This is a genomic window from Mycobacterium sp. IS-2888, from assembly GCF_001954215.1.
Taxonomy (GTDB): Bacteria; Actinomycetota; Actinomycetes; order Mycobacteriales; family Mycobacteriaceae; genus Mycobacterium.
Genome location: NZ_MBET01000066.1, coordinates 1 through 54964, shown reverse-complemented (window position 1 = coordinate 54964; position 54964 = coordinate 1). Strand labels below are relative to the sequence as shown.

Genomic DNA, 54964 nt, shown 5'->3' with positions numbered 1-54964 from the left:
GATGAGTTGTGCACGATCGCGGTGACGTCGCGATCCTGCCGATTCCACGTGTCGGCGAGATGCGTCAGCCAGGGCCGGTCGGAAGCGGGGAAGAAGCATGCGGGAGCAACCCGGATGAGCAACACGTCGTGATGCCCGGGCGCGATCTCGAGGTGTACATGCAGGCGGCGCGGACGGGTGTTGGCGACGTAGAAGTATTCGCCATCGTGCGCGCCTCGGAAGTAGCGGCTGCCGCGCGTGCGCAGATAGCGTTCGATCAGGTCTGCGCAGAGCGGCTCACTCGTCATGCCGTCAATGCTGAGGACGGTGGCTATGCGGATCCTTGAGCCGAGCGAGGCGGGACCGAAGAATCAGTTGAGAATTCGCTGAGCACGCCGGCCTCGGTCAGGGCAGCACTCGCACCGGAACGTTGGACCAGCCTGCCACGTTGGTCATGCTCACTCGTTTGCAGCCCTCCCAGATCACCTCGTAGCGGGGCATCAGGTCCAACAGTTTCTCCAGCGCAACAGCGCTCTCCAGACGGGCCAGCGCTGCACCCAGACAACTGTGCACGCCATAGCCGAAACCGAGATTCTGCGCCTCACCGCGGTCACGCTCGATGTCGAATTTGTCGGCGTCGCTGAAGGCCTCTGGATCGCGATTGGCTGAGCCGCCCAGCAGGAATACGGGCTTGCCCGCCGGAATCGTCACCCCGTGCAGGTGAACGTCTTTGAGCGAACAGCGGACGTTGTACTGTGCCGGCGCCTCGAATCGCAACACCTCCTCGACCGCGGCCGGAACCTTCGAGCGATCGTCGAGCAGTTTCTGCCACTGGTCGGGGTTGCGAGCGAACTGCACGATCGCGTTCCCGACCAGCTTGGTGACGGTCTCGGCACCCGCGGCACCCAAAAGGGTTGCGAATCCCGTGATTTCGATATCATCCAGCTTCGTGGTGCCGCCGTCGTCACGTTCCACCTCAGCGGCGATCAGGCCGCTGATCATGTCGTTCTGCGGTTGCTTGCGTCGTTCCTGAATCAGGTTGTAGTAGAACGCCCCGACCGAAGTGACCGCCTCCCAATTGCTTTCGTTCATTTCGATCTGGCCGGGCTCGCGGTGCAACGACGCGTCGACCCAATGCCGGATCTGTTGGCGGTGTTCGGCGGGCACCCCAAGAACCGTGCTGATCACTTCGACGGGAAAAAGCGCTGAGAAGTCGGCGACCACATCGAATTGCCTGCCGTCGACCCGCCCGAGGTGGTACTCGATCAGCTCGGTGACCGTGTCTTTCAGCGCGGTGATCGCGCGTGGCGTAAATACCTTGTTGACCAGGCTGCGCATCCGCCGATGTTCCGGCGGATCCATGAAGATCATCGACTTGTTCTCCGCCGGGACCCCGCCTTTCTTGATCATGGACAGCTCGATCCCGCGCGCCGACGAATACGTTTCGTAGTCCTTGAACGCGGCGGCGACATCCTTGTGGCGGGTCAGCGCGTAGAAGTCGTGCTCCTCGCTGTAGTAGACGGGCGCCTCCTCGCGCATCCGCCGGTAGGTGGGGTACGGGTCGGTGAAGAATTCCTCCGAGAACGGGTCGAAGACCAGCTGCGCAGTCGCCATCGTCTCCTCCTCCACCGCGGCTACCTGGGTTGCTGAGCACTTGCTTAGCATCAAGCGTACCCAGCGGTCAAGGCCGAGGCAGGCCGCGCGCTAGCGTCGAATTCGACGCGGCTTTACCGATCAGGAGGGTTGACCGTGGGACTAGCGGTGCAACGGTTCGACCACATCGTGTTGAATTGCCGCGACATCGAGGCCACCGCATCGTGGTACGAGCGGGTGCTCGGCATGCGGCGAGAGACGGTCGGGCCGTCCAACAGAACGGCCCTGTGTTTCGGAGAGCAGAAGATCAACTTGCGACCGGTCGGCGCGCTGGCCGACGACCCCGACTGGATGACCGGATCCGTCGAAGCGGCCGGTTCCGCGGACTTGTGCTTCGTCACCCGCTCCGCGCCCGACGAGATACCGGCCCACCTCGCGAACTGCCGAGTCGAAGTGATCGCCGGACCGGTGACCAAGGTCGGCGCATTGGGTCCGATGACATCGCACTACTGCCGTGACGTCGACGGGAACCTGATCGAAATCGCCGTCTACTGAGCACCTTCGAGCGGATAGAGCGCGGGCAGGTTGATGACGATGGCCTCCTGGGTGCTGCGCGCAATCACGACTTCCGCCGTTGTGTTCGGATCGGGGTTCTCTTCCCGGTGCGGCAGGTAGGGCGGAATGAAGACGTAGTCGCCGGGCGAGGCGGAGATGCGCACTTCCTGGACACCGTCGTGAAACACGAACTCCGGGTAGCCGCTTCTCACATAGATCGCGGTCTCCGATTCGCCGTGATGGTGGTTGGACGAGACGGCTTCGGGCAAGGCGTGCGTCTCACCCATCCACAGCTTTTCGGCACCGACCGACTTGCCGGATAGCGCCGCGAAGCGCCTGAGTCCTTCCGACTGCGCGGTGTCCGAGCTGATGTCCGAGGCCCTGATGTGGTGCACCCGGTTGCGTGCGGCCGACGTCGTCGTCTCGTCGAAGTCGGGGTGAAATCCGTCCGATGTCGCCATCTCGCTCCATTCTGCCTCTCGAGCATGCCGCGGCAGCCGGGCTTAGCGCGGCCTCGTGGTGAGTCGCTCCGCGAGCTCGCACAGGTCGCGTACCACCAGGTCTGGCTGCGGGAGGCCGTCAACCGGCAGCGGTGGGTTGCCCGGGCGCGCAATGAGGGCGCCGCTGAACCCGACGTTTTGGGCGCCGAGGGTATCCCACACGTGGGCGGCCACCATCATGCAATCCGCGGGCGCCACCCCGAGCGTTTCGCACACGTACCGATACACCGCCGGCGACGGCTTGAAGGCGCGGCGGGCGTCCACACTCAGCTGTCGTTCGAAGAATCCCGCCAGCCCCGAATGCTGCAGCGCCGTCGGTCCGTCCGGGTTGGGTGGTGAATTGGTCAGGGTTACCAGTCGAAAACCATTGTCGCGCAACCTGACAAGGCCCTCGGCCGCATCTGGGTGTGGCGGCATCGACAGCAGACCCGACTTCAGGCGGAGCAGATCGTCGTCGGTGACTCCCACCTCGTAGATGTCACCCAGCATGCGCAGCACGCCCTGGGCCAGGGTGGAGAAGTTCACGTAGTTCTCCGCCAACGTCGTGGCCATCGAGTACATGACGAGCTGTCCAAACCATTCACGCAGCACCCGCTCGTCGCCGAACAAGTCCGTGAAAAGCGGTGCGAGGGAATCGATATCGACCAGCGTCTCGTTCACGTCGAATACGAGGACAGAGGGCGGGTGCTCTAGGTTCATGCCGGCTGGTGGTTGCGTTCTTGGAGCACCCACGCATTGCCATCGGGGTCGTGGAAATCGGCAAAGCTGGCGTAATCGGCGCGTTCGGGATCAAGGCCGGGAAGGAATCCCCCTCGCCAGCCGCCGTCGGTGTTCTTGTGGCGGATGCCGCCGACGGTCACCCCGCGCTCCGCCAGTTCCGAGCGGTAGCTCTCGATGTCGGAGACCACCAGATACAGACCTTGCACCGAGCCCGGAGGCGCGTCAGTCAGGCCTGCACCGAACTGGATAGAGGTGTGGGATCCCTGGGGCGTCAACTGGATGACCCGGAAACCGGGGGCGGGTGCGTAGTCGACGTCGAGATCGAAGCCGAGTTGGTCGCGGTAAAAGCGCAGTGAGCGATCGGGATCTGATACCGGCAGGATGACAACCTCGAGCAGCGCTTTCATTGCCTGATCCCGGTGTGTGCCTTCCCGAGCACCTCGTCAGTGTCCAGGCCTCGGTCAACACCATGGGGAATGACAGTTTGGCCCGGCTCGAGCTGCAGCTGTTTTCCGTCGAGATAGACATCGATCTTGTCGGGCTCGAAGGACACCAGATTGGTTACCCGCCCTACTTCGGGCCAGGCGTTGATGTAGGACCACGCGGCGCGCCTGTGGCTGCCGATGTCGTAATAGGAACATATCCCCTTGTAGGGGCAAAACGTCTGTATATCAATGAGTTTGAGGGCGGCTTCGTCGATATCCTCGCGTGGAACATACCACCGGGGTGCAAAGCCCGATTCATACAGCGCCAGTGGGTGGTTGGTGTCGGCGATCACCTGCTCGCCATCCTGGACGACGAGATGCCGTGAAGTAGAGCGGATGTCTATGCGGTGATAGGCATCGGCGGCGTGCCCGACGATGCGGTCGTTCTCTTCATAGAAGGCGTCCATGGCGCGCCAGGCGAACGCCAGTCGCCCATCGAGAATGGCCGCATGTTGTGGCAAGCCGGTGTGCTGCCAGGCAGCGTGGTTGGCCTCTCGCTGCGCAACCTTCACGGTGAACCACTTTGTGGCCCCGAGGTCTTGGTGTTGAGTGACCCGGTCCTCATTGACAAGGATGTCCGGTTCGACATCGATGGACGGGAAATAGGCCACCGGGTAACGGCCCGGCTCGTGGAGCAGGATGACATCCTCGCTGTCGGCGACCCATCTGTCGGCGAAGCACACCCGCATGCGGCGGCGCAACGGCTCCGCATACAGCAGGCGCGGCGGCATGGGCAGCTCGGTGAGAAAGTGTCCGATCGAACTGGTGGCCAGTGGACCTTGTTGCCATGCCAAACCCATCGTCATGTCCTCCCTCTCGCGAAACTTCCCAAAAGCGGTGGTCGGCGTCAGTTCATGACAACGACCATCTTTCCGCCGGCCTCCCCCGCCTCCATGACTCGGTGCGCTTCATGAATTTGATCGAAAGTGAAGACGCGCGCCGGCTTTGCGTCGAGCCTGCCCTCGGCCACCTGCCGTGCGATGTCTTGTAGCGGCACGTCGGAAAGCGGGAAGCCGGGAGTCCCGAAGACAAAGCTTCCGAAGAAGTTCAGGTTCACCCCGCTGGCCATGCGTAGCAGCGGGTTGAAGTCCCCGATGGGATCCAGTCCGCCCAACCATCCCGCCAGGCACGCCGAGCCGCCGCGGCGCAGCATGTCGAGGGAGTCGAGGATGGTGCTGTTGCCCACCAAGTCGAGGACCGCGTCGATCTGCTTTGATTCGGCGATGTGAGCCGCCAGGTCGGGCCGCTCCAATTCCACGCGCGCGGCGCCCAAATTCTCCAGCATGGAAATGCGCTTGGAGCTGCGCGTGGTCGCGATGACGCGCGCCTCGGCGGCGACCGCCATCTTGAGGGCCGCCTGGCCGAACGATGACGTGGCGCCGCGCAATACGAGGGTCTGTCCCGCCGCGAGGTTGAGGTTGCGGAACAGACACGTCCAAGCGGTCGCATAGGTTTCGGGTAGTGCCGCCAAATCGGACCAGGGTAGGTCGGATTCGATGAGGGCGACGTTGGCGGCGCGCACTCGGGTGTATTCGGCATAGCTGCCATTGATGGTTCGCCCCAGGCCGCCCATTAGCGCCGCCACCTTGGCGCCGACCGGAAATTCCCCGCCCGGGCACGAGTCGACGGTGCCGACGCATTCGATGCCGCTGACTTCCGCGGCTTCCGCCCATTCGCCCCGACGCATGTGCATCTCGGCGTGGTTGATGCCGAACCCTTGCACCTTGATCACGACCTCGCCGTTCTTGGGCAACGGCTTGGGGATGTCGGCGTAGACCAGGCTGTCAAGCCCGCCGAACCCTTTCAGGATGATCGCCCGCATGCCTTCCCCGCCGGGCTGTTCGCGCACTACCGCGGGCGCCGTATGCGGTGTGGCCATCACCCTGTCTCATTTCCAAATCGTTAGTCCGGCTTCGGATATTGGGAAAGCGAGCCGCAGTGCGGCAGTTAATTTAGTATCGTCGGCAAGAACTTAATGGGTCGTCTAACCCAATATTATGGGCGGAATCACCCAGATTTGTCTAGGCCCTTCGTCACCGTTGCCGAAGCGGTACCGCCCTCCCGGGCCGGGCCAACATAATGGATGAGGCAATGGGGCCCGAACGAGGCGGGAGGAAACGGTGGCCGTGCGACAAACCACCCCGGAACGGGTGAGGCAGTTTTCCGACGGCGTATTCGCGGTGCTCATCACCATCCTGGTCCTCGAACTCAAGCCGCCGTCCGCCCACAGCTTCAGTGCCTTGTTGCCGCTGTGGCCCACGGGTCTGAGCTATGTGGTCAGCTATTTGTTCATCGCGATCGTCTGGGTCAATCACCATCACCTCTTCAACTACGCGGAGACCGCGACCCCACGACTGGTGTGGTCGAACTTCGCGCATCTTTTCTCGGTGTCGCTGATCCCGTTTACCACCGAGTGGATCGCCGATAGCAGGCTGGCGGCGGCCCCCGTGGCGCTGTATGCGGGCGTCTTCGTCCTCGTGAATGTCACCTACGTCGCACTCTGTTGGGAGGCCGTCGATCGGCCCGCCCATGAGGACGTTTCGGAGCTCATGCGGCGGATGCTGCGAATGAGATCGGTCATTACGATCGGTGTCTTCACCGCGGCGGCGGTGATCGCGCTGAGATGGCCGGTGGCGGGTATGGCCCTGATTTCCCTATGTCTCGTTGGCTACCTACGACCGGACATTCCCACACCGAAAAGGGCTGCGGGCGAAGGGCGTTGATATCGCACGGCGAGCGTGGCGTGGTCGCTCACGATTTGCGTGCGCGCCGCGCCAAGGTCGATCGCCCGTGACGAGGCGCGGGAGTAGCCGCGAAGGAGCGCACGTAGTCGACGGCCGCGTTGACGGCGACCCGCAGCGGTTCCGCGTCACCGGTGGCATGCGTGAGCATGGCGCCACCCTGGTGCGCGACGACCAGCGACGCAGCCAGGTGTCGCGGGTCTGCGTCGGAGTGCAGATCGCCACGGCGCCGCATCGCCGTCAGGCCCGTCTGGAATAGCTCAAGCCACGCGTCGTACCCGTCGGCGAGATCGTCGCGAATTTCGTCGTCGGCGTCGATCAGTTCGCCGGCTAGCGAGCCGTAGACGCACCCGCCCCGCCGGTAGACGGTGTCGATGTCGCCCACACATGCATCGGCCCACGCTTGCAGCGCCTCGAAAGTGTCGAGCGCGCCGAGCTGAGGTCGGGTGTGAAACGCCATCACATCGTCTCGTCGCGCGGCGATGACCTGGCGGGTCAGATCGCGTTTGTCACGAAAATAGTGCGAGATCTGCGACCCGCCGACCCCGGCCGCGTTGCGCACCTCGTCGATGGTGGTATTGGCAACGCCCCGCTCGAACATGAGCCGGGCGGCGACGCCGACGATACGTGACCGGGTCGCCAGTCCTTTGCGGGTGAATCGCGGTGTGCTGTCTTGGTTCACGGCGCGCCTTGGCATCGGTCGCATGCGCCTAGGTCGCGCGGCGCCGACGACGGGGACGTCGTGCCGGACGCGGCACTCGTTGAGCCGGATCGGTGGCGAACATCCGAAGATAGTTGACGGCGAACCGCGTGGCATCGGCGTGTGGCCACTCCGCCCGATAGGTAAACGCCAACGTGCCGCCACCCTGATGAGCGCTGACGATGACCAACGCCAACTGCCGCGGATCGGCGTTCGCGTCGACAACGCCATGATCTTTCATCCGCTGAATGGCTGCTTCGAGCTGTTCGACCCACTGCCAGTAGCCTGCCGCCAATGTGGCTCGAATAGTGTCGTCGGACTTCACCAGCTGCGCGGCCAGGGCATGGTATGTCGGTGTGCCACCGGAGGTTCCGATGCGGCGTAGGTAACGCATGTTGAGATCGATCCACCGTTCGAAGTCGTCGAACGAGTCCAGGTCCCCGAGCTTGTGCTGCCGATGAAAGGCGAGCACCACGCCGATCTGCCGCCTGACGACCGCGCGAATCAGCGCGCTCTTGTCGGCGAAGTAGTGCGCGAGCTGAGAACCACTGACCGACGCCGCCCTGCGCACGTTCTCCATGTTCGAGGCCGACAGCCCCTGGGTGACGATCAGCTCGGCGGCGGCCTGCACGATCCTGTCGCGGGTGGCACGCCCCTTGGCGGTCAACCGTTGTTCGTCTTGAACATCGGGATGGACCATCGCGTCAGGCTAACTTGCGAGCGCCTCAAATTATGGGATATCCAGCCCATTGCTGGAATGCGCCGTCAGCGCGCCTCGTCAGGTGGACAGGTGCTTGGCGAGGAAGTTGCGGATCAGCTCGGCGACGTCGTCCAGCGCGGACTCCAGCAGGAAATGGCCGCCGTCGAGCAGATGAATTTCGGCGTCGGGGAGGTCATCGGCGAACGCCTCGGCGCCGGCCGGGCCGAAGATTTCGTCACCGCGACCCCACACGGCCAGCAGCGGCACGCGGCTGTCCCGGAAGTATTCGTGCACGCGAGGGTATAGCGCCGCGTTGGTCGCGTAGTCCCGCAGCAGTTTTAGCTGCACCAGGTCGTTGCCGGGCCGGGATATCAGCGCGTAGTCGTGATACCACGACTCCGGGTCGACCAGCGTCTCGTCGGGTACGCCGGTGACGTACTGCCATCGGGTGGCTTCCAAGGTGAGGAATTGCCGTACCGGGGCCTCGGTCTCGGCCGTCGGTTCATGTTGGTAGGCCTGCACGACCTTCCAGAAGCTCTCGACGAACCCGGCGTCGTACGCGTTGCCATTCTGGCTGATGATCGCGGTGATGGCAGACGGCTCACGAAGCGCCAGTCGCCAGCCGATGGGGGCGCCATAGTCCTGCACGTACATTGCGTACCGATCGATGCCCAAGCTCTGCAGCAGGCCCGCGGTCAGGTCGGTGAGCGCATCGAAGGTGTAATCGAACTCCTCGACACTGGGCGCGTCCGAGAGCCCGAAGCCCAGGTGGTCCGGGGCGATCACGCGATAGCGGTCGGCGAGCGCCGGAATCAGGTGCCGATACATGTAGGAACTGGTCGGAAATCCGTGCAACAGGACCAACACAGCCGCGCCCGCCTCGCCAGCTTCACGGAAGAACAGCCGACGGCCTTCCACGGTGGTGAACCGATGATGAACGCCCGGCATGGGTGCCTCCTGCGGCGCAGTTTCTGGGATGTGCATCCCAGTATGCATCAAAATCAGCGGCTCGCAATAGTCCCCGCAGACGTTGACCGCTCGGCGGGCGGGGAATACTGTGGGTCAGCTATCCCAATAGCTTCGCCGCGTGAGCAAGAGGAGACACGGTGGGCAAGCTTGTTTCGGTCAACGTGGGCATGCCCAAAAACGTGCAATGGCGGGATAAGACCGTGTACACCGGGATATGGAAAACCCCGGTCGAAGGACCCGTCATGGTGCGTCGCCTCAACATCGACGGCGACGGCCAGGGTGACTTGGCCGGCCACGGCGGCGAGCAACGCGCCGTCATGGTGTACCAGACGGAGTCCTACGACTTCTGGAAGACCTACCTGAATCGCGAAGACCTGGCGCCCGGTCACTTCGGAGAGAATTTCACCATTGCTGGGCTATCCGACCACGAAGTCTGCATCGGTGACCGCTACCGAATAGGTGAGGGGGAGTTCGAGGTCACCCAGCCGCGCGTCACATGCTTCCGGGTCGGACTGCGCCTCGACGAACCGGAAATGCCCAATCTGCTTGTGTCCCAGCACCGCCCGGGATTCTACTTCCGGGTCATCACCGAGGGCCATGTCCGTGCCGGTGACGACATCGTGCGGGTCCGGCGTGGCCGCCACGAACTCAGCGTTGCCGACGTCGACGCGCTGTTGTATCTGCCGAACCGCAATATCGGACAGCTGCGCAAGGTGGTTGACGTTCCGGCGCTCAGCCCCGGCTGGCAGCAGTCATTCCGGGACATGCTTCGTGACGGCTCAGCGAGCGAGACCGCACCGCCGGTCGGAATCGAGCCGGGATGGAATGGTTTTCGCCCGCTGCGAGTCAGCGCGATAACCCGGGAAAGCCCGCAGGTGATGTCGATCCGCCTGCAAGCCGACGATGGCAGTTCGCTGCCCCGACCGCTTCCCGGCCAGTACCTGACCGTGCGAATCCCCGGCGCCGCCAAGCCGACGCCAACGCGTAGCTACTCCCTGTCGGGTGACCCCAGCGCGGGGGACTACCGCATCAGCGTCAAGCGCGAAGATCACGGCCTGGTGAGCCGCTGGCTGCACGCCCATGCTGAACCCGGATCCATCGTCGAGGCCGCCGCCCCGCGCGGCGACTTCTATCTGACCGAGGAACGCACTCCGGTGGTCCTGGTCTCGGCGGGAATCGGCATTACACCGGTATTGGCGATGTTGCATACGCTGTCGGCTGCCCACAGTAACCGCGACATCTGGTGGCTGCACACCACCCGCAGCCACGAAACCCAGGCCTTTGCAACGGAAGTCACGACCCTCGTCAAGTCGTTGCCGCACGCCCGCCAGCTGGTGTTCTACACGCAGACGCAGGGACGTCCGGATGCGGCGACCATCGCATCGCTAGGGTTGCCGACCGATGCTGCGGTGTATCTCTGCGGCCCAATACAATTCATGTCGGACACGCGCGACGCCCTCACCGCAGCCGGGCTCGACCCTGCGCGCATTCACAGCGAATTGTTCGGTGCGCTACCGCCGATCAACCCCGGCGTCGTCGCGGGGGCTGCACGCACGCCGCCGCACCCGCCCGCGGGACCGCCAGGCACCGGACCGTCGATCACCTTCTCCCGCAGCGGGCTCACCGTCAACTGGTCCGCCGATTACGCCAATATCCTCGACTTGGCCGAGGCCTGCGATGTGCCAAGCCGATTCTCATGCCGAAGCGGCGTCTGTCATGTGTGTGAGACCGGAGTTGTCGCCGGGACAACAACGTACGTCCAGGCGCCGTTGGAGCCGCCGGGGCGGGGAACGGTCCTTATTTGCTCGGCGGCTCCAGAAAGCGACCTCGTCCTCGACCTTTAGCCACGAAAGCCTAAAGTTCGACAGTTAATGGCAAGACTCAAGAACATCGCGGCCGGACTGCTGTGCGCCGCGGGGGTCCCGGCGCTAACCCGGCGGCGACACCGCGACGTGCTTGGCATCGTGATGTTCCACGGCGTGCAAGACGAACCGCTCTCGCCGGCCTGCTGGCATGTGCTCGGTGCGGCGCAGTACCGCCGTCGACTGGAATACCTCCGCGAGCACTTCAACGTCCTCGCGCTCGAGGAGGCCCTCGATCGCCTGTGGGCGGGGACGCTGCCGCCGCGCGCGATGGCGATCACGTTCGACGACGGCACCCGCAACCTTGCCACCCACGCGGTCCCCGTCCTGCGCGAGTTGAAGTTGCCCGCGGCGGTGTTTCTGGCGACCGGCCCGATGGACAGTGACGAAACCCTGTGGCCCGACCGGCTTTGGCTGGCGATCGCCCGCACCACCGCGGGCGAGGTCGATCTGGCCGCGCTGGGTCTGGGCGCTCGTTCGCTCGCCGACACGACCAACCGCGGCAAGGTCTACGCGGCCGCGGTCGAACGGTTGAAAGACCTACCCGACGCGCAGCGGATCGCGCGGTTGGAGGAAATACTCGACGCGCTGGGCTATCGCGACGGCGATGGGGGCCCCTTCCGGATGCTTTCCTGGCACGAAGCGCGGGAGATGGTCGACGACGGCCTGGTGGCGCTGTATCCGCACTCGGTGACCCACCCGATTCTCGCCCGCTGCGGTGATGACAAGCTCGAGCGTGAGATCACGGAGTCCTGCGCGGCGCTGGAGCGTGAGACCGGTTGGGCACCAGCAATTTTCGCTTACCCCAACGGTCGGCCACGGGATTTCGACGACCGCGCCAAAGACGTGCTGCGCCGCCGCGGCGTGCGCTTTGCGTTGTCGACCACACCGGGATTCGCCGATCGTCGCTCCGACCCGCTGGCCTTGCCGCGGTTGGCGGTGGGCAGTGATGCGTCGTTCGACTATTTCCGGCTCTTGGTTTCCGGCGGGCTGCCGCGCCGGCGGGGCGGCAGCCGCGGGATGGCCGCCGCCGGCTGAGCGGCCGGCGTCACCGTGTCGCGGCGTCGAGCCACAAGTCGTGCAGCGCCTCCCGCCAGCGGACGATGTCGAACTCGCCGGCACGCGCGTGGGCGGCCGCGGCGAGGCGGTCGCGCAACGCGGCATCGACGATCAGGGATTGCAGCGCCTCGGCCAACTGGCGCGGATCGCCGGGGCTGACCAGCACACCGTTTTGCCCGTCGACAATCACCTCCGGAATCGCGCCCACCGCCGTGGTCACCGGGACCACGCCGTTGGCCATCGCCTCCAGCACCGCCATCGGAAGGCCCTCGCTGTAGCTGGGCAACACGAAGATCGCCGATTCGGCCAGCAGCCGGTCCCTCTCGACCGAGTCCACCCAGCCGACGACGTCCACGGTGTCGTCGAGTGCGCTGGTGCGGACGAACTCGCGCACCTGGTCTACCTCCCCGTCGCCGGCCAGCGTGACCCGCAAGTTGGCCCGAATATCGTTGGGCAGCATGCCGATCGCACGAACAAGGTCGTAGCTTCCCTTGTTGGGGCCCAACCTACCGAGCGACACCACTCGTACCGGCCCTCGGGGACGCGGCGCCGGTGCGATCGCGGGCATCACCACGGGGTTGTAGAGCACTCGGGTGTTGGACTCGTCGAATCCGAGGCGCACGCACGACTCCCTGAGATGGGATTGACCGAGCACCACCGAATAGTCGGCGTGCAGCGCCGCGCGAACGGCGCGGCGCAGGAGCGGCGGCAGCTCGTCGAGCCAGGTGAAAAAGTGCGAGCTATGGCAGTGGACAATGGTCGGGACGCCGCGGAGCCGAGCGATGAACAACGGCACGGCCTTGCGAACGACGCTGCCGCGCAAGGAAAAATGGGCGTGCAGCACGTCGGCGAAGCCGAACAGTAGCAGCCCGGATGCCTTGAGGATGCCGGTCACTCCCGTCCACAGCCGCGCCCCCAGTGCGGCGTCGATATAGGTGGGCACGAGGGTGATCAGAAACCGTTGGTCCGTGTCTTCGCTCAGCAATCGCATCACCGTCGCCATCCCGCCGCGGCTGTTGGGCCCAGCCGGCGCGTTCCCGATCGTCAGCACCCGGATCGGATAGCGTTGCTGGCGTGCCATTACGCGCCGAGCGCGACCGATGCCTCGGCGGTGTAGCACAGGAACGTCAGGGTCTCCTGCAGGTAGAGCTGCACGGTGTCGGCGTCGTGATTGCTGTAGCCGATGGCGACGTCGGTCCCCAGTTGCAGGTCGAAATCTCCACCGCGAGTGGTCAAGACGAAGGCGCCGTCGATGGCCGGCGCCCAGATGATGTCGCCGTCCACCAACCGGTTCAGGTGTTCGCGGATCGGATATCCGTGTTCGGTGGTCTCGCTGACCTTCGTGTAGACGCCGGCGGATAGCAGCACCGAGTAGGGGCCGTCGACACCGGCAAGCCGCAGCTCGGTCAACGCCTGCGAGATGGCATCCGGCATGTCTCGAGGGTCCTCGGGCAATGTCAGCGGCTTGTTGGAGCTGGCGCTGCGGATGCCCTCGATCGACGCGGCGGCGTAGCCCTCGAAGATGGTGCGGTCCTCGACGAACGCCAGCTTCTTGGCGGCATCCTTGACCGGGTCCCAGTCGGAGTCGTTGGCGCCGCGCTCCACATCGTCGATCTCGGAGCGAGACAATGTGAACGGAACCCGCAGCCGGACAAGGGGTTTGCTGGCCCGAAGGTGGGCGACAACACCGTCGGTGGGTGCCTTGACGTCGATCAGCCGACCGGTGCTGACCGCGGCGGTGACGGGCCCACCGGGCTCGCTGACATCGACCACCCGGCGCCCGGCGATATGCCGTTTGAACGTGCGCGTCGCCTCCAATTCGATTTCGGCCCAAGCGACGTCGGTGACCGGTGCCAGATCGCGGTAGAGGTTGTTGATCATCCGATGGGTCCTTTCATGCTGCCGATCGAAAGTGAGCCATTAGAGGCTGGGTCAGGCAAAGATGCGGCGGGTCGTTCCGTCGCCAGCGGGGCGGGCAGCGGGGGCGGGTCGTCGAGGAAATCCACGGTGGGAGAGAAGAACAGGCCGCCGGTCACCGCGGTTGAGAAATCCAGGATGCGGTCGGTGTTGCCCGGCGGATCCCCGAGGAACATGTTGCGCAGCATCTGTTCGGTGACCTCGGGTGTTCGCGAATAGCCGATGAAGTACGTGCCGTACTCGTCCTTGCCGAGTTCACCGAACGGCATGTTGTGCCGCACGATCTTCAGTTCGGTGCCGTCGTCGGTAATCACGTTCAGCGCGATATGCGAGTTCCGCGGCTTGACGTCATCGTCGAGCTCGATGTCTTCCAGCTTGGTTCGCCCGATCACGTGCTCCTGCTCGGTGACCGACAGCGAGTCCCACGACGCCATGTCGTGCACGTACTTCTGCACGTGGACGTAGCACGAGCCGGCGAAGTCGGGGTCCTCGCCGCCGATCGCGGTGGCGCTGACGGCAATTGGGCCATCCGGATTTTCGGTGCCGTCGACGAAGCCGAGCAGGTCGCGGTTGTCGAAGAACCGGAAGCCGTGCACCTCGTCGACGACGGTGACCGCACCCGCCATCGACTTGAGGATGCGCCCGGCCAGCTCGAAACACACGTCCATCGTCTCGGCCCGAATGTGAAACAGCAGATCGCCGGGCGTGGCCGGGGCGGTGTGCCGCGGGCCGGTCAGCTCGACGAAGGTATGCAGCTCGGCGGGTCGCGGCCCGGAAAACAAGCGGTCCCAGGCGTCGGAGCCGATCGAGGCGATGACCGACAAGCGTTTGGTCGGATCGCGGAAGCCGATGGCGCGCACCAGCCCGGACAGATCCGGCAGCGCGTCGTGCACGGTCGCTTCGCCGCCGTCGTCGATGGTGACCACGAGAAAGATTGCCGCGGGCGTCAACGGCGCGAGGATGGGCTGCGGCTGTACCGGAGGCACATGGGCGACCCTATCGGGAACTGCGCCGTCGCCGACAGCCATGATGTTCAATATGTCGGCAAGCGCCGCAGGCCTCTGCGAATTCATCGACGCCTCTCCGTCGCCGTTTCATGTTTGCGCCACGGTGGCCGGACGGCTGGTCGACGCCGGATACACCGAACTGAGCGAAGCCGACAGCTGGCCCGCGCAGCCCGGTCGCTACTTCATCGTCCGCGCCGGCTCGCTGGCCGCCTGGAACTCGGCCGGCGCCGACGGGCCGTTTCGGATCGTTGGCGCCCACACCGACAGCCCGAACCTACGGGTCAAGCAGCATCCGGATCGCGTGGTCGCCGGCTGGCGGGTGGTGGCGCTGGAGCCGTACGGGGGCGCGTGGCTCAATTCCTGGCTGGACCGAGACCTGGGCATCAGCGGGCGGTTGTCGGTCCGCGACGGCGACCGGGCCGTGCAGCGGCTGGTGCGGATCGACGATCCGATCCTGCGGGTGCCGCAGCTGGCCATCCACCTGGCCGAGGACCGCAAGTCGCTCACGCTGGACCCGCAACGACACGTCAACGCGGTATGGGGAGTCGGCGACGGCGCCGCGTCCTTCGTCGACTACGTCGCCGACCGCTCGGGGGTGGCCGCGGTCGACGTGCTGTCGGCCGACCTGATGACGCACGATCTGACCCCGTCCGCGGTCATCGGCGCCGATGGCGACCTGGTGAGCGCGCCGCGGCTGGACAACCAGGCCAGTTGCTATGCGGGAGTGGAGGCCCTGCTGGCCGCGGAGCCGCGCGGTTTCCTCCCGGTGCTGGTGCTCTTCGACCACGAGGAGGTCGGTTCGTCCTCCGACCGCGGCGCACAATCCAACCTGCTGAGCACCGTCCTGGAACGGATCGTGCTCGCCGCCGGTGGCGGGCGGGAAGATTACTTGCGGCGCCTGCCGGCGTCGCTGCTGGCCTCGGCGGACATGGCACACGCCACCCACCCCAACTACCCGGAGCGGCACGAGCCGGGGCATCCGATCGACGTCAACGGTGGCCCGGTGCTCAAAGTGCATCCCAATCTGCGCTACGCCACCGACGGACGCACGGCCGCGGTGTTCGCACTGGCTTGCCGGCAGGCCGGTGTGGGGCTGCAGCGCTACGAGCACCGCGCCGACCTGCCGTGCGGGTCGACCATCGGGCCGCTGGCGTCGGCGCGGACCGGCATCCCCACCGTCGACGTCGGCGCTGCCCAGCTCGCGATGCACTCGGCGCGCGAGTTGATGGGGGCGCAGGACGTGGCCGCGTATTCGGCCGCACTGCAAGCGTTTTTGTCGCCGCGCTGACCTACGATCCGGGCATGACCTTCAACGTAGAAATGGTCACCTTCGACTGCGGCGACCCCGCGAGCCTGGCCGGCTGGTGGGCCGAGCAGTTCGGTGGCAAGACACACGTCATCCTCGCCGACGAGTTCACCGCCGTGACCTTCCCCGAAGGGCTGCGGCTCGGGTTCCAGAAAGTGCCCGATCCCACCCCGGGAAAGAACCGGGTGCACCTCGATTTGAGTGCGGCCGACATCGACGCCGAAGTGTCGCGGCTGACGGCCGCCGGGGCCAAGGAGGTCGGCCGGCACAACTTCGGCGAGAACTTCCGCTGGGTGGTGCTGGCCGACCCCGAGGGCAACGTGTTCTGCATCGTCGGCAATCCCGCCCTCTAGGCGGGCCGCCGCGCGTCAGCGCTGATCGAGGAAGAGCGGGTCGTAGCGGATGACGTTCTCCACGACCAACCCGTCGCGGCTGCGGACCCGGTCGAGGCCGCGAATCCGGAACGGTCCGGCGGGGCCGGTGCCCTCACCGACGTAGTGCAAGTACACCAGTTCCTCGCCCTCGGCGGGACCGGGAACGGTTGCGCTGTCGACTAATTCGAGGCGCAGATCCGGTGCGGCGTCCAGTATTTCGGCGATCTTCGCCGTGTACGCTTCGACTCCCCGCACCGGCTCCGGGTCACCCGGCCAGTAGCCGACGATGTCGTCGGCCAGAATGTCGAAGCCCCGCGACATGGTGGGCGCGGCCCAGTACGCGGCCCACAGCTCCGCACTGAACTTCGGGGCAGCGGTCTTGACGTCGGTCATGGTTCCTCCCTGTGTCTGGCGCTTCGATCGAGCGCGTTACGGCAAGCGTGTCCGTCGCCGTGCGGCGGCACAATTACCTCGGAGGTCATCGCCGCGGTGCGCGCGACGTGGTTACCGTTGCTTCGTGAGCGATGCCGCGGTGGGTGTCCTGTTGCGCGAATGGCGGGCTCGCCGCCGGGTGAGTCAGCTCGACCTGTCGCTGAGCGTGGGTGTGTCGGCGCGGCATCTGAGCTTCATCGAGACCGGGCGTTCGCGGCCCAGTCCCGAGATGGTGCTCGCGCTCGCCGAGGGCCTCGACGTTCCGTTGCGGGAGCGCAACTCGCTGCTGCTCGCAGCCGGGTTTGCGCCGCGCTACCAGTCGCGCCCGCTCGAGGATGCCGCGCTGTCCCCGGCCCGCGATGCCATCCAGCGCCTGCTCGACGCGCACGACCCCTACCCGGGCATCGTCATCGACCGGTGCTGGAACATCGTCGGGACCAATGCGGCGGCGTCCGCGCTGACCGCCGGTCTGCCCGAGCATCTGCTCGGCCCGCCGGCCAACGTGTACCGGCTGTGCCTGCATCCCGACGGCCTCGCCCCGCGGACCCTGAATTTCGACGAATGGGCGGGCTATCTGCTGAGTCAGCTCCGGCGCACGATCGCGCTCACCGGCGACCCGGTGTTGCTGGCGATCGACGAGGAGGTGCGCGGCTACCCGGGAGTCGCGGCCGCCGCGGCCGCGCGGGGCATGCCGGCCGACAACGCCTCGCTGCTGATTCCTTTGGTGCTCGACGCCGGCGGCGGGAAGCGGCTCTCAATGTTCACGACGCTCACGACGTTCGGAACCCCGCTCGACGTCACCCTCGCCGAGCTCGCCGTCGAACTGTTCTACCCGGCGGACACGGAAAGCGCGCGCATGCTCCGCGGGTAGCACGCACGCGGCTCGCTGGCCTACAAACGCTTGGCGAGCAGGTGCTCGGCCATCTCGGCGCCCTTGCGGCTATCCGATTGCGCCTTGCGGAAAAGGTCGGCGACTTCGTCGTCGCCGTCGCGTTCCGCATCCTGAATGTAGGTTTCCAGCCGCAGTGCGTTGTCGAGGCACTTCTCGGTGTACCAAATGAGGTTGTAGTTCTTGTCTTTGGTGCCGGTGACGTTTCCCGTTTCGGCGGTCATCTCGTTCCTCCCTGTCGTCACTTGCCGGACGACAGTCGGCTACCCGCCGATCCGGGGCACAAACGCACGTCGCGGCGTCGGAGGCGGGGCCACCCTAGACTGTCTGCGTGACCGTCTCCGGAACGGGCGCGCGCGTCCAGGTGATCGATACCGTCGAGCACGCCGCGACCACTCCCGACCAGCCGCAACCCTTTCGCGAGCTCGGCCTCAAAGACGACGAGTACCAGCGGATACGCGAGATCCTGGGCCGCCGGCCCACCGACACCGAGCTGGCGATGTACTCGGTGATGTGGAGCGAGCACTGCTCGTATAAGTCCTCCAAAGTTCACCTGCGCTACTTCGGTGAGACCACGACCGACGAGATGCGCGCCGGCATGCTGGCCGGGATCGGCGAGAACGCCGGGGTCGTCGATATCGGCGACGGCTGGGCGGTGACCTTCAAGGTGGAGTCGCACAACCACCCGTCGTACGTGGAGCCCTACCAGGGCGCCGCCACCGGCGTCGGAGGCATCGTCCGCGACATCATGGCCATGGGCGCGCGGCCCGTTGCGGTGATGGATCAGCTTCGCTTCGGTGCGGCCGACGCGCCCGACACCCGCCGCGTGCTCGACGGCGTGGTTCGCGGCATCGGCGGTTACGGAAACTCGTTGGGACTGCCCAACATCGGCGGCGAGACGGTGTTCGACGCCTCGTATGCGGGCAACCCGCTGGTCAACGCGCTGTGTGTCGGCGCGCTGCGCAAGGAGGATCTCCACCTGGCCTTCGCGTCCGGAACCGGAAACAAGATCATCCTGTTCGGCGCGCGCACCGGCCTCGACGGCATCGGCGGCGTGTCGGTGTTGGCTTCGGAAACCTTCGGCGGCGACGAGGGCGGAGGCCCCGGCCGCAAGAAGCTGCCCTCGGTGCAGGTGGGCGACCCGTTCACCGAGAAGGTGCTCATCGAATGCTGCCTCGAGCTGTACGCGGGCGGGTTGGTGATCGGCATCCAAGACCTCGGCGGGGCCGGATTGTCCTGCGCCACATCGGAACTCGCGTCGGCAGGCGACGGCGGCATGCGGGTCGAGCTGGACAACGTGCCGCTGCGCGCCGCCAACATGACGCCAGCGGAGATCCTGTCCAGCGAATCGCAGGAGCGGATGTGCGCGGTGGTCGCGCCCGAGAATGTCGACGCCTTCCTCGCGGTCTGCCGCAAGTGGGAGGTGCTGGCCACCGTCATCGGCGAGGTCACCGACGGCGACCGGCTGCAGATCACCTGGCGCGGCGAGACGGTCGTCGACGTGCCACCGCGCACCGTCGCCCACGAAGGTCCGGTGTATCAGCGCCCGGTCGCCCGCCCCGAATCGCAGGACGCCTTGAATGCCGACACCTCGAGCGGGCTGCCGCGGCCGGCCACCGGGGACGAGCTGCGCGCGACTTTGCTTGCGCTGCTGGGCAGTCCGCACCTGTGCAGCCGGGCGTTCATCACCGAGCAGTACGACCGCTATGTGCGGGGCAACACCGTGCTGGCCGAGCACGCCGACGGCGGAGTGCTGCGCATCGACGAGACGACCGGCCGCGGCATCGCGGTGTCGACCGACGCGTCGGGGCGCTACACGCTGCTGGATCCTTATGTCGGCGCCCAGCTGGCGCTGGCCGAGGCGTACCGCAACGTCGCGGTCACCGGTGCGACGCCGGTCGCGGTGACCAACTGCCTCAACTTCGGCTCACCCGAGGATCCCGGCGTGATGTGGCAATTCGCCCAGGCGGTGCGGGGTCTGGCGGATGGCTGTGCGGCCCTGGGGATTCCGGTCACCGGCGGCAACGTGAGCTTCTACAACCAGACCGGGACGGCGGCGATCCTGCCCACGCCGGTCGTCGGGGTGCTGGGTGTCTTAGATGACGTGAGCCGACGTCTCCACACGTCTTTCGGCAGCGAACCGGGGGAGACCCTGCTGCTGCTGGGTGACACGCGCGACGAATTCGACGGTTCGATCTGGGCGCAGGTGACGGCCAACCATCTCGGCGGGCGGCCGCCGGCGGTTGACCTGGCGCGCGAGAAGCTACTGGCCGAGGTGCTGAGCTCGGCGTCGCGGGACGGGCTGGTGTCCGCCGCGCACGACCTGTCCGAGGGCGGCCTGGCGCAGGCCATCGTCGAATCGGCCCTGGCCGGTGAAACCGGTTGCCGCATAGTACTTCCCGAGGGCGCCGATCCGTTCGTCGCGTTGTTTTCCGAATCGGCCGGCCGGGCGCTGGTGGCCGTGCCGCGAACCGAGGAGAGCCGATTCCGGTCCATGTGTGAGGTGCGGGGACTACCCGCCGTCCGCATCGGCGTCGTCGATCAGGGCTCGGATTCCGTGGAGGTGCAGGGGCTGTTCACGGTCTCGCTGGCGGAACTGCGCGAGACCTCCGAGTCGGTGTTGCCGCGATTCTTCGGATAGCGCGTCAAACCCACGCTCGGCGGGAAGGATCTGGGGGCGTGATGGCACCCTGAGGTATGGCCGTCCGTCAGAAAGTCGATCCGGCCAAGACCCGGCAGGCCGTCCTAGCCGTCGTCGACTGGCTGCGCGACGAGACCCGTCCGGCGCCCGACCGCGATGCCCTGGCGACCGCGGTGCGCCTCACCGCACGCACCCTGGCCGCTGTGGCGCCCGGCGCCAGCGTCGAGGTCCGGATCCCGCCGTTCGTCGCGGTGCAGTGCGTCGCCGGGCCCAGGCACACCCGCGGCACGCCACCCAATGTGGTGGAGGCCGACCCACGGACATGGCTGCTGCTTGCCACCGGGATGGTGTCGCTGGCGCAGGCGAAGAGCGCCGGCACGCTGACGTTATCGGGCTCCCGGGCGGGTGAAATCGACCACTGGCTGCCCCTGATAGCTGTCGGCTGAACATCACCCTGAACTGCAGGTTTAGACTTAAGACATGCATATTTCGGTGCCCAACACGCGTGCTGAATTCGTCGCTGAGGCCACCGTGCCCGTAGACTCCGTTACGTCACCAACCGTTCCCCAGGGAGCCGCCAACCCGTGACCGTCCAGGAACCCCAGCAGGACCTGAACTCGCCCCGTGAAGAGTGCGGCGTATTCGGGGTCTGGGCCCCCGGTGAAGAAGTCGCCAAGCTCACGTACTACGGCTTGTACGCGCTGCAACATCGCGGCCAGGAGGCCGCGGGCATCGCAGTCGCCGACGGTTCGCAGGTGCTGGTGTTCAAAGACCTCGGCCTGGTCAGTCAGGTGTTCGACGAGCAGACGCTGGGCGCCATGCAAGGCCACGTCGCCATCGGGCACTGCCGCTACTCCACCACGGGCGACACCACGTGGGAAAACGCTCAGCCCGTGTTCCGCAACACCGCGGCGGGCACCGGAGTTGCGTTGGGGCACAACGGAAATCTGGTGAACACCGCTGAGCTTGCGGCCCGCGCCCGCGATGCCGGGCTGATCGCGAAGCGCTGCCCCGCGCCGGCGACCACCGACTCGGACATCCTGGGCGCGCTGCTGGCCCACGGTGCGGCCGATTCCACGCTGGAACAGGCGGCGCTGGAACTGCTGCCGACCGTGCGCGGCGCTTTCTGTCTGACGTTCATGGACGAGAACACGCTGTACGCGTGCCGCGACCCCTACGGGGTGCGCCCGCTGTCGCTCGGACGGCTGGATCGCGGCTGGGTGGTGGCCTCCGAAACCGCCGCGCTCGACATCGTCGGTGCCTCGTTCGTGCGCGACATCGAACCGGGTGAACTGCTGGCCATCGACGCCGACGGGGTGCGCTCCACGCGTTTCGCCAACCCCACGCCCAAGGGCTGCGTGTTCGAGTACGTCTACCTGGCGCGTCCGGACAGCACGATCGCCGGCCGGTCCGTGCACGCCACCCGCGTCGAGATCGGGCGCCGGCTGGCCCGCGAATGCCCGGTCGAGGCCGACCTGGTGATCGGTGTGCCGGAATCCGGCACGCCCGCCGCGGTGGGATACGCGCAGGAGTCCGGCATCCCGTATGGCCAGGGCCTGATGAAGAACGCCTATGTCGGGCGCACCTTCATCCAGCCGTCGCAGACCATCCGTCAGCTCGGCATCCGGCTGAAGCTCAACCCGCTCCGGGAGGTGATCCGCGGCAAGCGGCTCATCGTCGTCGACGACTCGATCGTTCGGGGTAACACGCAGCGCGCCTTGTTGCGAATGCTGCGCGAGGCCGGTGCCGTCGAGGTCCACGTGCGCATCGCCTCGCCGCCGGTGAAGTGGCCGTGCTTCTACGGCATCGACTTCCCGTCACCGGCGGAGCTGATCGCCAACGCCGTCGAGGACGAGGCGGAAATGCTCGAAGCGGTGCGGCACGCGATCGGGGCGGACACCCTCGGCTACGTCTCGCTGCGGGGCATGGTCGCGGCTTCCGAGCAGCCGGCCTCGCGGCTGTGTACCGCTTGCTTCGACGGCAAGTATCCGATCGAACTGCCCAGCGAAACCGCGCTCGGCAAGAACGTCATCGAGCACATGCTCGCCAACGCGGCGCGGGGGTCCGGGCTCGACGATCTGGCGCCCGGCGACGTACCCGAACTACCGGTCGCGCACTGACGACGTTTGATACCGGCGGCGAGCGCCGCCCGGTAGCCTTTATCGCGATGACGGATCCCGGAAAGAGCCCCGGACGCAGCCCGGGCGGCCAGGGCATCACCTACGCGACGGCCGGGGTGGACATTGAGGCCGGCGACCGCGCTGTCGAATTGTTCAAGCCGCTGGCCACCAAGGCCACCAGGCCCGAGGTTCGCGGCGGGCTGGGCGGATTCGCCGGACTGTTCGCGTTGCGCGGCGGCTACCGCGAACCGGTGCTGGCGGCCTCCACTGACGGCGTCGGCACCAAGCTCGCGGTCGCTCAGGCGATGGACAAACACGACACCGTTGGGCTCGACCTGGTGGCGATGGTCGTCGACGACCTCGTGGTCTGCGGCGCCGAACCGCTCTTTCTGCAGGACTACATCGCCGTCGGCCGGACCGTGCCGGAACGGCTGAGCGCGATTGTCAGCGGCATCGCCGAGGGATGTGTGCGGGCGGGATGCGCGCTGCTCGGCGGTGAGACCGCCGAACACCCCGGTCTGATGGAACCCGATCACTACGACATCTCGGCCACCGGTGTGGGCATCGTCGAGGCCGACGACGTGCTGGGGCCTGACCGCGTCAAGCCCGGCGACGCCATCATCGCGCTGGGCTCATCGGGCCTGCACTCCAACGGGTACTCGCTGGCGCGCACCGTCCTGCTCGAAATCGACCGGATGAACCTCGCCGGCTATGTCGAGGAGTTCGGCCGCACCCTGGGCGAGGAACTGCTGGAGCCCACCCGGATCTACGCCAAAGACTGCCTGGCGCTGGCCGCCGAAACCCACGTCCGTACGTTCTGCCACGTCACCGGCGGCGGGCTGGCCGGAAACCTGCAACGTGTCATCCCGCATGGCCTGACCGCCGAGGTCGACCGCGGCACGTGGACGCCCGCGCCGGTGTTCGCGATGATCGCCCAGCGGGGCCGGGTTACGCGCGAGGAGATGGAAAAGACGTTCAACATGGGCGTCGGCATGATCGCCGTCGTGGCCCCGGAAGACACCGACCGCGCCCTGGCGATCCTGACCGCACGGCACTTGGACAGCTGGGTGTTGGGAACCGTTTGCAAGGGTGGCAAAGCGGGCCCGCGGGCCCGGCTGGTCGGACAACATCCGCGCTTCTAAGGGGCTGCGACAAGCACGATGCCGACGCGAAACGCATCGGCATACAAGAGTGGTCTAGCGGCGCCAGTCGTCCTCGTGATCCCACGAGTCGTCAGCGGCCTCGCCGTTCGGCTCGTCGGAATCGTCTGCGCTCGTCCCTGACAGCTCGCGCTGGAGCCGCTGGAAGTCGGTCTGCGGGGAGCTGTACTTAAGTTCTCGAGCAACCTTGGTCTGCTTTGCCTTAGCCCGGCCGCGGCCCATGGGGGAACCCCCTCGCGCAATAACGGAGCGGCCTAACGAGTAGGCGGCTCCGATCTCTTGGTGTCGTTATTGTCCTGCCGACAGTTTACCGTGCCGCACGGTTGGGCGCCGGTGCCCCCTGCCCGCCGTGGCGGACCATATCGCCAATCATCGCGTACCTCCCCGCAACCGTTCAACGGCCAGCCTGCCCGCGCCGATCTGTTCGACGGCCGGCAGCGAGTCGGGGTCGATGACCGCGGCTTGGTCGCCTATCGCGAGCTCGGTGTCGGCGGGCAGCCCGCGCTTGAGCAGCGCTAGCGCCACCGGCCCCAGGTCCACGTGGTCGACGACCGTTCCGAGGCGTCCGACGGTGCGACCGCCGGCCAGCACCGCGTCGCCCGTCGAGGGTCGCTCCACCGAACCGTCGAGGTGCAACAACACCAGCATCCGCGGCGGTTTCCCGAGGTTATGGACCCGCGCGACGGTCTCCTGCCCGCGATAGCAGCCCTTGTCCAGATGGACCGCTCCTTCACCCGGACCGCCGATCCAGCCCACCTCGTGCGGGATGGTGCGCTCGTCGGTGTCGACACCGAGCCGGGGACGACGGGCCGCGACTCGGTGGGCCTCGTAGGCCCACACTCCGGCGGGGCGCAGACCCGCCTGCTGCAGGCGGGCCTTCCAATCGTCCGCCTCGCCACGCGGTACGAGTAGGTCCAGCTCGATGTGGCCGGCAATGGCGGCGGGCATCCGCCGCGCAAAGCCGGCACCGGCGAGCGGGACCGCAGTCAGCTCGGCGGGCATGCTATCCAGCCCCAGCACGTTCAGCACCGCCTGGTCAGCCAGCCGCGGCCCCAGCAGCGACAGCACCGCCATGTCCGCGGCGGCCGCCGTTACGTCCGACCAGAACACCATCTTGCGCAGGTAGCTCAGCAGCGGCTCGCCCCGCCACGGTTCGGTATCGAGGTAGGTGGTGCCGCCCAGCTCGCTCTGGATCCAGTGGTCCTCGACCCGGCCCTGGCCGTCGAGGCTGAGGTTTTCGGTGCTGGCGCCCTCGGCGAGGTCGCTGACGTGTTGGGTCGAAATGTTGTGCAGCCAGGTCTGCCGGTCGCTTCCGGTCAGGGTGAGCACCGCGCGATGCGAGCGGTCCACGACCGCCGCATCGGTTTCGGCCGCCCGCTGCTCGCCCAGCGGATCGCCGTAATGCCAGATCGCACCCGCGTCGGGGCCGGGGTCGGGCGCAGGGACTGCGTTCATGACTCAACTCTACGGAGCCGAGTGTGCGGCTAAGCTTCACCACCATGGGTGTGATCGTCACGCTGGACGGTGAGATACATCCGCCAGAGGCCCCGCTGCTGCACGCCGACGACCTCGCCGCCGTTCGCGGCGACGGCATCTTCGAGACGCTATTGGTCCGCGACGGCACCGCGTGTCTGGTCGAATCCCATTTGCAGCGGCTGACGCAGTCGGCGAAATTCATGGATCTGCCCGCGCCCGATCTCACGGGCTGGCGGCACGCGATCGAGGTGGCGACGCGGCAGTGGGTCGCGAACACCGCCGACGAGGGCGCGATGCGGTTGATCTGCAGCCGGGGCCGCGAGAGCGGATCAGCTCCCACGGCGTACGTGATGGTCACTCCCGTCCCGGAACGAGTCGCCGCGGTCCGGCATGACGGATTGTCGGCGCTCACGCTGGACCGCGGATTGCCGGCCACCGGCGCCGACGCGATGCCGTGGCTACTGGCCGGCGCCAAAACACTGTCGTACGCGGTCAACATGGCCGCCCTGCGCCATGCCGCCCGGCAGGGTGCCGGCGACGTGATCTTCGTCAGCTCGGACGGCTTCATCCTGGAGGGCCCCCGCTCGACGGTGGTCATCGCCACCCAGTCCGGGGCGGGTGATCCGTGCCTGCTGACGCCGCCGCCGTGGTACCCGATCCTGCGGGGTACGACGCAACAGGCCCTGTTCGAGGTCGCCCGGGCCAAGGGCTACGACTGCGACTATCGGGCGCTGCGTGTCGCGGATTTGCATGCCGCCCAAGGGATTTGGCTGGTGTCGAGCATGACGCTGGCGGCCCGGGTGCACACGCTTGACGGCCGGGCACTGCCCCGGTCCCCGCTGGCCGCCGAATTCGCCGAACTGGTGGACGCAGCGATCGTCAGCGATCGCTGAGCGCTGAATTCTGTTGTCGCCTCGCGCAATGGCGGGTACGGTCGGCCGTACACAAGGAAGGAGGTGGTCCGCGAAATTGATAGCTTCATGGACATGTGAGGTGGCTACGCGCTAGCTGCATTGGCTCGGAAGAGCTAGCGATCAACGCGCGCTGGCGAATTCCCCGTAGCCACCCGGCCCCCGAGCTTCCGGTCTGTCCAACCAGGAGCATCGCTCGGGGGCCGCTCCATGTCAGGCCTCGGTCGGCTTAGCCGGCTACGGAATCCACTGCCGCCAACCGCAATTACCCGGCGAACCGCGACAGCCGCGCCGAAAGGTGTGGCACCAGACCGCCATCGGCGTCCACGCGTTCCTCGACGTAGGCCAGATCGCCGCCCTCGACGATGCCGTAGAGGCGCTTGGCCCCGCCGACAAGGACTCCGGATCGGCTCCGGGCCAAGGCGTCGGTCACCAGTTCCCACGACGACTGGGTGCGGGGGCGCCCGTAGAACAGTTCGACGTAGCCGGCCGAATGGGCCAGCAGCAACTCGATGGCCTGGGACTCGCTCGGATCGTCGGGATCGTTGACGAAACGCCAGAATCCCGTCTCGCGCAGGCCGGGTTCCTGGTACTCGCCGGCGTCGTCGAGCCGCCAGGAGCGGGCTTCCCAATTCAGGTAGTCGCCGCCGTCGTGCGATACCACGATCTGCTGACCGAATCGGTAGTCGCCGTCGGCCGCGCGGCCCTCACCTTCGCCACGCCACACGCCGACCAGCGGCAGCAGTGCCAGCAGCGTGTCATTGAGGTTGGCACCCTCACGCAGGTTGGCGGTATCGGCGGGGACGGGCAAGTCGTCGAAGGCGGGGATGTTGCGGGATGCGGTGACCTTGGCGCGTTCGGCAGCGGCGGCCACGGCGCGATCGCCGGAACCCGCGGAACCGGCCGGTCCGTCAGGGGCCTCGGACGTCACGACTCGTCAGTGATGAGCCGGTAGAGCGTGTACAGCGCGAACCATGAGATGAACACCGTCATCCCGACCAGGATGATCTCGAAGAAGAGCACCACGGGGGCAAGTCTATTCGTCCCCCGGCGTGCGGGGCCTTCCGGTCGGGGCCGCCGTCAGGCGACCTTGACGTCCACCTCGTGGATGCCCGCGCCGGACGGCGTCACCACGGCGTCGCCATTGCCGACCGCCGACAGCGCGCGCACCGTCCAGGAGCCCGGAGCGGCGAAGAACCGGAAGTCGCCCGTGGCGGATGCGACGACCTCGGCCGTGAACTCGTCCGAAGAGTCCAGCAAGCGGACGAACGCACCACCGACGGCCTGGCCGTCGCGGTCAACGACGCGGCCGGTGATCACCGTTTCCTTCTCCAGGTCGACGCTCGCGGGCAATGTCAGCCCTTGCTTCGGTCCAGAGCACATATCAACTTCCCAACTCGATCGGGGCACCCACCAGGGAGCCGTATTCCGTCCAACTGCCGTCGTAGTTCTTAACGTTCTTGTGTCCCAGCAATTCCTGCAGCACGAACCAGGTGTGCGACGAACGCTCCCCGATTCGGCAGTACGCGATCGTTTCTTTCGTGCCGTCCAGCCCCGCGTCGGCGTAGAGCTTGGCCAGCTCGTCGTCGGACTTGAAGGTGCCGTCCTCGTTGGCGGCCTTGCTCCACGGGACGTTGATCGCGCCGGGGATGTGGCCCGGCCGCTGGCTCTGCTCTTGCGGCAGGTGCGCCGGCGCGAGGATCTTGCCGGAGAACTCGTCGGGCGAACGCACGTCGACGAGGTTCTTGGTGTTGATGGCGGCGATGACCTCGTCGCGGAATGCTCTGATGCTGTTGTCCGGCGCGGCCGCCGTGTAGGAGGTCGTGGGTCTGCTGACGGTGTCGCTGGACAGCGGGCGCCGATCGAGCTCCCACTTCTTGCGACCGCCGTCGAGCAGCTTGACCTTGTCGTGGCCGTAGAGCTTGAAGTACCAGTACGCGTAGGCGGCGAACCAATTGTTGTTGCCGCCGTAGAGGATCACGGTGTCGTCGTTGGAGATGCCGCGGTCGGAGAGCAGTTTGGAGAACTGCTGGGCGTCGACGAAGTCACGCTTGACCGGGTCCTGCAAGTCGGTGCGCCAATCCAGCTTGATCGCGCCCGGGATGTGCCCGCCGTCGTAGGCGCTGGTGTCTTCGTCGACTTCGACGAAGACGACGTTCGCGGCGTCGAGATTGCTCTCGGCCCAGTCAGCGGAGACCAGGACGTCGGAGCGTGCCATGGTGGGGTTCCTTTCGGTTTCTTCTAACGAGGTGGTCAGCCGGGTTGCGCGGAACGGGTGGTCGGCCGGAAACGCGCGACGAGGGGGTAGAGCTGGCAGCCAAGGCAGATGCCGAAGGCCGCGTTCAGGAAGGCGGCAACCAGAGCCGCCGCGGTGGCGATGACGCCCAGCAGCGGCGCGCCGCCCGCGAATCCGGCGACGCCGACGACCGCGAAGATCAGTCCGACGAGTTGGGCGAACTTCAGCGGCGGCACCGGTTCGCGCTCGGAGACCGGGCCCAGCCTGGGCGGCACGACGGCGGCGAACATCCGCCCATAGGGATGACGGCGCGGCCCGCCCGCGGCACCGATGGCAAAAACCACGGCCTGCAGAGCCAGGATGAGCGCGGCGGCCGGCGCGCTGACCGCCGAGACGATCAGCGTGACGACTAGGACCGCGGTCGTGACCCAGGCGGTGAACCTGGGCCCGCGGACGTCGACGCGGTCCGGTTGGGTGCTGGTGTTGCTGCTTGACACGAACGACTCCTAGGTACGCCTATTGCACGGAAACGGTGGAGGCATGCCACGGTGGGGCTCCGGGCTGCTCCGAGAGCTACGCGGAAGGGCGCGGCTACTCAGCAGCTACAGCAACAACAACAACCCGCGATGCGGCACAGATCGACTGCGCGACGCTTGGTGAGCATGGGCTCGAGGCGGGCTGACACGTCGGCAAGCTTACCCAATGACATGGTGATCAAGCCAACAGCGGTTCGAGTGCCGACCGCAGCTCGGCGGCCTTCGGCACTCCCGAGGCCCGGTACCGCTGTCGCCCGTCGATATCGAAGATCAACGTGGTGGGCAGCGACAGAACCGAAAATCGGCTTGCTGCCTGCGGATTGGCGTCCAAATCAACCTCAACGTGGGCCACGTCGCCGAGGTCGTCGCAGACCTGGTCGACCACCCGGCGGACGCGATCACAGGGCCCGCACCACGGCGCGCTGAAGTGCACGACGGTCGGTCCGCTGCGAGAAAGGCCTAGGTCAGCGGCGTCCACGCCGGCGACCGACTCCGACTGAACTTCGCGGATATTTCCGGAGCGCCGGGTGAGCAACCATCCCGCGAGGGTTGCCACCACGACCGCCGCCACGATCGCGACGATGACGGTGTTCATGTGCGCCACTCTCCCCCGCAAGCGGGAGGTGCCCCCACCTCATCGCTGCGCTCTGCATCGTCGTCGGCGCAATTCATGACTGTTTGAACCCGTCGAGGCTGACCGTTACTCCCCGGGTGACGCCCTCGATGATGACGTCGGAGCCACGTGCGCCTTCGCTGGTGGGTGCGACGCCGAACGGAAGCCGCTGGTTGGGCAGCCTGGTGTTGAATGCGCGCAACACCGCATCCCGCTTGTCGTCGGGCACGGCCTGGTCGGCGGTGTCCGGGCCGGTCAGGACGCCAGTCGGCGTGATCAGCAGCGTCGCCTGGTCGTCGGGGGCGATGGAAAGGTCCACCGAAACGCTGACCCGGTGCTCGAAGCCGGCCGAATGCGGCGTGCCGCTGAACACCAGGCCGTGGTTGTCGGAGATGCCCGAGGCGGTGACGCCGCCGGTGGCGGTGTTGGTTTCCTTCGGTGGCGCCTCGACCATCAGGTCGCTGATGCCCATATACCGGCCCAGGTGCGTCGAGTCGACGATGATGCGGCTCTCCAGCCGGCCCACCGGGAGCTTCGCATCGGGCCTGATCAGCCACGACGCATGGGTCAGGTCGACCGAATACATCGTGGCTTCGAGGGTGGCCTTGCCGACCTTCGCGTGATCGACGGCGTTGGCCTTGATCTCGACCTGGTCGTAGTGGTCGCGCATCGCCTGCGGAAGAAAGGGAAAAGCCAGGATCGCGACGAACGGGTCTGACCCCAGATTTGCCGCTTTGCGCACGTTGCACGACAGCCGGTATTCGGCGTAGATGCTGGCCCCGTAGTCGACGCCGACGGCCCCGATGGCGATCACGGCTACCGCGGCGGCCGCGATCATCCAGATCAGCACCCTGCGCATCCGCATATTGTGGCCTGTCCATCGGCGGGCCGCTGCAGCCGCCGGGCGCCGACCGCTCCCGCTGCGGCCAGAGCGCTTCGTCACACTCCGCTCCGAAGGGCTTCGTCGCCGGGCCAACTGCCTGGTGGCACGTTATCGTTAGATGACCTGGCCACTAACGCTGCGTTGCGTTACCTATTTGGGAGATGCCTTTCCCACGAGCTGGAGGGGCTTGTTGGAGCTTTTACTGCTGACCTCGGAGCTGCATCCCGACCCGGTCCTGCCGTCGTTGTCGCTGCTGCCGCATACCGTCCGGACGGCGCCGCCAGAACCGTCCTCGTTGTTGGAGGCCGGAACCGCGGACGCCGTGCTCGTCGACGCGCGCACGGACCTGTCGTCGGCGCGCGGCCTGTGCCGTTTGCTGAGCACGGCCGGCCGGTCGGTCCCGGTCCTGGCGGTCGTCAGCGAGGGCGGCCTGGTGGCGGTCAGCGCCGACTGGGGTTTGGACGAAATCCTGCTGCCCAGCACCGGGCCGGCCGAGATCGACGCCAGGCTGCGGCTGGTCATCGGCCGCCGCGGCGGGCTGGCCGACCAGGAAAGCGCGGGCAAGGTCAGCCTGGGCGAGCTGGTGATCGACGAGGGCACCTACACCGCGCGATTGCGCGGGCGTCCGCTTGATCTCACCTACAAGGAATTCGAGCTGTTGAAGTACCTGGCCCAGCATGCCGGCCGGGTGTTCACCCGTGCGCAACTGCTGCACGAGGTGTGGGGCTATGACTTCTTCGGCGGCACCCGGACCGTCGATGTGCACGTGCGGCGACTGCGGGCCAAACTCGGCCCCGAGTATGAGGCGTTGATCGGCACGGTACGCAACGTGGGCTACAAGGCCGTCCGGCCGGCGCGCGGGCGGGCGCCCGTTGCCGAATCCGAGGAGACCGAAGAGGGCCAGCCCGACACAGACGGCCTGGGGAACCCGCTGGGCGACCGGCTACACACTCAGTGACGTCGTCGGACCGCGAGCCCGAATGGCGCTCGGCGCTCACCCCCGAAGAGCAGCACGGCGTGCGCGAACTCGTCTCGGCGGCAACCGAATTCGACGGTGTCGCACCCGTCGGCGAACAGGTGCTGCGAGAACTCGGCCACGACCGCACCGACCACCTGCTGGTCGTCGGTTCGGACACCGCGCTCCTCGGCTACCTCAACCTCAGCCCGCCACGCGATGGCGGCGCGGGGATGGCCGAGCTGGTGGTGCATCCGCAGGCCCGCCGGCGCGGAATTGGCGCGGCGCTGGCACGCGCGGCCCTCGCCAAAACCGCAGGGCGCAACCAGTTTTGGGCGCACGGCACCCTCGAGCCCGCGCAGGCAGCGGCGTCGGCGTTGGGTTTGATCCCCGTCCGCGAACTCGTTCAGATGCGGCGCTCGCTGCGCGATGTCCCCGACACCGTGGCCCCCGTGCCGGGGGTCAAGGTGCGCACGTACGCGGGCGCCGGCGACGACGCCGAGTTGCTGCGGGTCAACAACGCGGCGTTCATCGAACATCCCGAGCAAGGTGGCTGGACCGAAGTCGAGTTGGCGGAGCGGCGCAGCGAACCATGGTTCGACCCGTCGGGGCTGTTCCTGGCGTTCGCCGACGCCGCGAGTGAGCAGGCGGGCAGGCTGCTGGGCTTCCACTGGACAAAAGTGCACCTCGATCAGCCGGGCCTGGGCGAGGTGTACGTCCTGGGTGTCGACCCATCCGCGCAGGGCCGCGGCCTGGGGCAGCTGTTGACGGCCATCGGCATCGAATCGCTGGCGCGGCGGCTCGCCGACTCGGCCGAACCGACGGTGATGCTGTACGTGGAGTCCGACAACGTCGCGGCCGTGCGGACCTACGAGCGCTCGGGTTTCACCACCTACAGTGTCGACACTGCCTACGCGTCGCGCGCCGGCTGACCGGAGGCGCAGGTACACGCCGCGCGGGCCGCGGACTATTCACTGCACGTTCACATGCTCGCCACTCGTATGGGTGCCCGCGGCGCATACTTTCGCGGTGACTTGGCAAACTTCCTTTGGGGGAGTGGCCGCCGGCGCCACAAGCATCCGCGATGCGCGAGGAAGCGAGATCCGTGAGGCTCGACAGGGTGGGGAGGGCGCTGGCGGCCGCGATGTTGGCGGTGCTGGTCGGTGGCGGGGCCCTGGCGGGGTGTGGCGGCGACGGCAATCGGGGCGCCTCGGCGGCCACCCCGGGATCGGCCGGCGCGGCGGGGTGTGCCGGCAAGGACGGGCTGACCGCGGAAGGCTCGACCGCTCAGCAGCACGCGATGGAGTTGTTCAGCCAGGTGTGGGGCCGGTCCTGCCCCGGCAAGCGGGTGGCCTACAACCCGAGCGGCTCGGGCGCGGGCCGGGATCAGTTCATCGCCGGACATGTCGACTTCGCCGGAGCCGATTCCCCGTTGGTAGCCGATCAAATCGGTCCGGCGGCCAAACGCTGCGCCGGAAACCCGGCGTGGGATCTGCCGTTGGTTTTCGGGCCTGTTGCGCTGGTCTACAACCTGCCGGGAGTCGGCGGGCTGGTCCTCAGTAGCGACGCGCTGGCGAGAATCTTCAGCGGCAGGATTTCGGCGTGGAACGACCCGATACTCGCTGCGCTCAATCCGGGCGTGGCCCTGCCGGACACCAAGATCACGCCGATCTATCGGTCGGATTCGTCGGGAACCACCGACAACGTGCAGAAGTATCTGACGGCGGCCGCGCCGCAGAGCTGGACCAGGGGCGTCGGCACCGACTTCCAGGGCGGTGTCGGCAGAGGCGCCACGAAGTCGGATGGCGTCACTCAGGCGGTCCTGGCCACGCCGGGCGCCATCGGATACGTCGAGAAGGGGTTCGCCGATCAGGCCCACCTGCCGTACGCCCGGATCGACACCGGCAACGGCGTGGTTGCGCTGAGCGCCGACACGGCACGCAACGCGACCAACGCGGCCCGCTTCGTGACCGACGGCAACGACCTGGTGCTGGACCTGAACCCGATGTACGACGCCAAAGACCCGCACGCCTACCCGCTCGAGCTGGCCAGCTACGAAATCGTGTGCTCGAAAGGCTACGATCCCGACACCGCGCGGGCGATCAAGTCGTTCCTCACCGTGGCCGCCAAGGACGGTCAGGCCGGGCTCTCGGCGGCCGGCTATGTTCCGCTGCCCGATAATGTCAAGGAGCGATTGGTCGCCGCGATCGACGCACTGCAGTAGCCCATGGGCGTAAGGAGCGAACTGTGACGGGATCACAGTGACAGAAACCCACCCGGCGGGTTCGGGTGTGGTTGCCGCCGCGCCCTTTCCGGAGTCACTCGTCGGCCCAGTTGTGGGGTGCCGCGTTAACCCTCATTCTGATGATCGCGGATATCGGGCCGTGGGCAGGAGTAGTTAGTGGCCAAGCGATTGGACCTGAAAGACGTCAACATCTACTACGGGATTTTTCACGCGGTCTCGGACGTGTCGTTGTCGATCCTGCCCCGCAGCGTCACCGCCTTCATCGGGCCGTCCGGCTGCGGCAAGACCACCGTGCTGCGCACGCTCAACCGGATGCACGAGGTGATCCCCGGCGCCCGGGTCGAGGGCAGCGTGTTGCTCGACGACGAAAACATCTATGCCGCCAATATCGACCCGGTGGGAGTTCGCCGCGCGATCGGGATGGTGTTCCAGCGGCCAAACCCATTCCCCGCCATGTCGATTCGGGACAACGTGGTCGCCGGCCTGAAGCTACAGGGCGTCCGCAATCGCAAGCTGCTCGACGAGACCGCCGAGTACTCACTGCGCGGCGCGAACCTGTGGGACGAGGTCAAGGACCGGATGGACAGGCCGGGCGGCGGGTTGTCTGGTGGCCAGCAGCAGCGCTTGTGCATCGCGCGCGCCATCGCCGTCCAACCCGACGTGTTGCTGATGGATGAGCCGTGCTCCTCGCTGGACCCGATCTCGACGATGGCCATCGAAGACCTGATCAGTGAGTTGAAGCAGGACTACACCATCGTCATCGTCACGCACAACATGCAGCAGGCCGCCCGGGTAAGCGATCAGACGGCGTTTTTCAACTTGGAAGCCGTAGGAAAGCCCGGCCGGCTGATCGAGATCGACGACACCGAGAAGATCTTCTCCAACCCCACTCAGAAAGCCACCGAGGACTACATCTCCGGCCGCTTCGGCTGATGCCCGGCGGACGCCGCATCGTCCTCGGGGAATCTGCCGGTCGCCTGGAAAATGACGCGCCTGGCCACTTCGACCGCGTGGTCGGCGAAGCGCTCGTAGAACCGGCCCAGCAACGTCACGTCGACGGCGGCGGCCACGCCGTACTTCCATTCCCGGTCCATCAGCACCGAGAACAGGTGGCGGTGCAGGTCGTCCATGGCGTCGTCTTCTTCGCGGATCCGGGCCGCCTTCTCGGGATCGCGGGACAACACCACCTCTTGGGCGCTATTGCCCAATTCGACTGCGACTCTGCCCATCTCGGCGAAGTAGCCATTGACCTCTTCGGGCAGGGCGTGCTGGGGGTGACGCCGACGGGTGATCTTGGCGACGTGTAAGGCCAGCGCGCCCATCCGGTCGATGTCGGCCACCATCTGAATCGCGCTCACGATAGATCTCAGGTCACCGGCGACTGGAGCCTGCAACGCCAGCAGCACGAAGGCGCTTTCCTCGGCATGTGCGCTCAGCCTGGCGATCTTTTCGTGGTCGGAGATCACCTGCTCGGCCAGCACCAGGTCGGCCTGCAGCAGGGCTTGCGTGGCCCGCTCCATGGCGATCCCGGCCAGCCCGCACATCTCGCCGAGCCGCTCGGACAATTCCGCGAGCTGCTCATGGTAGGCGGTCCGCATGTCCTCAAGACTACGTTCTCGAGGCCGAAAAAGGCGGTCGACCGACGCGAGAAACGGTTAACCGCAGGTGGTGTCGGCGGCGTTGGTGACGCTCAGGTCGTCGGGCAGCTTGGTCGGTGCGCTTCCGGAACCACGCTCTATCTGCATGCTGATCGGCGAACCGCTCGGTGCCGGAGTGCTCACCGAGTTGAAGTCGAGGCCGAGCACCACCTGGACGACCTGCCCGTAGCCGGAGACCCGCTGCACCTTTGCGTTGGCGAACGACGACGCCACCGCGGCCGCGGCCTGTTCGTTGCCAGGCGAGAACAACACCGTCGTCGCGTTCACCGAACTCGGGTAGTCATCAGGCGTCATCACATTGAAACCGTCCCGCTTGAGCTGGGTGGTGGCGGTCGCGGCGAGACCGGTTCGCGCGGTCGCATTGGATACCCGCACCGTGACGTCTTGCGGGGAGGCCGTCGTGACCTGCTGGCGTTGCGCTTCCGGAGCGGCGCTCGGAGGTGTCGTCTTCTTGGTGGTGGGCGCGGTGGTCGGACCCGAGGCTTGGGAAGTCCCCAAATTCCTTGCGTTCTGGTCGTTTTCCTCCGGCAGCGGATCATCGTTGATGATCGCATCGAAAAGCGCCCGCATATCCGCCATGCGTGGCGGCTCGTCGCCGTTCTGGTCCGTGACGCCGGTCGGAACGGTGACAAACGTCATGTGTCCGGCCGCCATGCCCTGCAGCGACTGACCGAGCTGGACCATGTCTTTGGTCTGGACGTTGTCGACGTAGGTGTCGCCGATCACCAAGTTGACGACGTTATTGAGCTTGTTGAGATCGAGCAACGTGTCCTCGGAGATCAACGCACGCAGCAGAGACGACAAGAACAACTGCTGGCGCTTGATCCGGCCGTAGTCACCGTTGGTCTCGGTGGTGACCTGGCGGGCACGCACATAGTTCAAAGCGGTTGGGCCGTCGAGGACTTGACGGCCAGCATGGTCCAAGACCGTGCCCAGTTCGTAGTCGTGCAACGGCGTGGTGGAGCACACCTCGACACCGCCCAGGGCATCGACCATCCTCGCGAAACCGGAAAAGTCGACGGCGATGAAACGGTTGATGTTCAAGCCGGACAGCTTCTGAATTTCCTTCACCAGACACTTGGGACCGCCGAAGGCGAACGCCGAGTTCAGCTTCGTCTCGGTGTAGATCATCTTGGGACCCCACGTCTTGGTCTTCGCGTCGAAGAGGGGTCCGTACTTGGCCGTGTTGGGATTCCAGGCCTCACATTGCATCGGGGTGATCGCGAGGTCGCGGGGGAACGACACCGCAACGACGCGTTTGCGGTTCGCCGGGATGTTGACCAGCATCACCGTGTCCGACCGTGTTCCGTCCGCGGCGTCGGTGTCGCCGGCGCCCATGTTGGCGTTGTCCCCGGCGCGCGAGTCAACCCCGACGATCAAGAAGTTTTCGTCGCCGTACTGTCCACCGGGGTCGCGAATGTCGCCCGAGTCCGGGTCGAGCGCGTTGATCGTGTTGAGGCGGCTGTTTTTCGACGTACTCCACTGCCACGCCCCGCCGGTCAGAACTAGCGCAAGCACGGCGAACAGGGCCGTCAGTGAGCGCCCGGCGAGCAGCAGCGGCCGCCGCCGCGATTTGGGTTTCCGTAGCGGCGCTTCGGCGGTGTCGCCGGGCTCATCGACTGGCGGGTCGAAGGTGTCATCGAGGTCGGCGAGCTCGGAGACGACGTCCAGCGAGTATGCCGGGGTGTCGATGACCTGGGTGTCCTGCAACGCGTTGGGTATTTCCGGCTCGGCGGCATCCGGGGCGAAGTGGTGGTGGCTGGGCCGCCTGACGGCAGACCCACCCACTTTGGCGATCAGGTCGGCAACGGTGACTCCGCCGGAGGTGTGGCAGCCGGCGGGCTCGTCGTCACTGGCTTCGGGCTCGACGGGGGGCTCGATAACGGGCCTCGCGGGCTCCATGAGGGACGGCTCGGGCTGCCATCGGTGGACGCCTTCATTGAGCTCTGGCTCGGAGAACCGCTCCCACGGCGCGGGACGAAGCGTCGGTGGTGGGCCGGCGCTGGAGGCACGCCGACGGCCGGGAGTGGCGTCGTACTCGCCGTCACCCATGTCCTACCGGCCTCCGAATCCTTGATGCGGACGTCAGTGGTGTCCGTGTGCGCGCGTTAACCGGGTAACCCGATCCGCCGCGGAGCGCAATGCAACAAAGCCCACATCGTACTGAGTTATCCCGCGGGACGCGATTTCAGAGAGCGCGCGGGTTCAGCCGCCGGAGTGCATGACATCCGCCCCGGCCGGCACGGTGCAGTCGTCGGGGTCGGTCAGCCACCCCTCGGGCAGGGCCACTCGGGCGGGCGAACCCTGCCGGCCCCGGGGTCCGGTCGCCGCGTCCGGGAAAGCAACGGTGCCGTCCAACCGGTCCAGCAGGGAGTCGAGTTCGGTCAGCGTGCTGACCATCGCCAACGCGCGGCGCAGTTCCGATCCGGCCGGAAAGCCGTGCAGGTACCAGGCGATGTGCTTGCGGATGTCGCGCATGCCCTTGTCTTCGCCGAAGTGCGCGGCCAGCAGCTGCCCGTGCCGGCGGACGATGTCGGCGACCTCGCCCAGTGTGGGCGGGACGGGCGGGGGGCTGCCGGTGAACGCGGCCGACAGTTCGGCGAAAAGCCAGGGCCGGCCGAGGCATCCGCGGCCGATGACCACGCCGTCGCATCCGGTGCTGGCCATCATGGCCAGCGCGTCGCTGGCGTCGTAGATGTCGCCGTTGCCGAGCACGGGGATGGTCCTGACCTCCTGCTTGAGCAGCGCGATCTGTTCCCAATCGGCGGTGCCGGAGTAGCGCTGCGCAGCGGTGCGGGCGTGCAGCGCGACCGCCGCCGCGCCCTCGGCTTCGGCGATGCGGCCGGCATCCAAGTGGGTGTGGTGGTCGTCGTCGATGCCGATGCGGAACTTGACGGTCACCGGTATCGCGGTGCCCTCGGTGGCGCGCACGGCCGCGGCGACGATCTGGCCGAACAGCCGTCGCTTGAACGGCAGGGCCGCTCCGCCGCCCCGTTTGGTCACCTTGGGCACCGGGCAGCCGAAGTTCATGTCGATGTGGTCGGCCAAGCCTTCGTCGGCGATCATCCTGGCGGCCGCGTAGGTGGTGGCGGGGTCGACGGTGTAGAGCTGCAGCGAGCGCGGAGACTCGTCCGCAGAGAACGTCGTCATGTGCATCGTGACGGGGTGGCGCTCGACGAGTGCACGCGCCGTCACCATTTCGCAGACGTACAGCCCGCTGACGGTGCCGACTTTCGACTGTTCCAACTCACGACACAAGGTCCGGAATGCGACGTTGGTCACACCCGCCATCGGCGCCAGCACTACGGGGCTGGCGACCGCGATGGAACCGATGCGCACCGCTGGGTTACCGCCGGCTCATGGTCAACGTGCCCGCGGTCTGGTGCAGCTCATACGCCGTCGTCTTCTTGCCGGTGCGGGCTTCCCGATCGAGCTGGCGCTGCTTGGACACCTCGAACTTGTCGCAGGTCGTCTCGAGTTCCTTGATCAGCAGGGCGAGATCGTCGCGCAACGCGGCGGCTTCACCGGTGAAGTCCTCGCGCTCGAAGATGCGCCATTTCCTCAGCACCGGCATGACGACCTCGTCGAGGTGGATGCGCGGGTCGTAGACGCCGCCGACGGCGATCATGACGGCCTTGCGCCGGAACTCGGGCACCTGGTAGCCGGGCATCTGGAAGTTGCGCAGCACCTTGTGCAGCGACTTCATCACCTGATTGGGCGCGATCTCAAACCCGGCCTCGGTGACGTCGCGGTAGAAGATCATGTGCAGGTTCTCGTCGGCCGAGATCTTGGCCAGCAGCTGGTCGGCGATGGTCTCGTTGCAGGCCTTACCGGTGTTGCGGTGCGAAATCCGGGTCGCCAGCTCCTGGAAGGTGACGTAGGTAATGGAATCGAAGAGGCTCTCGGCGAAGAGGTCTTCTCGAACCTGTTGGTTCTGTCCCGGGCTGAAGCCGCGGTTCACCACTTCCATTCGCAGCTTCTCCAGCTCGAAGGGGTCAACCGCGCGGGTCACCACGAGGTAGTCGCGCAGCGCGATCCCGTGCCGGTTCTCCTCGGCGGTCCAGCGGTTGACCCATTGGCCCCAGGCGCCGTCCAAGCCGAAGTTCATCGCGATCTCGCGGTGGTAAGAGGGCAGGTTGTCCTCGGTCATCAGGTTCTGCACCATCGCCACCTGGGCGACGTCGGAGAGCTTGCTCTGCTCGGGGTGCCAGTCCTGCCCGCCGAGTGCGTAGAAGTTCTTTCCGTCCGACCACGGGATGTAGTCGTGCGGGTTCCAGTCCTTGTGCTTGCTTTCGTGCCGGTTCAGGTATTTCTCGACGGCCGGTTCAAGTTCCTGCAACAGCTGTAGGTCGGTCAGCTCGGCTGACATACTGCCTCCAGTTATCTGTGTCGGTTGGTAGCAGTCAATATATCTGTGTACTTCAGTAGCATCAAGTTCCCTCGCCGCACGTCAGGTCACAGTTCGATCCGCGCCCGGTGACAAGCCCTACTCGGATTTCCCCAGCTCAGGCGTGGGGACAAAGGGGGCCGCCGTGTTGAACAACATGCTGACGCAGTAGTCGATGAATTCCTTGCGGGTGGCCCCGAGCTGCCCGTTCAGGTACGCGGTGAACAGACTGGACAGCCCGCCGACCAGGCTGGTCGCAATCATTTTCTGCAACACCGGATCGCCGATTCGGGACAGTTTGCGTTGCAGCAGTTCGATGAAGTTGGGCATCCACTCCGCACCCGACCGGGTCAGTACCGGCTCAACGGCCGGTGCCAGTAGCAGCACGCGGCCGCGCACAGGGTCGTCGACCATCAGCTCGACGAATTGTTCGACGGCTTCCCTGGGGGTCTTCGCCGACGTGAGGGTGCTCATCGCCCGCGTGCACACGTCGTCGTAGACCGCACGCACGAATTCGTCACGGTCGGAAAAGCTTTCGTAGAAATAGCGTTCGGTCAGCGCGGCCTTGCGGCACACCGCACGGACGGTCAGCGCGGGCCCGCGCTCGCCGCCCAGCAACTGCACCCCGGCGTCGATCAGGTTGTCTCGGCGCAGGGCCAGGCGACTCTCCAGGGGGACGCCGGTCCAACGGCCCCGTCGTTGACTGGGCTCCACCTCGCTCCTAAGCTGCAAACTGACAACGCATGTAGTCAGAATCTCGGATAGCTACCAGGGAATCCAACAGTGACTCAACATACGTCCGCGGCGTGCCCGCTGACCAGCGCCGCAGCCCCGAGCGAGTTGGCTGGGGTGGCCGGCGGGTGTCCGGTCTCGCCGCTCGGCTACGACGCCCCGCCCCGTCCGCTCGGACCCGATTCTCTGACCTGGCGGTACTTCGGGGATTGGCGCGGGATGCTGCAGGGGCCGTGGGCGGGATCGATGCAAAACATGCACCCGCAACTGGGCGCGGCCGTCATCGATCACTCGACGTTCTTCCGGGAACGGTGGCCCCGGCTGCTGCGGTCGTTGTACCCGATCGGCGGCGTCGTTTTCGACGGGGAACGCGCCCCGGTCACCGGCGGCGAGGTGCGCGATTACCACACCAACATCAAGGGCGTCGATGATCAGGGCCGCCGGTACCACGCCCTGAACCCCGATGTCTTCTACTGGGCGCACGCCACCTTCTTTGTCGGCACTATTCATGTGGCCGAACGGTTTTGCGGCGGCTTGACCGAGGCGCAAAAGCGCCAGCTGTTCGACGAACACGTCGACTGGTATCGGATGTACGGCATGAGCATGCGGCCGGTGCCGGCGTCCTGGGAGGAATTCCAGAACTACTGGGACCACATGTGCCGCAACGTATTGGAGAACAACGAGGCAGCACGTGCCGTGCTCGATCTGACCGCGCTGCCCAAACCGCCTTTCGCCCAAGGGGTTCCGGATTGGCTGTGGGCCGCGCAACGCAAATTGCTGGCACCGTTCTTCGTCTGGCTCACCGTCGGCCTTTACGATCCGCCGGTGCGTGAGCTGATGGGCTATCACTGGTCGCGCCGCAACGAATGGCTGCACCGTCGCTTCGGCGACCTCGTTCGTCTCGTATTCGCCTTCGTGCCAAGCCGATTCCGAAAGCATCCGCGGGCGCGCGCCGGCTGGGACCGCGCCGCGGGGAGAATCCCGTCCGACACGCCATTGGTGCAGACGCCCGCGCGCAACCTGCCGCCCTTGGATGAGCGCGGCGACCCAAAGCACTACTGCCCCAAGGTCTCCTGACCTAGCGGCGATTCGGCGACTGCCTTTAGTCCGCCGTCACCGCGGTGATGACGGGGGACCCCAGGACCGGCGTGCTCGGCGTTGAAGACGGCATCGATGACGAGCTGTCGGACGTGGTCGTTCTCCAGGCTGTAGAAGATGGTGGTGCCGTCTCGGCGGGTGCGGACGAGACGTGCCATCCGCAGCTTCGCGAGGTGCTGGGAAACCGATGGCGCGGGCTTGGCCACATGCTCGGCGAGTTCGTTGACCGACATCTCGCGATGCGTCAGCGACCAGAGCACCTGCACGCGGGTGGCATCGGCCAGCATCCGGAAGACCTCGACCACCAGGCTGGCCTGGTCGTCGGGCAACCGGCCTTCCCCATTACCTGCATGCATACGCAGATAGTAGCGGGAAAGGCCCCGCCAGTTCAGGCCACGGGAAGCACTCTGTGATACTAACTAGACTGTCTATATTTTTCGGTCGGGATGAGGGAACACATGGCGCGCACCGAGAGTGATCGCTGGGATCTCGCGACGAGTGTCGGGGCGACCGCGACCATGGTCGCCGCGCAGCGGGCGCTGTCTTCCGACGCGAAGTACATCGATGACCCGTACGCGGCGCCGTTGGTGCGCGCGGTCGGAATCGATGTCTACGTCCGATTGGTCAACGGCCAGATTCCGGTCGGCGGGGATTCCGAATTCGATCCTCAGCGCATGGCTCGGGGGATGGCTTGCCGCACTCGGTTCTATGACCAATTCTTTCTCGACGCTGCACGGGGTGGCGTTGGTCAGGCGGTGATCCTGGCGGCGGGTCTCGACGCGCGTGCCTACCGGCTGCCGTGGCCGGCGGGCACGGTGGTCTACGAGGTCGACATGCCCGAGGTGATCGAGTTCAAGACCCTGACGCTCGGCGATCTGGGCGCCGAGCCGAGCGCCGAGCGGCGCACCGTGGCCGTCGATCTGCGTGACGACTGGGCCGCCGCGCTGCAGGAGGCGGGCTTCGACCCGCAGGCCCCCGCGGCGTGGAGCGCCGAAGGATTGCTGCTCTATTTGCCGGACGCGGCGCAGGATGCGCTGTTCGACAACGTCACCGCGCTGAGTGCCCCGGGCAGTCGGCTCGCGTTTGAATTCGTGCCCGACACTGCGATTTTCGCCGACGAGCGGTGGCGCGCGCACCATGACCGGATGAGTGAACTGGGGTTCGAAATCGACTTCAACGATCTCGTCTATCACGGCTCGCGCAGCCACATCGTCGACCATCTGAATCAGCGCGGCTGGCAGACCTCCACCCGCACGGTCGCGGAATTGCACGCGGCCAACGGTTTCACCTACCCGGACGACGACGTCGCGGCGGCGTTCGCCGATGTGACCTACACCAGCGCGGTGCTCGCACGCTGAGTCCTACGGACGAAGCGGGTCGTCCTGCGGGCGGCCGATGAGCATGTCCTGAAACACGGCGCGGGCCGGTTCGTACAGGGTGCGGAACGTCTCGAGCACCGTTTCCCGGTCGTATTCGGGAATCGACCCGACCGGTGTCCAGAAGCTGTCGATGTCCAGCAGGAAAAACGGTCCGGGCTGGACCGGTATCGTCCGGCGCAGGTGGTAGTTCGGATCGAGCGCCTGACCCAGGCCCGGGCCATAGCGCACGATGATCGACTTGCCCGGTTGCGCCTCGCGATAGACCGCCGCACCTTGCCACTCGGTCAGTGTCAGGCCGCCGGGTGCGATCTGCTGGGGCCCCAGCAGCGGCTCGGCGATCCCGCTGGCCCAGTCGATGCGACCATCCGCGCCCACTGAGACCCGGGCCTCCAGGACATACCGCAGACCGATGCGTTCCACTCCCACGATCGACGACACCTGTGCGCGCGCGTCGATGACCCGCATCGCGACGTCGACCAACGAGTCGAAGTCCTCGTAAGCGGTCGTCTCCACGACGAGCGCCTGGGTTTTCAACGAAGCGGCGAGCGTGTTGTCGCGGTTGACGTAGCGGGCGAAGCGCTCCGCGGTCGGGGTCGGACTGCCACCGGCGCCCATCGCCCAAGCCATGTCCTGGCCCTGGCGTTCGATCGGCAGGTGTTCGAAGAGCAGGTTTTTCAGTTCTTTGCCCGACGATTCGGTGGGGGAATCCGTTGCTGGGTGACGGATTTCCAGCGTTACCAGGGCTACCGGGGCGTTGGGGTAGGCCGCGTCGCCGCTCATCCTGCGAAGCATAGCCAAGGCGTTCGGCGGGCAGGGAGAGTCAGCCATCACCCGAAGCCAAAATGCTCGACCATCGGCCGAGGTCACGCCGCTTTGGTGCCCCCACTAGGACTCGAACCTAGGACCTGCGGATTAAAAGTCCGTAGCTCTACCAACTGAGCTATAGGGGCCGCGGAGATTCAGGATACTGGGTTGGAAACGGCGCCCGAACGGCGCTCGTTTGAGGATTCGGCACGCGGTAACCTAAGCTGACGTGGCTCCCAACGGTAACCACGTTGCGAGTACCCCGGAGTGATTCGGTTCTGGCCCCCATCGTCTAGTGGCCTAGGACGCCGCCCTTTCACGGCGGTAGCACGGGTTCGAATCCCGTTGGGGGTACGCGCGACGCGGTGACGCGGAGCAGCAGCAAGGCCCTGTGGCGCAGTTGGTTAGCGCGCCGCCCTGTCACGGCGGAGGTCGCGGGTTCGAGTCCCGTCAGGGTCGCCAGCGCGGCGAGACACTCGCTGCCTTCCGGCCAGGTAGCTCAGTCGGTATGAGCGTCCGCCTGAAAAGCGGAAGGTCGGCGGTTCGATCCCGCCCCTGGCCACCAGCTATCGAACGAAAAGCCCTGTGCCGACACCGGTTTCGGGCTACCGGTCGCCGTAGACGTTTTCGTGGGCCTTGGTGAGCCAGTACACGGTGCGTTCGATCGTGGGCACGATGTCGGTGATCGCGATGGCGCCGGAGGCGAACTGGCCCAATGTTCCATACACGATGCCCGTCAGGATGACGCCCACGTCCTCGGCGAACCGGTCGTCGCAGTTGCTCAGCACGGCCAATGCGGCGGGCACGACGACGTCGAACCCATGCTGCGTGAGCGCGGCACCGCCCGGGCCGGCCTTGGCCCGCACGTAGGCCTGCAGCATGTGTGGGTGCTTTTCCCAGGGTTCGAAGATCATGCGGAAGATCCACATGAGGCCGTCATAGATCGATTCCTCCGACGACGGGGCGCGGTCGGAGGTTAAGGCGGCGTAGCGATGGGTGTCCATCCACCAGCGCAGGGCGGCGACGATGAGTTCGTCGCGCGTTGGGTAACGCTTGTAGATCGTGGTGAGCGACATGCGCGCTCGACGCGCGACTTCCCGCAGCTGGACCGCGTCATAGCCTTGCGTGTCGATCAGGTCGACCACGATGTCGATGAGGGGATCGGGCGCGACCTCCGACGCCGTTGCTGATGCCTGGCTGTCTCGCATTGCCGCTTTACCGACCACGATAACGATGTTACTGTGCCAAGCAGAGTAACGCGGTTACTCCGAGGCGCGGCGAAGCGAGGGCTGGTGGGTGGTCTAGACGGCAGGGTGGCTTTCGTCACCGGGGTGGCGCGTGGGCAGGGCCGCAGTCATGCGGTGCGACTGGCCCGGGACGGCGCCCACATCATTGGGATCGATATCTGCGCCGACATCCCGGCGAACGGGTATGCGATGGCCACCCGGGACGAGCTCGACGAAACGATCGGGCTCGTGGAAGCCGTCGGCGGCAAGATGGTCGGCACGGTCGCCGATGTTCGCGATTTCCTGCAGGTGAAGATGGCGCTGGACGCCGGGGTCGAACATTTCGGCCGGCTCGACATCGTGTGTGCCAACGCGGGGATCGCGCCCGTGGCGTTTCGTCAGTTGACCATCGAGGAGGAGCTGGCGCAGTGGCGGGCGGCGATCGGGGTCAATCTCGACGGCTCCTATCACACCGCGTGGGCCGCGATCCCGCATCTGCTTGCCGGGCAACGCGGCGGGGCGATCGTGTTCACCAGTTCGACGGCCGGGCTGCGCGGCTTCGGCGGTCTGCAGGGCGGTGGGCTGGGGTATGCCGCGTCCAAGCACGGGGTAGTGGGATTGATGCGGGTGCTGGCGAACACGTTGGCACCCTTCAGCATTCGGGTCAACACGGTTCATCCCACGGCGGTACGCACGATGATGGCCGTCAATCCGGCGATGACCGAATTCTTGGAGAGCTTCCCCGAAGGCGGTGCGCACCTGCAGAATCCGATACCGGTCGAGATGCTCGAGCCTGAAGACATCAGCGCGGCGATCGCGTACCTCGTCTCCGACGAGGCCAAATACGTCACCGGGGTGACCTTCCCCGTGGACGCCGGGTTCTGCAACAAGCTATGACCGCCGCCGTCACGCCGGGCCGGGTGGCCGGTAAGCGAGTTTTGATCACCGGCGCGGCCCGCGGAATGGGCCGCAGCCACGCGGTGCGGTTGGCCGAAGAGGGCGCGGACTGCCTGCTGGTCGACATCTGCGCTACTCCCGACGGTTTGGAATATGCGTTATCGACTGAGGACGACCTGCGCCAGACGGAGAAACTCGTTGCCCAATTTGGCCGATCGGTAATCACGAAGGTCGTCGACGTGCGGGACGCGGCGGCGCTCAAGGCGGCCGTCGACGAGGGGGCCGCCGAACTCGGTGGGCTGGACGCCGCGGTGGCCAACGCCGGCGTGTTGACCGTGGGCACCTGGGACACCACCACGGCCGAGCAGTGGCGGCTGGTGGTCGACATCAACCTCATCGGCGCCTGGAACACGTGCGCGGCGGCTCTGCCGCATCTGGTCGCCGCGGGTGGCGGCAGCTTGGTCAACATCAGTTCGTCGGCCGGCATCAAGGGAACCCCGCTGCACACGCCCTACACCGCCGCCAAGCACGGCATCGTCGGAATGAGTCTGGCGTTGGCCAACGAGCTTGCAGCGCAGAGCATTCGGGTCAACACCGTGCATCCGACGGGTGTGCCCACCGGAATGGCGCCGCCGTCGATGCACCGGCTCATCGTCGAACAGCGACCCGATCTGGGCCCGCTGTTCATGAACGCGCTACCGGTATTGATGACCGAAGCTATCGACGTCAGCAACGCGGTGTTGTTCCTCGTCTCCGACGAGGCCCGCCACGTGACGGGGTTACAGTTCACCGTTGATGCCGGCGTGACGATCAGATAGCGGAACACAGATGAGCAGCGAAAGTCACAGACGCGAGCGAGGATGCCGCGAATTCGCCGAGGTAATGACCGTCGATGCACCCGACGACACCAGCCCGGCGATCGCCGACGGGCTGATCGATTTCGTGTTCGCCGAGGTCTGGAGCCGCCCGGGTCTGAGTCGCCGCGACCGCCGATTCGTCACGCTGGCCTGCGTCGCCGGCGCCGACGTCACTTCCGCGCTGGAACAGCACGTCTATGCCGCGCTGCGCACCGGCGATCTCACGATCACCGAAATGCGGGAAACGGTCCTGCATTTCGCGGTGTATGCGGGGTGGCCGAAAGCCTCGCAGTTCAACATGGTCGTTGATACGCAGTGGGAACGGATTGTGCGCGAGCGCGGCGAGGATCTCCCGTCGCCGCCACCGTTACTTCCGCTGGTTACCTCCAGCGACCCCGAGGCGCGCCTGGCCGGCGGCGAGGACGCGTTTCGCCAGATCAACTGCTTGCCGTTCGCACCGTCGCGGGACAACCCGTATTCGGGCGCGGGGATCCTCAATTTCGTCTTCGGGGAGATGTGGCTGCGGCCCGGCCTTGGCATGAAGGAGCGGCGCCTGATCACGTTGGCGTGTGTGGGTTTTCAGGACGCCCAATACCCGATCATGTCGCATGTCTATGCCGCCTTGAAGAGCGGCGACGTTTCGTTCGATGAGATGGACGAATTCGCATTGCATTTCGCCGCCTACTACGGATGGCCGAAAGCTTCCTACCTGAGCCAGGTCATCGCCGAGCAGAAACAACGTGTCCTCGACGAGGCGCGCTAGTCTTCGGCCGCAAGGCCTTTCACTTGCTGGTAATAGATGATCTTGCCGCCGCCAGCCCAACTGCCTTCGGGAATCTCGTGGATCAGCGTCCAGACGTGAAACGCCCGTGAACCCTGCGGATCGATTCCCGCTGCGGCGCACACCGCGTCGTGCACGTCGGCGGCAAGCTGTTCCTTACGGTCTTGCGACAGCGCTCCCTCGAACACCGTCAGGTCGATCCTGAATCGAGGTGTGCCGGGACCCCTGCCGCCCACCGACAGCTCGGCCGCGTCCACCGGATGCAGATACACCCACGTGTTGTCGCGCAGAAACGGGGTATCGGGGGCGCGTTCGGCGCGCAGCAGCACTGTCACCAAGTCGTCAGTCAGCCGGTTCAACGCCTCGTCGTCGAATGAGCCGCGGACAAACGTCAGGTCGATCATCGGCATCGCAAACCACCTCCGGGTTCACAGCTTTCGCAGGCCACGCACGACCTTGACGTAAGGCGCGGTAGCGGATGCGCTCTTGCGCAGACTCGGTTGAATCGCACCGGCATTGCCGACCACGAGGTACCGCAGCCCGTTGTCGCGGAACTCTGCGATCTGCCCGATGACTTCGTCGGGTGTTCCCACCGCGAACAACTCCTGAACGAGCGATCGGGGAGCCTTGGCCGCGTAGGAGAGCGCCGTCTGTTCGTCGATGGTTTGCGGAATGAGGTCTTGCACCCCGGTGAAGTCGGTCCCCATCGGGTGTTCCGCCCCGTGGCGAGCCCAGTCTTTGGCGGGACAGTTCAGCGTGAATACCTTGGCGATATCGGAGTCCACGACTTCATCGATCTCGTCGCGCGAGCGGCCGGTCACGATGAACCGGATCAGCGCAGGAGTGATGGCCATCGGGTCGCGTCCGGCGTCGGAAGCCGCGGCACGCACGATGTCGAGTTGCTCGCCGTATTCGGTGGCGCGCGTCGTTCCCGGGAACCAGCCGTCGGCGTACCTGCCGGTGGCACGCATCATGCGGGGCCCGTGCGCGGCGATCCAGATCTCGGGCCACTTCCCCTTGTACGGGGGCAGCGCGAAAGTGGCGTTGTGCAACGGGAAGAACGGTGAATCGCGGGTGACCAACTCGCCGTTGGAATTCCACAGCGCCCGGATGGTGGCCACCGCTTCCTCGAAGCGTGCCACGGGCTTTGACCAGTCGACGCCATAGGGCGCGTTGCTTTCCCGCTCGCCGGTCCCGATGCCGAGAACCGCCCGACCACGGGTGAGCAGGTGCAGCGAGGCGGCGGCTTGGGCGGTGACGGCGGGATTGCGCCGCCCGGTATCCGTCACAGCCACGCCCATACGCATCCGGCCCTTGTTGCGTCCTGCCAGGTAGCCGAGCATCGTCCACGGCTCGAGGTGGGCGTCCATCTTCGGGATGATGCGGGCAGCCCCCACGTGCTTGGGCGTCCACATCGACGGCGGTAGTACCGAGTTGAGGTGGTCGGCCACCCAGAAGGAGTCGGCGCCGCACGCCAGCCCGGTCAGGTAGTCGGCATGGATCAAAGGCTTTGGGCCGAAACGCGAATTGATCGTGTTGTGCATGACGCCCACGCCGAAACCGGCCATCGCTTAGCTCCTCCGAGCCGCCGGCCGTAGACTAGCCGATCGGCTACCCGGACCATAGATGATCCATTCCCGTTGATCAATGGTCGGATCCGCCGCGACGAGCCGCGACAATGACTAGATGCATCTCTTCAGGCAAGTCGTTCCGGTTGCGGCGGTGGGTCTGGTGGCGGTAGCTGTTGCCGCGACGGCGCATGCCGGCCCCGACGTGCCGCCCGTCAGCGACGCTGCGCGTGCGGCCGGATTCGTCGACGTCCGGACCGTGGTACCCGACGCGGTAATCAACCTGCGCTACGCCACCACCAACAATTTCACCGGCACCCAGTTGTACCCGTCCGACGCCCGCTGCTTGGTGCACCAATCCATGGCTCCGGGCCTCGCGACGGCCGCGTCGGCGCTACGCCCACAGGGCCACCTGATGGTGTTCTGGGACTGTTACCGGCCGCACGACGTTCAGGTCAGGATGTTCAACGTGGTCCCCAACCCGGCCTGGGTGGCCCGTCCGGGGCAGTACGCGCGCAGCCATGAGTCCGGACGTTCGGTCGACGTGACGTTCACCAGCGTGCAATCGCAGTGCCCGCCCGAACGGCAGGCCGACGGACTTTGCCTGGCCGATATGGGCACCGACTTCGACGACTTCTCGCCGCGCGCAACGGCATTCGCCACCCAAGGGGTCAGCGCCGACGCCCAGGCCAACCGGGCACAGCTGCGGGACGCCATGAAATACGGCGGGCTGACGCCGTACTCGGGGGAGTGGTGGCATTTCGACGGTCCCGGCGCCGGCGTCGACCGCCCGATCCTCAACGTGCCGGTCGACTAGCTCTCATATACTGAGATACGCATTCCATAATATGAGCGGCCCCCGTAAGCTTCCGCACCATGAGCGAACGTTCGGCCACCTACACGCACGGCCATCACGAATCCGTGCTGCGCAGCCACCGGCGGCGCACCGCGGAAGACTCGGCGGCCTACCTGCTGCCCCACCTGGCGCCCGGGGCGTCGGTGCTCGACATCGGATGCGGGCCCGGGACGATCACCGCCGATCTCGCCGCCCGGGTCGCGCCGGGAGCCGTAACGGCCGTCGACCAGAGCGCCGACGTTCTCGACGTGGCGCGTGCCGAGGTCGAGCGGCGCAACCTGTCGAACGTCTCGTTTGCCAGCGCCGAAGTGCACAACCTCGACATCGCCGACGACACATTCGACGTGGTCCACGCTCACCAGGTGCTGCAGCATGTCGCCGATCCGGTGCGGGCGCTACGCGAGATGCGCCGCGTCTGCCGCGCGGGCGGAATCGTGGCGGCCCGAGACGCGGACTACGCGGGGTTCATCTGGTTCCCGCGGCTCCCGGAACTCGATCTTTGGCGTGACCTCTACCAAAGTGCGGCCCGTGCCAACGGCGGCGAACCCGATGCGGGCAGGCGCCTGTTGTCGTGGGCTCTCGAGGCGGGATTCGACGACGTCACGCCGACGGGCAGCGTGTGGTGCTACGCGACGGCCGACACCCGCGACTGGTGGGGCGGGATGTGGGCCGACCGGATACTTCACTCCGATGTGGCGCGTGACCTGTTGCACCTGGGCCTGGCCACTTTGGTACAGCTAGAGGAGATCTCGGCGGCGTGGCGGGCCTGGGCGGCAGCACCGGACGGCTGGCTGTCGATCCCGCACGGCGAAATCCTTTGCCGGGCATAGCCTTAAGCTCTAGGCGCCGCGGGGAAGCCGCCGCAAAGGGATTCGAACGCATCGGCGACCTTCAGCACGGTGGAATCGTCGAATCGCTTGCCCACGATCATCATTCCAACGGGCAGACCATCGAGCAGGCCGGCGGGCACTGAGATCGCGGGATGGCCGGTGACGTCGATGGGTGCGGTATTGGTTGCTTTGCCGACCATGCGTTCGAGCAGCGCGAGTTCTTGCGGGCTGCCGGCCGGGAGAGTGTCGGCGGTCCCGGGCACGGTCGGCATCACCAGGACGTCGTATTGCCCAAGTGCTGTGTCGTAGGCGGCGCGGACGTGAGGGACTAGGTTGCGCGCCTTGGCATACGACGCGCCGCCAAGCACTTTCAAGCCAAAGTGCCCGCACAGTGCTGTCGCCTTGATGATGCTGGAGAGTTCATCGGCCTTGATGACTCGTTGCCTTGCGAAGTGCGCCATGAGTTCCGGGTCGTAGAGACCGTCGGCGCCGAGTCCGTATCCGTTGCCATCCAACATCTGATAGCTGACACCGTCGGTAAAGAGGACGGCGAACACGTGCAGAGCGTGGCGGTGCCAGGGCACGCTGACTTCGCCTACGGTGCAGCCGATCTCGGTAAACCGCTGCGCCGCTGATCGGACCACGTCGTCCGCTTCAGGCAGCGAGCCGGGTTGCCCGAAGCCCTCGGTGACAACGCCCACTCGCAGTCCTGACACGTCGCCGGTGAGGGCACGCCGGTAGTCGATCGCGGCAAGCTCGGGGCGCTGGCGCGGGTCATTGCCGTCGGGTCCGGCGAGCACCGTCAGCAGTAATGCGGCGTCGGCGACCGTTCGCGTCATGGGGCCGAGGTGATCCATCGTCCGCTCGATCGGGAACGCCCCCGTGTAGGGGACCAGCCCGTGGGTCGGCTTGTGCCCGACGATGCCGCACAGCGACGCCGGGATCCGGATCGATCCACCTTGGTCGCCGCCGAGTGCCAGCTCGACCTCACCGGCGGCAACGAGTGCGGCGCTGCCGCTGGATGACCCGCCCGTTTCGCGGGTGGTGTCCCATGGGTTGCGCACCGGTCCGGAGGCGGAGGTGAAGCTGGATCCCGATGCGCACAGGTCCTCGCAGACGCTTTTGCCCGCGATGGTTGCCCCGGCGGCAAGCAGCCGCTCGACGACAGTCGCGTCCCGGCTGGGGACGAACCCCTCCACCGCGCGTGACCCGTTCATCATCGGAACGCCGGCGACGGCGATGTTGTCCTTGATCGCCACCGCCCGGTCGGTCAGCAGCCCTTCGGCGCCGGACGCGATTTCAGCCCGGACATACCAGGCGCCGAGTGGGTTCTCGCCGGGCTGCGGGAACCGGTAGGGGCGCTCGGGAGGCTGCGGGCGGGCGAGATCGTCGTACAGCTCGTCGATCAGGTCATAAGACCTCAGCGTGTGCCGCACCACCGCCAGGTAGTTGCGTTGGGCGTCGGCGTCGAGGTGAAAGCCGAAGTGTTCGGCCGCGGCGTCGATGTCCGCTGCCGATGGCCTGGAAATCGTCACACGGTGTCCTTACACCCGTTTGCCCAGCTCAACAATGTGGTATTGGCATTCTCTTTTTTTGCAAGTACGTTATTCATCGATGGATAACGAGTCTCAGACCCCATCGGGCATCCCGCTGCAACCCGTCTACGGGCCGGCGGATATAAGCGCGGAGCCCCCGCCGCCCGGGGAGTTTCCGTTCACGCGGGGCAACTTCGCGTCCGGGTACCGCGGCAAGCTGTGGACTTTCCGGCAATACTCCGGCTTCGGTACCGCCGAGGAGTCCAATCGGCGGTACCGCTACCTGCTGGATCAGGGCGGGACGGGGCTGTCGGTGGCGCTCGATTTGCCCACCCAGTGTGGGTACGACTCCGACGACCCCGAGTTCGGTGAGGAGGTCGGCCGGGTCGGCGTCGCGGTGGACACGCTGGCCGACTTCGAGATCCTGTTCGACGGCATCCCGCTGGACAAGCTCAGCACGAGCATGACGATCAACGGCACGGCGGCGATCCTGCTGGCCTTCTACGTCGCCGCCGCCGAGAAAAAGGGGATACCGCGGACCAAGCTCACCGGGACGATCCAGAACGACATCCTCAAGGAGTACGCATCCCGCGGGACCTGGATCTGGCCGCCGGAGCCGTCACTGCGGCTGATCGCCGACACCATCGAGTTCTGCGCCGCGGAGGTCCCCAGATTCAACGCAATCTCGGTGGCCGGGGCGCACTTCCGCGATGCCGGGGCCAATGCGGTGCAGGAGATGGCGTTCACCCTGGCCGACGGCGTGACCTACTGCGACACCGTGGTGGAGCGCGGCCGGATGACCATCGACCAGTTCGCGCCGCAGATCTCGTTCTTCTTCTACACCCACGGGGACTTCTTCGAAGAGATCGCCAAATACCGTGCGGGACGGCGCCGTTGGGCGACAATCGTGCGGGACCGCTACGGAGCGACGACGGAGAAGGCGTCGATGTTCCGATTCGGCTGTGTCTGTGGTGGCGCATCGCTCTACGCCCCGCAGGCCCACAACAACATCGTCCGGGTGGCCTACGAGGCGATGGCGGCAGTGCTGGGCGGCGTCCAGTCGATGTTCACCGCGGCCTGGGACGAACCGTTCGCACTGCCCACCGAGGAAACCACCACGCTGGCGCTGCGCACCCAGCAGATCCTCGCGCACGAAACCGGCGTCGCCAGCGTCGCCGACCCGCTCGGCGGTTCGTACTTCGTCGAGGCGCTCACCGACTCCACCGAAGCCCGCATCATCGAGATCATGGATGACCTCGAGCGGCACGGCGGTATGGTCCATGCCATCGAGGACGGCTATCTGCAGGGCCTGATCGCCGACGAAGCCTTCCGGGTGCATCAGGACATCGAGGCCGGCACCCGGCCCGTCGTCGGGGTCAACCGCTTCGTGACCGAGGAGCCAGAACACGATGTCGTCACCTACGAGCTCGATGCCGAGGGCCGTGATCTGCAGCTCAAGCGGCTCGCTAAGGTCAAGGCCGAAAGGGACTCGGCCGCAGTAAAATCCAGCCTCGGGGCCCTGTCGCACGCCGCCGAAGGAACCGACAACCTGATGCACAAGCTAGTCGACTGCGCCAACGCCTACTGCACGGTCGGCGAGATGGTCTCCGCGCTCAAAGCGGTGTGGGGCGAATTCCAGCAACCGGTGGTGTTCTAGATGGCCGTTCGGATTCTCGTTGCCAAGCCCGGCCTGGACGGCCACGACCGAGGAGCCAAGATCGTTGCCCGCACTCTGCGCGACGCCGGCTTCGAGGTCATCTACACCGGCATCCGGCAGCGCATCGAAGACATCGCGTCGATCGCGGTCCAGGAGGATGTTGCCGTCGTGGGCCTGAGCATCCTGTCCGGTGCGCACCTGGCGCTGACCACCCGCACCGTCGAGGCGTTGCGGGCCGCCGATGCTGCCGACATCGCCGTCGTCGTCGGCGGAACCATTCCGCACGCCGACGTACCCAAGCTGCTCTCGGCCGGCGCCGCCGCCGTATTCCCCACGGGCACACCGCTCGACACGCTGGTGCGCGAGATCCGTGCGCTGACCGGAACGCCAGAACCAGCCCCGGAGGAACCGTGCGCATCGGAGTAATGATCGGCGCCGAGCGTGGCGATATGGCCCGCAAGGTGGGCAAGCTGGCCTCCGACATCGAATGGGCCGAATCCGCGGGCCTGGACACCGCATGGATGCCGCAGGTGCCCGACGACTTCGACTGCCTGACCATGGTGTCGCTGATGGCCGCGCACAGCTCACGCATCGAGCTGGGTACCGCGGTGGTGCCGCTGCAGGCCCAGCATCCGATTGCCCTTGCCCGCCAAGCGCTTTCGACACACGCGGTGACCGGCGGGCGGCTGGCGCTGGGCGTCGGACCGTCGCATCATTGGATCATCCGGGACATGCTCGGCTTGCCCTATGAGAAGCCGGCCGCCTACACCCGCGATTACCTGCAGGTGCTCAACGCCGCGATTGCCGGGCCGGGTCCCGTTGACGTCGAGAATGATTCGTTCGCGGTGCACAATCCGATGGCGATCGGGGCCGACACCCCGATGCCCGTGCTGGTCGCCGCCCTGGGCCCGGTGATGCTGCAGCTTGCCGGTGAACTCGCCGACGGCACCGTGTTGTGGATGGCCGACGAGCGCGCGATCGGTGATCACATCGCGCCCAAGATCACCACGGCCGCCGCGGATGCCGGGGGGCCCGCGCCGCGGATCGTCGCGGGGGGGGGCCGGTTGGTGTGTGGGGGGGGGCCAAGGGCGGGGGGGCAAAAGGGGGGCCCCCCCCGCCAGGGGGGGGGGGGAGT

61 protein-coding genes and 4 tRNA genes (1 of these 65 cut by a window edge) are annotated in these 54964 nt (G+C 66.4%); 29 read left to right on the top strand and 36 right to left on the bottom strand.

Annotated features, from left to right (window positions below; all coding sequences use genetic code 11):
- On the bottom strand, positions 1 to 287 hold the 5' portion of the coding sequence (locus A5745_RS11740; protein WP_076116132.1) for a YbjN domain-containing protein. 184 nt of this gene lie to the left of the window's left edge; the window shows 287 of its 471 coding nt (coding positions 1–287); it begins with the start codon at positions 285 to 287; the stop codon falls past the left edge of the window.
- Between the two features lie 97 nt (positions 288 to 384).
- Positions 385 to 1593, bottom strand: coding sequence for a cytochrome P450 (locus A5745_RS11735; RefSeq protein WP_076116262.1), 1209 nt, complete (start codon positions 1591 to 1593; stop codon positions 385 to 387).
- Positions 1594 to 1728: 135 nt separating this feature from the next.
- On the opposite strand from A5745_RS11735, the gene A5745_RS11730 reads away from it, so the two are divergent.
- A complete protein-coding gene (locus A5745_RS11730) occupies positions 1729 to 2127 on the top strand; it encodes a VOC family protein (protein WP_076116131.1) in 399 nt (132 codons plus the stop codon).
- Here the strand turns inward: A5745_RS11730 and A5745_RS11725 are convergent.
- The 5 genes from A5745_RS11725 to A5745_RS11705 are packed head-to-tail and all read right to left on the bottom strand — an operon-like array spanning position 2121 to position 5711.
- Positions 2121 to 2588: a cupin domain-containing protein gene (locus tag A5745_RS11725; protein ID WP_076116130.1), complete on the bottom strand. Its 468-nt coding sequence runs from the start codon at positions 2586 to 2588 to the stop codon at positions 2121 to 2123. The genes A5745_RS11730 and A5745_RS11725 overlap by 7 nt on opposite strands.
- A gap of 42 nt (positions 2589 to 2630) precedes the next feature.
- Positions 2631 to 3326 (bottom strand): haloacid dehalogenase type II, encoded by a 696-nt coding sequence (locus A5745_RS11720; RefSeq protein ID WP_076116129.1) that lies wholly within the window; start codon positions 3324 to 3326, stop codon positions 2631 to 2633.
- The gene (locus A5745_RS11715) at positions 3323 to 3754 is read right to left on the bottom strand and encodes a VOC family protein (RefSeq protein WP_076116128.1); all 432 of its coding nucleotides are present in this window, start codon (positions 3752 to 3754) and stop codon (positions 3323 to 3325) included. Before A5745_RS11715 ends, A5745_RS11720 begins: the two co-directional genes overlap by 4 nt.
- Entirely contained in the window at positions 3751 to 4632 is an 882-nt protein-coding gene (locus A5745_RS11710) for a DUF427 domain-containing protein (protein ID WP_076116259.1), read from the bottom strand. The genes A5745_RS11715 and A5745_RS11710 overlap by 4 nt, the downstream gene beginning before the upstream one ends.
- A gap of 47 nt (positions 4633 to 4679) precedes the next feature.
- Positions 4680 to 5711, bottom strand: a complete 1032-nt coding sequence (locus A5745_RS11705) for a zinc-binding alcohol dehydrogenase family protein (RefSeq protein ID WP_076116127.1) — start codon at positions 5709 to 5711, stop codon at positions 4680 to 4682.
- Positions 5712 to 5952: 241 nt separating this feature from the next.
- Between A5745_RS11705 and A5745_RS11700 the strand changes: the two genes are divergently transcribed.
- A complete protein-coding gene (locus A5745_RS11700; RefSeq protein WP_254848552.1) occupies positions 5953 to 6555 on the top strand; it encodes a TMEM175 family protein in 603 nt (200 codons plus the stop codon).
- A 28-nt stretch (positions 6556 to 6583) separates the two neighbouring features.
- On the opposite strand, the gene A5745_RS11695 is transcribed toward A5745_RS11700, so the two are convergent.
- From A5745_RS11695 to A5745_RS11685, 3 genes are all read right to left on the bottom strand, one after another.
- Positions 6584 to 7255, bottom strand: coding sequence for a TetR/AcrR family transcriptional regulator (locus A5745_RS11695; protein WP_254848551.1), 672 nt, complete (start codon positions 7253 to 7255; stop codon positions 6584 to 6586).
- A gap of 28 nt (positions 7256 to 7283) precedes the next feature.
- Positions 7284 to 7973: a TetR/AcrR family transcriptional regulator gene (locus A5745_RS11690; protein WP_076116124.1), complete on the bottom strand. Its 690-nt coding sequence runs from the start codon at positions 7971 to 7973 to the stop codon at positions 7284 to 7286.
- 78 nt (positions 7974 to 8051) lie between these two features.
- The gene (locus A5745_RS11685) at positions 8052 to 8921 is read right to left on the bottom strand and encodes an alpha/beta fold hydrolase (RefSeq protein ID WP_076116257.1); all 870 of its coding nucleotides are present in this window, start codon (positions 8919 to 8921) and stop codon (positions 8052 to 8054) included.
- Positions 8922 to 9079: 158 nt separating this feature from the next.
- Between A5745_RS11685 and A5745_RS11680 the strand changes: the two genes are divergently transcribed.
- Positions 9080 to 10786, top strand: coding sequence for an MOSC and FAD-binding oxidoreductase domain-containing protein (locus A5745_RS11680; protein ID WP_076116123.1), 1707 nt, complete (start codon positions 9080 to 9082; stop codon positions 10784 to 10786).
- Between the two features lie 27 nt (positions 10787 to 10813).
- Positions 10814 to 11842 (top strand): polysaccharide deacetylase family protein, encoded by a 1029-nt coding sequence (locus tag A5745_RS11675; RefSeq protein ID WP_076116122.1) that lies wholly within the window; start codon positions 10814 to 10816, stop codon positions 11840 to 11842.
- Between the two features lie 10 nt (positions 11843 to 11852).
- On the opposite strand, the gene A5745_RS11670 is transcribed toward A5745_RS11675, so the two are convergent.
- The 3 genes from A5745_RS11670 to A5745_RS11660 are packed head-to-tail and all read right to left on the bottom strand — an operon-like array spanning position 11853 to position 14808.
- Entirely contained in the window at positions 11853 to 12944 is a 1092-nt protein-coding gene (locus tag A5745_RS11670) for a glycosyltransferase family 4 protein (protein ID WP_076116121.1), read from the bottom strand.
- Positions 12944 to 13741: a family 1 encapsulin nanocompartment shell protein gene (locus A5745_RS11665; protein ID WP_076116255.1), complete on the bottom strand. Its 798-nt coding sequence runs from the start codon at positions 13739 to 13741 to the stop codon at positions 12944 to 12946. The genes A5745_RS11670 and A5745_RS11665 overlap by 1 nt, the downstream gene beginning before the upstream one ends.
- The gene (locus A5745_RS11660; protein WP_175879809.1) at positions 13741 to 14808 is read right to left on the bottom strand and encodes a Dyp-type peroxidase; all 1068 of its coding nucleotides are present in this window, start codon (positions 14806 to 14808) and stop codon (positions 13741 to 13743) included. The genes A5745_RS11665 and A5745_RS11660 overlap by 1 nt, the downstream gene beginning before the upstream one ends.
- Positions 14809 to 14818: 10 nt before the next feature.
- On the opposite strand from A5745_RS11660, the gene A5745_RS11655 reads away from it, so the two are divergent.
- Entirely contained in the window at positions 14819 to 16075 is a 1257-nt protein-coding gene (locus A5745_RS11655) for a M18 family aminopeptidase (protein WP_170874552.1), read from the top strand.
- Positions 16076 to 16089: 14 nt separating this feature from the next.
- Positions 16090 to 16446: a VOC family protein gene (locus tag A5745_RS11650; protein WP_076116120.1), complete on the top strand. Its 357-nt coding sequence runs from the start codon at positions 16090 to 16092 to the stop codon at positions 16444 to 16446.
- 15 nt (positions 16447 to 16461) lie between these two features.
- On the opposite strand, the gene A5745_RS11645 is transcribed toward A5745_RS11650, so the two are convergent.
- A complete protein-coding gene (locus A5745_RS11645; protein ID WP_076116119.1) occupies positions 16462 to 16860 on the bottom strand; it encodes a nuclear transport factor 2 family protein in 399 nt (132 codons plus the stop codon).
- Between the two features lie 124 nt (positions 16861 to 16984).
- On the opposite strand from A5745_RS11645, the gene A5745_RS11640 reads away from it, so the two are divergent.
- Positions 16985 to 17770 carry a helix-turn-helix domain-containing protein gene (locus A5745_RS11640; protein WP_076116118.1) on the top strand — a complete coding sequence of 262 codons (786 nt, stop codon included), beginning with the start codon at positions 16985 to 16987 and terminating at the stop codon, positions 17768 to 17770.
- A 20-nt stretch (positions 17771 to 17790) separates the two neighbouring features.
- Here the strand turns inward: A5745_RS11640 and A5745_RS11635 are convergent, their stop codons facing one another.
- Positions 17791 to 18012: a hypothetical protein gene (locus A5745_RS11635; RefSeq protein ID WP_076064323.1), complete on the bottom strand. Its 222-nt coding sequence runs from the start codon at positions 18010 to 18012 to the stop codon at positions 17791 to 17793.
- A 140-nt stretch (positions 18013 to 18152) separates the two neighbouring features.
- Between A5745_RS11635 and purL the strand changes: the two genes are divergently transcribed.
- The 4 genes from purL (at position 18153) to purM (ending at position 23691) form a co-directional block, all read left to right on the top strand.
- Complete coding sequence (gene purL / locus A5745_RS11630; protein WP_139329575.1) at positions 18153 to 20429, top strand: phosphoribosylformylglycinamidine synthase subunit PurL; 2277 nt, start codon at positions 18153 to 18155, stop codon at positions 20427 to 20429.
- Between the two features lie 56 nt (positions 20430 to 20485).
- Positions 20486 to 20875 (top strand): sterol carrier family protein, encoded by a 390-nt coding sequence (locus A5745_RS11625; RefSeq protein ID WP_076116116.1) that lies wholly within the window; start codon positions 20486 to 20488, stop codon positions 20873 to 20875.
- Between the two features lie 138 nt (positions 20876 to 21013).
- Positions 21014 to 22549: an amidophosphoribosyltransferase gene (gene purF / locus A5745_RS11620; RefSeq protein ID WP_076064326.1), complete on the top strand. Its 1536-nt coding sequence runs from the start codon at positions 21014 to 21016 to the stop codon at positions 22547 to 22549.
- Positions 22550 to 22596: 47 nt separating this feature from the next.
- Positions 22597 to 23691 (top strand): phosphoribosylformylglycinamidine cyclo-ligase, encoded by a 1095-nt coding sequence (purM, locus tag A5745_RS11615; RefSeq protein ID WP_076064327.1) that lies wholly within the window; start codon positions 22597 to 22599, stop codon positions 23689 to 23691.
- 54 nt (positions 23692 to 23745) lie between these two features.
- Here purM and A5745_RS11610 read toward each other — a convergent pair whose 3' ends face one another.
- On the bottom strand, positions 23746 to 23931 hold the full coding sequence (locus A5745_RS11610; RefSeq protein ID WP_076064328.1) for a DUF3073 domain-containing protein: 186 nt from the start codon (positions 23929 to 23931) through the stop codon (positions 23746 to 23748).
- A gap of 147 nt (positions 23932 to 24078) precedes the next feature.
- Positions 24079 to 25164, bottom strand: coding sequence for a folate-binding protein YgfZ (locus tag A5745_RS11605; RefSeq protein WP_076116115.1), 1086 nt, complete (start codon positions 25162 to 25164; stop codon positions 24079 to 24081).
- Positions 25165 to 25214: 50 nt separating this feature from the next.
- On the opposite strand from A5745_RS11605, the gene A5745_RS11600 reads away from it, so the two are divergent.
- Positions 25215 to 26078, top strand: coding sequence for an aminodeoxychorismate lyase (locus A5745_RS11600; RefSeq protein ID WP_139329573.1), 864 nt, complete (start codon positions 25215 to 25217; stop codon positions 26076 to 26078).
- A gap of 283 nt (positions 26079 to 26361) precedes the next feature.
- Here the strand turns inward: A5745_RS11600 and A5745_RS11595 are convergent, their stop codons facing one another.
- The 7 genes from A5745_RS11595 to lmeA all read right to left on the bottom strand — a co-directional run bounded on the left by A5745_RS11595 (position 26362) and on the right by lmeA (position 30346).
- Positions 26362 to 27027 (bottom strand): FABP family protein, encoded by a 666-nt coding sequence (locus tag A5745_RS11595; RefSeq protein WP_076064331.1) that lies wholly within the window; start codon positions 27025 to 27027, stop codon positions 26362 to 26364.
- Between the two features lie 149 nt (positions 27028 to 27176).
- On the bottom strand, positions 27177 to 27479 hold the full coding sequence (locus A5745_RS11590) for a DUF1416 domain-containing protein (RefSeq protein ID WP_076064332.1): 303 nt from the start codon (positions 27477 to 27479) through the stop codon (positions 27177 to 27179).
- Between the two features lies 1 nt (position 27480).
- Positions 27481 to 28314, bottom strand: a complete 834-nt coding sequence (locus A5745_RS11585) for a sulfurtransferase (protein ID WP_076116113.1) — start codon at positions 28312 to 28314, stop codon at positions 27481 to 27483.
- 35 nt (positions 28315 to 28349) lie between these two features.
- Positions 28350 to 28829 carry a DUF4395 domain-containing protein gene (locus A5745_RS11580; protein ID WP_076116112.1) on the bottom strand — a complete coding sequence of 160 codons (480 nt, stop codon included), beginning with the start codon at positions 28827 to 28829 and terminating at the stop codon, positions 28350 to 28352.
- A 98-nt stretch (positions 28830 to 28927) separates the two neighbouring features.
- Positions 28928 to 29041 (bottom strand): Ms5788A family Cys-rich leader peptide, encoded by a 114-nt coding sequence (locus A5745_RS25355; RefSeq protein ID WP_369805001.1) that lies wholly within the window; start codon positions 29039 to 29041, stop codon positions 28928 to 28930.
- Between the two features lie 5 nt (positions 29042 to 29046).
- The gene (locus A5745_RS11575; RefSeq protein ID WP_076116252.1) at positions 29047 to 29463 is read right to left on the bottom strand and encodes a thioredoxin family protein; all 417 of its coding nucleotides are present in this window, start codon (positions 29461 to 29463) and stop codon (positions 29047 to 29049) included.
- A gap of 73 nt (positions 29464 to 29536) precedes the next feature.
- Positions 29537 to 30346: a mannan chain length control protein LmeA gene (gene lmeA / locus A5745_RS11570; protein WP_076064335.1), complete on the bottom strand. Its 810-nt coding sequence runs from the start codon at positions 30344 to 30346 to the stop codon at positions 29537 to 29539.
- 205 nt (positions 30347 to 30551) lie between these two features.
- On the opposite strand from lmeA, the gene A5745_RS11565 reads away from it, so the two are divergent.
- The 4 genes from A5745_RS11565 to pstB all read left to right on the top strand — a co-directional run bounded on the left by A5745_RS11565 (position 30552) and on the right by pstB (position 34497).
- Positions 30552 to 31322 carry a response regulator transcription factor gene (locus A5745_RS11565; RefSeq protein ID WP_139329555.1) on the top strand — a complete coding sequence of 257 codons (771 nt, stop codon included), beginning with the start codon at positions 30552 to 30554 and terminating at the stop codon, positions 31320 to 31322.
- On the top strand, positions 31319 to 32251 hold the full coding sequence (gene mshD / locus A5745_RS11560) for a mycothiol synthase (RefSeq protein ID WP_076116111.1): 933 nt from the start codon (positions 31319 to 31321) through the stop codon (positions 32249 to 32251). Before A5745_RS11565 ends, mshD begins: the two co-directional genes overlap by 4 nt.
- A 173-nt stretch (positions 32252 to 32424) precedes the next feature.
- Positions 32425 to 33543 (top strand): phosphate ABC transporter substrate-binding protein PstS, encoded by a 1119-nt coding sequence (pstS, locus tag A5745_RS11555; RefSeq protein ID WP_076116250.1) that lies wholly within the window; start codon positions 32425 to 32427, stop codon positions 33541 to 33543.
- A gap of 177 nt (positions 33544 to 33720) precedes the next feature.
- Positions 33721 to 34497, top strand: coding sequence for a phosphate ABC transporter ATP-binding protein PstB (gene pstB, locus A5745_RS11550; protein ID WP_076064337.1), 777 nt, complete (start codon positions 33721 to 33723; stop codon positions 34495 to 34497).
- Here pstB and phoU read toward each other — a convergent pair.
- The 5 genes from phoU to A5745_RS11525 form a co-directional block, all read right to left on the bottom strand.
- Positions 34473 to 35162: a phosphate signaling complex protein PhoU gene (gene phoU / locus A5745_RS11545; RefSeq protein WP_076064338.1), complete on the bottom strand. Its 690-nt coding sequence runs from the start codon at positions 35160 to 35162 to the stop codon at positions 34473 to 34475. The two genes, pstB and phoU, sit on opposite strands and share 25 nt — an antisense overlap.
- A gap of 57 nt (positions 35163 to 35219) precedes the next feature.
- Positions 35220 to 37274, bottom strand: a complete 2055-nt coding sequence (locus A5745_RS11540; RefSeq protein ID WP_076116110.1) for an LCP family protein — start codon at positions 37272 to 37274, stop codon at positions 35220 to 35222.
- A 153-nt stretch (positions 37275 to 37427) separates the two neighbouring features.
- Positions 37428 to 38561 (bottom strand): tRNA dihydrouridine synthase DusB, encoded by a 1134-nt coding sequence (gene dusB / locus A5745_RS11535; protein ID WP_076116109.1) that lies wholly within the window; start codon positions 38559 to 38561, stop codon positions 37428 to 37430.
- A 7-nt stretch (positions 38562 to 38568) separates the two neighbouring features.
- Positions 38569 to 39591 (bottom strand): acyl-ACP desaturase, encoded by a 1023-nt coding sequence (locus A5745_RS11530; protein WP_076059570.1) that lies wholly within the window; start codon positions 39589 to 39591, stop codon positions 38569 to 38571.
- 117 nt (positions 39592 to 39708) lie between these two features.
- Positions 39709 to 40323, bottom strand: coding sequence for a TetR/AcrR family transcriptional regulator (locus tag A5745_RS11525; RefSeq protein WP_139329554.1), 615 nt, complete (start codon positions 40321 to 40323; stop codon positions 39709 to 39711).
- Between the two features lie 69 nt (positions 40324 to 40392).
- Between A5745_RS11525 and A5745_RS11520 the strand changes: the two genes are divergently transcribed.
- Complete coding sequence (locus A5745_RS11520; protein ID WP_076116108.1) at positions 40393 to 41418, top strand: oxygenase MpaB family protein; 1026 nt, start codon at positions 40393 to 40395, stop codon at positions 41416 to 41418.
- Here the strand turns inward: A5745_RS11520 and A5745_RS11515 are convergent.
- The gene (locus A5745_RS11515) at positions 41397 to 41795 is read right to left on the bottom strand and encodes a metalloregulator ArsR/SmtB family transcription factor (RefSeq protein ID WP_076058887.1); all 399 of its coding nucleotides are present in this window, start codon (positions 41793 to 41795) and stop codon (positions 41397 to 41399) included. The genes A5745_RS11520 and A5745_RS11515 overlap by 22 nt on opposite strands.
- Positions 41796 to 41897: 102 nt before the next feature.
- On the opposite strand from A5745_RS11515, the gene A5745_RS11510 reads away from it, so the two are divergent.
- Positions 41898 to 42797 carry an SAM-dependent methyltransferase gene (locus A5745_RS11510; protein ID WP_076058889.1) on the top strand — a complete coding sequence of 300 codons (900 nt, stop codon included), beginning with the start codon at positions 41898 to 41900 and terminating at the stop codon, positions 42795 to 42797.
- A gap of 3 nt (positions 42798 to 42800) precedes the next feature.
- Here A5745_RS11510 and A5745_RS11505 read toward each other — a convergent pair whose 3' ends face one another.
- Positions 42801 to 43610 carry a TIGR04255 family protein gene (locus A5745_RS11505; protein WP_076116107.1) on the bottom strand — a complete coding sequence of 270 codons (810 nt, stop codon included), beginning with the start codon at positions 43608 to 43610 and terminating at the stop codon, positions 42801 to 42803.
- Between the two features lie 82 nt (positions 43611 to 43692).
- Positions 43693 to 43768, bottom strand: a tRNA-Lys gene (locus A5745_RS11500).
- Between the two features lie 135 nt (positions 43769 to 43903).
- Between A5745_RS11500 and A5745_RS11495 the strand changes: the two genes are divergently transcribed.
- The 3 genes from A5745_RS11495 (at position 43904) to A5745_RS11485 (ending at position 44187) form a co-directional block, all read left to right on the top strand.
- Positions 43904 to 43976 (top strand) — tRNA-Glu (locus tag A5745_RS11495).
- 31 nt (positions 43977 to 44007) lie between these two features.
- A tRNA-Asp gene (locus A5745_RS11490) sits at positions 44008 to 44084 on the top strand.
- Between the two features lie 26 nt (positions 44085 to 44110).
- Positions 44111 to 44187: transfer RNA gene (locus A5745_RS11485), tRNA-Phe, on the top strand.
- Between the two features lie 40 nt (positions 44188 to 44227).
- Here the strand turns inward: A5745_RS11485 and A5745_RS11480 are convergent.
- On the bottom strand, positions 44228 to 44830 hold the full coding sequence (locus tag A5745_RS11480; RefSeq protein ID WP_076116106.1) for a TetR family transcriptional regulator: 603 nt from the start codon (positions 44828 to 44830) through the stop codon (positions 44228 to 44230).
- Between the two features lie 84 nt (positions 44831 to 44914).
- On the opposite strand from A5745_RS11480, the gene A5745_RS11475 reads away from it, so the two are divergent.
- Genes A5745_RS11475 through A5745_RS11465 form a run of 3 tightly spaced genes read left to right on the top strand, consistent with a single transcriptional unit; the run spans position 44915 to position 47365 of the window.
- Positions 44915 to 45745, top strand: a complete 831-nt coding sequence (locus A5745_RS11475) for a mycofactocin-coupled SDR family oxidoreductase (RefSeq protein ID WP_076116105.1) — start codon at positions 44915 to 44917, stop codon at positions 45743 to 45745.
- Positions 45742 to 46563, top strand: a complete 822-nt coding sequence (locus A5745_RS11470; protein ID WP_076116104.1) for a mycofactocin-coupled SDR family oxidoreductase — start codon at positions 45742 to 45744, stop codon at positions 46561 to 46563. The genes A5745_RS11475 and A5745_RS11470 overlap by 4 nt, the downstream gene beginning before the upstream one ends.
- 10 nt (positions 46564 to 46573) lie before the next feature.
- Positions 46574 to 47365, top strand: a complete 792-nt coding sequence (locus A5745_RS11465; protein WP_076116103.1) for a carboxymuconolactone decarboxylase family protein — start codon at positions 46574 to 46576, stop codon at positions 47363 to 47365.
- On the opposite strand, the gene A5745_RS11460 is transcribed toward A5745_RS11465, so the two are convergent.
- A complete protein-coding gene (locus A5745_RS11460) occupies positions 47362 to 47793 on the bottom strand; it encodes a tautomerase family protein (RefSeq protein ID WP_076116102.1) in 432 nt (143 codons plus the stop codon). The two genes, A5745_RS11465 and A5745_RS11460, sit on opposite strands and share 4 nt — an antisense overlap.
- A gap of 18 nt (positions 47794 to 47811) precedes the next feature.
- Positions 47812 to 48951 carry an LLM class flavin-dependent oxidoreductase gene (locus A5745_RS11455; protein WP_076116101.1) on the bottom strand — a complete coding sequence of 380 codons (1140 nt, stop codon included), beginning with the start codon at positions 48949 to 48951 and terminating at the stop codon, positions 47812 to 47814.
- 118 nt (positions 48952 to 49069) lie between these two features.
- Here A5745_RS11455 and A5745_RS11450 point away from each other — a divergent pair, with 118 nt between their 5' ends.
- Together A5745_RS11450 and A5745_RS11445 are read left to right on the top strand one after the other, a co-directional pair.
- Positions 49070 to 49768: a M15 family metallopeptidase gene (locus A5745_RS11450; protein ID WP_083662890.1), complete on the top strand. Its 699-nt coding sequence runs from the start codon at positions 49070 to 49072 to the stop codon at positions 49766 to 49768.
- A 59-nt stretch (positions 49769 to 49827) separates the two neighbouring features.
- Entirely contained in the window at positions 49828 to 50637 is an 810-nt protein-coding gene (locus tag A5745_RS11445) for a class I SAM-dependent methyltransferase (protein ID WP_076116100.1), read from the top strand.
- A gap of 2 nt (positions 50638 to 50639) precedes the next feature.
- On the opposite strand, the gene A5745_RS11440 is transcribed toward A5745_RS11445, so the two are convergent.
- On the bottom strand, positions 50640 to 52172 hold the full coding sequence (locus A5745_RS11440; RefSeq protein WP_076116099.1) for an amidase: 1533 nt from the start codon (positions 52170 to 52172) through the stop codon (positions 50640 to 50642).
- 79 nt (positions 52173 to 52251) lie between these two features.
- Here A5745_RS11440 and A5745_RS11435 point away from each other — a divergent pair, with 79 nt between their 5' ends.
- From A5745_RS11435 to A5745_RS11425, 3 genes are all read left to right on the top strand, one after another.
- A complete protein-coding gene (locus A5745_RS11435; RefSeq protein WP_076116098.1) occupies positions 52252 to 53829 on the top strand; it encodes a methylmalonyl-CoA mutase family protein in 1578 nt (525 codons plus the stop codon).
- On the top strand, positions 53830 to 54255 hold the full coding sequence (locus tag A5745_RS11430; RefSeq protein ID WP_076116097.1) for a cobalamin-dependent protein: 426 nt from the start codon (positions 53830 to 53832) through the stop codon (positions 54253 to 54255).
- Positions 54240 to 54964: TIGR03564 family F420-dependent LLM class oxidoreductase (locus A5745_RS11425; protein ID WP_254848550.1), on the top strand; the 725-nt coding region annotated here is incomplete at its 3' end. The genes A5745_RS11430 and A5745_RS11425, both read left to right, overlap by 16 nt.

Excerpts from the sequence above, each read along its gene's own strand:
- A5745_RS11575 (WP_076116252.1), bottom strand. The coding sequence starts at position 29,463 with ATGAACACCGTCATCGTCGCGATCGTGGCGGCGGTCGTGGTGGCAACC.
- A5745_RS11710 (WP_076116259.1), bottom strand. The coding sequence starts at position 4,632 with ATGGGTTTGGCATGGCAACAAGGTCCACTGGCCACCAGTTCGATCGGA.
- A5745_RS11670 (WP_076116121.1), bottom strand. The coding sequence starts at position 12,944 with ATGGCACGCCAGCAACGCTATCCGATCCGGGTGCTGACGATCGGGAAC.
- A5745_RS11540 (WP_076116110.1), bottom strand. The coding sequence starts at position 37,274 with ATGGGTGACGGCGAGTACGACGCCACTCCCGGCCGTCGGCGTGCCTCC.
- A5745_RS11460 (WP_076116102.1), bottom strand. The coding sequence starts at position 47,793 with ATGCCGATGATCGACCTGACGTTTGTCCGCGGCTCATTCGACGACGAG.
- A5745_RS11510 (WP_076058889.1), top strand. The coding sequence starts at position 41,898 with ATGGCGCGCACCGAGAGTGATCGCTGGGATCTCGCGACGAGTGTCGGG.
- A5745_RS25355 (WP_369805001.1), bottom strand. The coding sequence starts at position 29,041 with ATGTCATTGGGTAAGCTTGCCGACGTGTCAGCCCGCCTCGAGCCCATG.
- phoU (WP_076064338.1), bottom strand. The coding sequence starts at position 35,162 with ATGCGGACCGCCTACCATGAGCAGCTCGCGGAATTGTCCGAGCGGCTC.
- A5745_RS11735 (WP_076116262.1), bottom strand. The coding sequence starts at position 1,593 with ATGGCGACTGCGCAGCTGGTCTTCGACCCGTTCTCGGAGGAATTCTTC.
- A5745_RS11625 (WP_076116116.1), top strand. The coding sequence starts at position 20,486 with ATGGCCGTCCGTCAGAAAGTCGATCCGGCCAAGACCCGGCAGGCCGTC.
- A5745_RS11650 (WP_076116120.1), top strand. The coding sequence starts at position 16,090 with ATGACCTTCAACGTAGAAATGGTCACCTTCGACTGCGGCGACCCCGCG.
- A5745_RS11465 (WP_076116103.1), top strand. The coding sequence starts at position 46,574 with ATGAGCAGCGAAAGTCACAGACGCGAGCGAGGATGCCGCGAATTCGCC.
- A5745_RS11430 (WP_076116097.1), top strand. The coding sequence starts at position 53,830 with ATGGCCGTTCGGATTCTCGTTGCCAAGCCCGGCCTGGACGGCCACGAC.
- A5745_RS11470 (WP_076116104.1), top strand. The coding sequence starts at position 45,742 with ATGACCGCCGCCGTCACGCCGGGCCGGGTGGCCGGTAAGCGAGTTTTG.
- A5745_RS11435 (WP_076116098.1), top strand. The coding sequence starts at position 52,252 with ATGGATAACGAGTCTCAGACCCCATCGGGCATCCCGCTGCAACCCGTC.
- A5745_RS11610 (WP_076064328.1), bottom strand. The coding sequence starts at position 23,931 with ATGGGCCGCGGCCGGGCTAAGGCAAAGCAGACCAAGGTTGCTCGAGAA.
- purM (WP_076064327.1), top strand. The coding sequence starts at position 22,597 with ATGACGGATCCCGGAAAGAGCCCCGGACGCAGCCCGGGCGGCCAGGGC.
- A5745_RS11635 (WP_076064323.1), bottom strand. The coding sequence starts at position 18,012 with ATGACCGCCGAAACGGGAAACGTCACCGGCACCAAAGACAAGAACTAC.
- A5745_RS11585 (WP_076116113.1), bottom strand. The coding sequence starts at position 28,314 with ATGGCACGCTCCGACGTCCTGGTCTCCGCTGACTGGGCCGAGAGCAAT.
- A5745_RS11445 (WP_076116100.1), top strand. The coding sequence starts at position 49,828 with ATGAGCGAACGTTCGGCCACCTACACGCACGGCCATCACGAATCCGTG.
- A5745_RS11505 (WP_076116107.1), bottom strand. The coding sequence starts at position 43,610 with ATGCTTCGCAGGATGAGCGGCGACGCGGCCTACCCCAACGCCCCGGTA.
- A5745_RS11725 (WP_076116130.1), bottom strand. The coding sequence starts at position 2,588 with ATGGCGACATCGGACGGATTTCACCCCGACTTCGACGAGACGACGACG.
- A5745_RS11660 (WP_175879809.1), bottom strand. The coding sequence starts at position 14,808 with ATGGCTGTCGGCGACGGCGCAGTTCCCGATAGGGTCGCCCATGTGCCT.
- A5745_RS11645 (WP_076116119.1), bottom strand. The coding sequence starts at position 16,860 with ATGACCGACGTCAAGACCGCTGCCCCGAAGTTCAGTGCGGAGCTGTGG.
- A5745_RS11705 (WP_076116127.1), bottom strand. The coding sequence starts at position 5,711 with ATGGCCACACCGCATACGGCGCCCGCGGTAGTGCGCGAACAGCCCGGC.
- lmeA (WP_076064335.1), bottom strand. The coding sequence starts at position 30,346 with ATGCGGATGCGCAGGGTGCTGATCTGGATGATCGCGGCCGCCGCGGTA.
- A5745_RS11690 (WP_076116124.1), bottom strand. The coding sequence starts at position 7,973 with ATGGTCCATCCCGATGTTCAAGACGAACAACGGTTGACCGCCAAGGGG.
- A5745_RS11480 (WP_076116106.1), bottom strand. The coding sequence starts at position 44,830 with ATGCGAGACAGCCAGGCATCAGCAACGGCGTCGGAGGTCGCGCCCGAT.
- A5745_RS11530 (WP_076059570.1), bottom strand. The coding sequence starts at position 39,591 with ATGTCAGCCGAGCTGACCGACCTACAGCTGTTGCAGGAACTTGAACCG.
- A5745_RS11715 (WP_076116128.1), bottom strand. The coding sequence starts at position 3,754 with ATGAAAGCGCTGCTCGAGGTTGTCATCCTGCCGGTATCAGATCCCGAT.
- A5745_RS11655 (WP_170874552.1), top strand. The coding sequence starts at position 14,819 with ATGTCGGCAAGCGCCGCAGGCCTCTGCGAATTCATCGACGCCTCTCCG.
- A5745_RS11685 (WP_076116257.1), bottom strand. The coding sequence starts at position 8,921 with ATGCCGGGCGTTCATCATCGGTTCACCACCGTGGAAGGCCGTCGGCTG.
- A5745_RS11455 (WP_076116101.1), bottom strand. The coding sequence starts at position 48,951 with ATGGCCGGTTTCGGCGTGGGCGTCATGCACAACACGATCAATTCGCGT.
- A5745_RS11675 (WP_076116122.1), top strand. The coding sequence starts at position 10,814 with ATGGCAAGACTCAAGAACATCGCGGCCGGACTGCTGTGCGCCGCGGGG.
- A5745_RS11590 (WP_076064332.1), bottom strand. The coding sequence starts at position 27,479 with ATGTGCTCTGGACCGAAGCAAGGGCTGACATTGCCCGCGAGCGTCGAC.
- A5745_RS11515 (WP_076058887.1), bottom strand. The coding sequence starts at position 41,795 with ATGCATGCAGGTAATGGGGAAGGCCGGTTGCCCGACGACCAGGCCAGC.
- A5745_RS11605 (WP_076116115.1), bottom strand. The coding sequence starts at position 25,164 with ATGAACGCAGTCCCTGCGCCCGACCCCGGCCCCGACGCGGGTGCGATC.
- A5745_RS11450 (WP_083662890.1), top strand. The coding sequence starts at position 49,070 with ATGCATCTCTTCAGGCAAGTCGTTCCGGTTGCGGCGGTGGGTCTGGTG.
- A5745_RS11720 (WP_076116129.1), bottom strand. The coding sequence starts at position 3,326 with ATGAACCTAGAGCACCCGCCCTCTGTCCTCGTATTCGACGTGAACGAG.